We start from the raw sequence: 57,671 nt of genomic DNA on the forward strand, positions 1-57,671 counted from the left end.
AGGCGTAGAACGCGTTGCCCGTGTCGGCGATCGTCCAGACCGCCAGGATCACGTGGTGACCGCTCAGCCCCGTCGGCAGGGTGCCGCTGTGACTGAGGGTGGCCGGCGGCCGCTGGCCGTTGTAGGGGACGGTGAAGAACGGGGTGGTGTTGAGGTCCGAACGGGCGAGGGCGTGGTTCTGGTTCCAGCCCTGCTTGGTGACGTAGTACTTGAAGTCGGTCGTGGCGTGCATCGCGGTGAACTGCCAGCGGAAGGTGTACGACTGGCCACCCGTCACCTTCGTCGTCGGCCAGGCGGCGCCCGCCGGGGTCTTGGGCGAGCTGAGCTGGGCGAACCTGCTCAGCCCGCCGTTGCAGAGCTGGCCGTCGGCCGGGCCGGCCGCCGGGAAGCCCTTCGGGCCCTCGACGCTCTGCGGCTCCCACTGGATGTCGCCGCAGTTGGTCACGGTGCCGTTGGCGCAGAGCTTCTGCCGACTGATGGGGAGGTCGGTGTAGCCGTGCCCGCTGGCACCGCCGGTGGAGAGCGCGAAGGCTCCGGCGGTCGCCACACCGAGCACGACGGCCGAGATCTTGGTCCGTTTACGCATGCTGCCGCTCCTGGAGAACGTGGGGGAGGTTCTGTGAGCCGTGCAGGTCTAGACCAAGTCCCAGATTATTGCCATCAGTTGACCGTGTCCATATCAACGACCCATCCCCTCGCGTCAGGGTGCGGAGTCGGAGCGTCCCGAGCAGAACGCCACCGTCAGGTCCCGCACCAGCACCTTGCGCTCGTAGTCGTCGAGTTCGACCAGGCCGCGCATGGTCAGCCGGGTCACCGTGTCCTCGACGGAGTCCACGACGGAGGCGAGCATCCCGGACCGCTGCTGGGCGTCGAGCGCGGCGATCCGGCGCCGGTGCATGGCCGCGGCGACCTCCGGGGCGTACTCCACCCGGACCGGCTGGACGGAGAACACCTCCAGGCCGATCCCGCCCGCGTCCTTCGCCACCAGACGGGTCAGCGCGTCGGCGGCCATCTCCACCGAGCCCCGCGTCCGGCCGGGCACCTCCACCGGTACCCGGGCCAGCGCCGCCTCCACGCATTCCCGCAGGTACGTCTCGTGGTCGTCGAGGCCGAGCACCGCCCGCGCGGTGTCCCGCACCCGCCACACCACCAGGACGACGACCCGCAGCGCGACCCCGTTGCCGTCCGCCGCCGGCATCTCCTCGCTGCGCCAGTGCCGCAGCCGGACGTCGACGCGCCGGCGCAGCAGCAGCGGGTTGACCCAGAGCAGGCCGGTGCGCCGCACCGTCCCCCGGTAGCGGCCGAACAGTCCGAGCACCCAGGCCCGTCCGGTCACCCCGCGGGCGAGACCGGCGAAGCCGAACAGGCCGAGCGCGCCGGCTCCGGCGTACGCGCCCCACTGTGCCGGTCCGAGTCCCGCGCCCGCGTACGCCGGCAGGCGCAGCGCGTGCGCCGCGAGCGGGGGCAGCACTCCGGCCCACCAGGAAGTGGCGAGGCTCCCGGCCGTCCCGGCCAGCCCGGCGGCCACCCCGGCCGCGCCGGGCAGCACCCGGGCGGGGCGCTCCACCAGTTCGGGGTCGACGGCGGCGACCGGCCGCGGCTTGGCCGGGGCCGGTCGGCGCAGCCGGGGCTGTTCGCCGGTGCCCTGCCGGCGGCCGACCACGGCGGGCTTCAGCGGGACCGAGACCGGGTCGGGGTCGTCGCGGAACAGCAGGTGGACCGGGATCTCGGTGGTGGCCTCGTTCTGGATCAGCCGGGGGACGGGCCGGGTGGGCGGCCCGCCTTCCAGGGGGTCGTCCGATTCAGGGGTGTGTGCGGTCGTCGTACTCATGCCTGCCTCCAGCCTCCGCGCCAGATGCGTCACGTGATCGTCGGGTCGTTACAGGAACAGACGGCGCCAGGTCTCCGGCCCCGGGTAGCCGTCGGCCGCGCCGCCGCGCCAGCCCTGGCTGCGCTGGAACGCCTCGACGGCCCTGCGGTCGGCCTCGCCCCAGGCCGGGCCCGGACCCTCGGTGTAGAAACGGCCGAAGCCCTTCTTGATCAGCTGTCTGCCGAGCCGGGTGACGTAGTCGTTGGCGGCGCCCGGACGGAAGTAGTTCTTGCCGGGGTAGCCCGGGACCCCGTGCGAGGCGGGGACGGGCGTGGCCGTGGCGGCGGGCTTGATGTTCTTGCCCCTGCCGGTGGCGAGGAGTTCCCAGGTGCCCGGGCCGGGCAGGCCGTCGGCGGCGGCGCCGGTCCAGCCCTGGGCGAGCTGGAAGGCCCGGGTGGCCTGCTGGTCCGCGGCGCCCCAGACCGGCCCCGGGCCCTTGGCGTAGTGGCCGCCGCCGCCCCGGGCGATGAGCAGCCGGCCGAGCAGGGTGACGTACTTGTTGTCGGCGCCCGGACCGAAGTAGGCCGCGCCGGGGAACGGCACCGCCGTCTTCCCGGCCTCGGCGCCGGCCGTGCCCGGGTCCGCGATCAGGCCCTTGTAACGGTAGGGAACGTACTTGGCGGAGTTGCTCCAGTAGGCGTAGGGAGTGGACTGGCGGCGGGCGTTCGGGGGTGTCTGCTCGTACGCCGTGTAAGCGGTGTGCGTGTAGTCCGTCCAGCCGCCGAAGAGCACGACGTGGGAGCCCTTCTCGGGGTTGTCCGGGTTGTGGAAGAGCAGGATGTCGCCGGGCTGGAGCTCCGCCTTGGTGATCTTCGTGCCGAACTGGTCGAGGCTGCCCGTCCACTCGTTCCCGGTCAGCTTCCAGGCCATGGAGACATAGCCGGAGCAGTCCTGCCGGTATCCGTCCGTCCAGTAGAGGGACATGCTGTACGGCACCTTGGCGGTGACCCAGGTCTTGGCCCGGTTGATGATCTCGGTGCGGGTGATGGGGGGCGTGGTGACGGGGCCGTGGGCGGGCTTGCCGCCGGGTCCGTGCAGGGGGGACTTGGCGCCCTGCGGGGTGTCGGGCTCGCCGTCCGCGGGGGCGGTGGGCCGGTGGGGGGCCGGCGGGGTGCTGTGGGCGGCGGCCGTCGGGGTGCTCGCGGCGAGGGCGGCGGACGCGGCGGCGGCCACGACCAGGACGCCCCGGGCGGCCGGGTGGCCGCCGAAACGCCCGGTCAGCGGGTACGGGCCGACCCGCCGCCAGTGGACGCATCCGGGGCATTCGCAGTCGTTCGCGGGGTCGAATTCCTCGAATACCGGGGCCGGCATGCGATTCCCCTCACACTTCATGTTGATATGTCCGGGACTGTGCACATTGATCAGTTTCCCAACTGTCGCCCCGGTGCGCATGCTGACGGTCCGAATGATGTACGGCCGGGGGCGGGCGGGGGTCCCCCGGGTGGCCGCCGGTCGGGAGCACCTCCCTGCGTCGGGTAGAGTTCTCGCTGTCAGCAGGCGCCGCTAGCTCAGTTGGTTAGAGCAGCTGACTCTTAATCAGCGGGTCCGGGGTTCGAGTCCCTGGCGGCGCACAGACACCCAGAAGGCCCTCCGCAGCAGCGGGGGGCCTTCTGGCGTACACCCCATCGGCCGCACGAGGCCGCTTCGGAACCATGTGCACCGTTATGTCAATTACCGACACGGTCGATCCTCACAATCACCACAGGTTCCGCAATGAACACCTATGATCGGTAAACACCGTGTTTCGCTCTTGCGATCATGCTCGGCACCGTAGAACCCTGGATGTCCAAAGTGCCGATGATTCGCGGCACTTGGGGGGTAGGTAACCGGTTGCCAGATCTGCGGGGTTGAGGGGCCCCGGTCATGAATCGATGCCGAGGGGGGCATCACGCAACCGGACGGTCACGGTCCGTGTCCATATCTGTGGAACGACCGTGCCCCGCCATTGACGCGTCCGGCCTGATCGAGGGGGATCCGACCGGGCGCTGGGACCGACAGACACGCGCTGATCTGCGCGTGTGGGGGGATGACTCATGACGTCGACGCCGACGGGCGCCCGGCAGCAGGAACACGATCCGTCACAGCCATACGATCCGTCACAGCCATACGACCCGTCACAGACCACACAGCTCCGCGTACCCGCACACCGAGGCACCACCGGCGCCCTGCGCCGGATCAAGAAGACACTGCCCAGATACGACTACGAGCACTACAGCAGGCTCGCGGGCCCCCTCACCCAGCCCGATCCGAGCACACCGTACAAAGTGCAGTACCGCTCCCTGCTCTCCCAGGAACCACACCGCCTGCGCGCCGCCCTGATGCTGGGCGCCGCCCCGCTGCTCTCGCTGGTCCTGCTGACCTGGCTGCTGCAGCCCGAGCACTGGACCCAGCGCGACTACCCGGCCTACGACTTCCTGCCGGCCCTCGACATCGTGATGCTGGTGTCGATCGGCCTGATCGAGTTCTTCCGCTGCATGAACGTGCTGTCCAACGCACACGCCACCCTGGTGGCCCGCGACCCGGTCCCGGTGGTCCCGGAGACCGGCACCCGGGTCGCGTTCATCACCACGTTCGTGCCCGGCAAGGAACCCCTCGACATGGTCACCCGGACCCTGGAGGCGGCGGTCCGGCTGCGCCACCGGGGGCTGCTGCACATCTGGCTGCTCGACGAGGGCGACGATCCGGAGGTGAAACGGGTCTGCGCGCGCCTGGGCGTGCACCACTTCACCCGCAAGGGCGTCGAGAAGTGGAACCGGCCCAAGGGCCCGCACCGGGCGAAGACCAAGCACGGCAACTACAACGCCTGGCTGGAGGCGCACGGCGACGAGTACGACTTCTTCGCCTCCGTCGACACCGACCACGTCCCGCTGCCCAACTACCTGGAACGGATGCTGGGCTACTTCCGCGACCCGGACGTCGGCTTCGTCATCGGCCCGCAGGTGTACGGCAACTACGACACGTTCGTCACCAAGGCCGCCGAGTCCCAGCAGTTCCTCTTCCACGCCCTGATCCAGCGCGCCGGCAACCGCTACGGCGCGCCCATGTTCGTCGGCACCTCCAACGCCGTACGGATCAGGACGCTCCAGCAGATCGGCGGCCTGTACGACTCGATCACCGAGGACATGGCCACCGGCTTCGAGATCCACCGCACCAGGAACCCGGCGACGGGGAAGAAGTGGCGCTCGGTGTACACCCCGGACGTGCTCGCGGTCGGCGAGGGCCCCAACGCCTGGACCGACTTCTTCACCCAGCAGCTGCGCTGGTCCCGGGGGACCTACGAGACGATCCTCAAGCAGTACTGGAAGGGCCTGTTCACGCTGTCCCCGGGCAAGCTCTTCAACTACACGATGATGATCATCTTCTACCCGATGTCGGCCCTCAACTGGATCCTCGCGGCCCTGAGCTGCGCGCTGTTCCTGGGCCTGGGCGCCTCGGGTGTCAACATCGACCCCACCGTGTGGCTGATGCTCTACGGCAACGCCTCCGCGCTCCAGATCGGCCTGTACATCTGGAACCGGCGGCACAACGTCTCCCCGCACGAGCCGGAGGGCTCCGGCGGGGTGGCCGGCATGGTGATGTCGGCGTTGTCCGCGCCGATCTACGCCCGCTCGCTGATGGACGCCGTGCTGCGCCGCAAGAGCAAGTTCGTGGTCACGCCCAAGGGCGAGTCGGCCAGCCCGGACACGCTGTTCGGCACCTTCCGGATCCACTGGTTCTTCATCCTGGTCTTCGGCGGCTCGCTCGCCGCCGGTTTCGTCGGCGGCCACGCGCACCCGGCGATGCTCACCTGGGCGACGCTGGCGCTGCTCATCACGGCGGCCCCGATCTTCGCCTGGCAGTACGCGCTGCGCAAGGAGAGCAGGACATCCGCGGTCGCCGCCGAGCCGGAGGACGCGGTGCCGCCCGGGTACCCGCGCGCGGCGCACGCCCCGCAGCAGCGGCCCAGCTGGGCACCCGCGGGCGGCGGCGGGAACCCGGAGGAGACCATGCGGATCGCGCTCGGTGGACTGGGGGGAAATAAGGAATGACCGACAGTGCCGGCGGCCGCCGGGCTCGTCGTCTCGCGATCGGCACGGTGGTGGTGCTCGCCCTGGCCGGGATGAACGGGCCGTGGGTGTACCGCTTCGGGACCGAGGAATACCACCAGTACAAGATCAACAGACCGGAGTACAAGGCCGAGAACGGCCACTGGGACGTGATCGAGTTCCCGAAGGAGTACCGCCAGGACACCATCCACGCGGTACTCCTGCACACCGGCAAAGTGCTGCTGGTCGCGGGCTCGGGCAACAACCAGGACAACTTCGACGCGAAGATCTTCGACAGCCGGATCTGGGACCCGGTCAAGGGCACGGTCAAGAAGGTGCCCACTCCGGCCGACCTGTTCTGCACCGGCCACACCCAGCTCGCCAACGGCGACATCCTGATCGCCGGCGGCACCAAGCAGTACGAGAAACTCAAGGGCGACGTCAAGAAGGCCGGCGGCGTCATGATCCTCTACAACGAGAACCCCGACAAACCGATGACCCTGCCCCAGGGCACCCGGTTCACCGGCAAGGGGAACGGCAGGACGTTCCTCTCCGACGACTCGGTGCTGATCCCGCGCGCGACCAAGGTCTTCGACAAGAAGACCGGCAGGTTCCTGCGGAACAACCCCGGTTACGCGCGGGTCGTCGTCGAGGCGCCGAAGGAGGGCACCCGGTACGAGACCGGCACCCAGGACAACTACCGCATCGAGGGTCTGACCGGCGCCGACGCCCGCAACACCTACGGCATCGCCAACAAACTCGGCATGGACAAGCGGGACTTCGAAGGCATCAAGAACGCCTACGAATTCGATCCGGTCGCCGAGAAGTACATCAAGGTCGACCCGATGAACGAGGCCCGCTGGTATCCGACGCTCACCACACTGTCGGACGGCAAGGTCCTCAGCGTCTCCGGCCTCGACGACATCGGGCAGCTGGTGCCGGGCAAGAACGAGGTCTTCGACCCGGCGACGAAGAAATGGACGTACACCAGGTACAAGCGCCAGTTCCCGACCTATCCCGCGCTGTTCCTGCTGCAGGACGGCAAGCTCTTCTACTCCGGCTCCAACGCCGGGTACGGACCGGACGACGTCGGGCGCGACCCCGGGATCTGGGACGTGGACACCAACCGGTTCACGAAACTGGCCGGGCTCAGCGATCCGAACATGCTGGAGACCTCCGGGACCGTGCTGCTGCCTCCGGCGCAGGACGAGAAGTACATGGTCGTCGGCGGCGGCGGGGTCGGCGAGTCCGCGCTGTCCACGAACAGGACGCGGCTGATCGATCTGAAGGACGCCGAGCCGAAGTTCGTGGACGGGCCCACGCTGGAGAAGGGGACGCGGTATCCGCAGATCTCGGTGCTGCCGGACGACTCCGTGCTGGTGTCGGGCGGCTCCGAGGACTACCGGGGGCGCGGCGACTCCGACATCCGGCAGGCGCGGATCTACGACACCGCCACGAACTCCTTCAGACGGGTGGCCGATCCGCTGGTGGGGCGGGACTACCACTCCGGGTCGATCCTGCTGCCCGACGGCCGGGTCATGTTCTTCGGATCCAACCCGCTGTTCGCGGACAGGGCCAACACCAAGCCGGGAGTCTTCGAGCAGCGGATCGAGATCTACACACCGCCGTATCTCTACCGGGACTCGCGGCCGTCGCTGAGCGGAGGGCCTCAGACCATCGCCCGGGGCGGATCGGGGACGTTCACCTCCCAGCACGCCTCGACCATCAAGAAGGTCCGGCTGATCCGGCCGAGCGCGACCACGCACGTGACCGATGTGGACCAGCGGTCCGTCGCGCTGGCCTTCACGACGTCCGGGAACCGGATCACGGTGACGGTACCGGGGAATCGGAACCTGGTGCCGTCGGGGTGGTACATGGTGTTCGTGGACGACGACCAGGGGACGCCGAGTGAGGCGCGGTGGGTGAAGGTGCCTTAGCTTTTTGTGCCGTGGCGCTCCCGCACGTATTTCCTTTGCGTGCGGGAGCGCTCTGGCTGGTCGCGCCCACGCGGCGGAGCCGCATATGGACAGCGCCCCGCGCCCCTAGGTCTGTGACCCCTGCGCCAGTTTCAAGGCGTAGGTCGGCCACCAATTGCCTGCCTGGGGGCCGCCCTTGCAGGTGCCGTCCGATTCGCCCGGGCGCTTGACCCACAGGTAGGCGTCCGCCAAGGGGTCCGCGGTCTTCGTGGTCGGCGTCTCCCCCAGGGTCCGGCCCGGCGGGTTGCACCACCGCTCTTCCGGATCGCCGCCCGTGTAGGGGCCGTTGCCGTTTCTGCTGGTGTCGATGACGAAGTGTTTGCCGCCAACCTTCTCCGAGAGTTGCCTGCCGTAGGTGATGGAGTCCCGGGTGGAATAGAAGTTGGAGACGTTGACCGCGAAGCCGTCCGCCGCCGTGATGCCCGCCTGTCGGAGGGGCTGGTAGATCTGGTCGGGGTGGCCCCAGCCGGCGTTCCCGGCGTCCAGGTAGACCTTCGTGTTCTTGAGGGACTTGAGCTTGGTGATCGCGTCGCGCAGCAGGTCGTAGCGTTCCTCGGCGAACCGGGCCTGGGTGCAGCCGTCGACGAGGTGGAGTACGGCGTCCGGTTCGAGGACGACGGTCGCGGGCCGGTCCTGGATGCCCCGGGCGACCCCGTCGATCCACGCCCGGTACGCGTCGCCGTCGGCCGCGCCGCCCTGGCTGTACTGGCCGCAGTCGCGGTGCGGGATGTTGTAGAGGACCAGGAGGGCCGTGCGGTCGGACTTCTGCGCGGCCTCGGTGAAACCGCGTGCCTCCTGCTCCGGGTTCTCCGGGCCGATCCACTCACCGGTCGGCTGCTGCGCTATCTTGCGGATCTGCCCGGCGTCGGTGTCCTTGCCGGCCTTCGCGTAGGCCTTCACCTGACGGGCCGCGTTGGAGTCGGGGTTCACCCAGAACGGGTCCGCCCCCTTGGGCTGTTGGGTGATCGCCGCGCCCGGATCCGCGGGGTCCGGCCGGTCGTCGCCGCCGGTGCCCGAGGAGCAGCCGGCGAGCAGCAGCACCGCTCCCAGCGCCCATGTCCAGGCCGGCGGCCGGGCCCCCCTGCTGTCGTACATCCAATTCCCCCCTGGGTGCACTTCGCCAGGCCCCAATCGTGACATACCCACCGCACTCGCCACGAGATCGGCCGGCCTTGTCGGTGAGCTGTTACAGCCCGGGCCGTCGGGTGGCGAGGAGGCTCGGCGAGCGCGAACCTAGGCCCGGGCGCGGGTTCCCCCTGGAGTCGCTTGCGGGCGGCCCGGCCCCGCCGGCCTTCCCAGCCTCCCGCGCCCGCGCCCGGGTTACTCCCGCAGCCCGGGCGCGCGCGGTCGAGGACCGGCCCGGCCGGCGGTCTCAGGGGAGCGGACCGTCGACCGGGCCAGGTGCGTCCGGTGCGACTTCTATACGGCGGTTCCGGTGAGGTACGCCGAGACGACCACGTTCGCGGTGTAGCTGTGGGTGGTCCGGTCGAAGGTGCCGCCGCAGGTGATCAGCCGGAGTTCGGCACGGCCCGACTCGCGGGCGCCGTAGGCCTGTTGGGCGTCGAAATGGTCGCGGGGCAGCACCCGTACGTCGTCGATGGTGAACTCGGCGACCGTGCCGTCGGCGCGGACCACGCGGATCGTCTCGCCGGGGCGCAGGGCGCTGATCTTGTAGAAGACCGCGGGCCGGGTCTCGGTGTCGACGTGCCCGACCAGGAGCGCGGTGCCGGCGGCGCCCGGTTCCGTGCCGGAGCCGTACCAGCCGACCACGCCGGGCTGGTCGAAGGGGGGTGGGTCGATCCCGCCCTTGCCGTCGAGGCCGCGGGCGACCACGGGGGCCTGCACGCCCAGGTCGGGGATGTCGATGCGCTCGGGCGGGGCCGAGTCCAACGGCTTCGCGGCGGGCGGGAGTTCGGCGCCGACGGGGCGGCCGACAGCGGCCACGTCACCCGTGGTGGGGCCGGATATGCCGTCGGGCACCTCGGTCACCCCGCGGCCCCACAGCCACAGCCCGAGCAGCAGGATCGCCCAGGCCACGCCGGTCAGCAGCCGCCCGGTGCCGGCGGGTCGTTCGGTTTCGTCGTCGGACATCGTCGTGGTGTCTCCTCAGCGTGAGCCGCGGCTCCGCCGGGCGCCCAGCATCCCGACGGCGGCCGCGGCGAACCCGGCGAGAACGAGACCGGTAACCGCCTGCGCGGTGTCGGGACCGGTCGAGCGGGGGTCGACCGAGGCGAGCGGCGCGGTGCCGCCGCCGCCCGCGTGCACGGGCGCGACCGGTGTGGCGGCCAGCACGCCGGACCCGTCCGGCTGCCCGGCCTGGGACTGCGCGAGGGACGACTGCCCTACGACGGTGACGGTGCCGCTGACGACGGCGCCGGCGCAGGTGACCTTCACGTCGTAGGTGCCGGCGCCGATGGTGGAGCGGACCTGGCTCTGGCCGGCCAGGGTGCCGTCGTAGCCGCCGAGGCCGGCGTCCGAGACGAAGGCCGCCGAGGAGGCGGTGCCGGTCGTACCGGAGCAGCCGCTCACCCGCAGCGCCACGACGGAGCCCGGGGCCGGGGAGGCCGGGGTCACGGTGACTCCCTGGCCGTCCGCCGCGTGGGCGGCCGCCGGGAAGAGACCGGCTGCGCAGGCCAGGAGTCCGGTACAGAGAGTGAGGCGAAGTGAGCCCATCGTGAACCTCCAGATATCTGGAGGCTCCCCCGCACCAGGCGCCCCCGCATCCTCGGGGGGCGCCTTGTTGCTCCGTACGGGTGAGATCAGGTTTGCTGCCCGACCGGTCGGACCCGGCTCGGACCGGGGTTCAGATCCGGTCGACGAGGTCCGCGATCGAGTCCACGACCTCGGAGGGCCGGAACGGGTAGCGGTCGACGTCGTCCGGCTGGGTGACGCCGGACAGCACCAGGAAGGTGCGCATCCCGGCCTCCAGGCCCGCGAGGACGTCGGTGTCCATCCGGTCGCCGATCATCGCGGAGGCCTCCGAGTGGGCGCCGATCGCGTTGAGCCCGGCCCGCATCATCAGCGGGTTGGGCTTGCCGACGAAGTACGGCTCCTTGCCGGTCGCGGCGGTGATCAGCGCGGCGACCGAGCCGGTGGCGGGCAGGTCGCCCTCGGCGGACGGGCCGACGTTGTCGGGGTTGGTGGCGATGAACCGGGCGCCGTCGTTGATCAGGCGCACGGCCTTGGTGAGCGCCTCGAAGGAGTAGGTGCGGGTCTCGCCGAGGATCACGAAGTCGGGTTCGTGGTCGGTGAGGATGTATCCGATGTCGTGCAGCGCGGTGGTCAGGCCGGCCTCGCCGATGACGTAGGCGCTGCCGCCGGGCCGCTGGTCGTCCAGGAACTGGGCGGTGGCCAGGGCCGAGGTCCAGATGTTGTCCACCGGCACGTCCAGGCCCATCCGGCGCAGCCGTGCGTGCAGGTCACGGGCGGTGTAGATGGAGTTGTTGGTGAGGACCAGGAAGGGCTTCTCGGAGTCCCGCAGCTTCTTCAGGAAGGCGTCCGCTCCGGGGATCGGGACGCCCTCGTGGATGAGGACGCCGTCCATGTCGGTGAGCCATGACTCGATGGGCTTGCGGTCTGCCATGTGGTGCGTCTCCTGCGTGCGGATGGCGTACATGCGGTCATGCGGGAACTGGGGGCGCCGGAACCACGGCGTGCCGACGCCCCCAGCCTAGTCAGGACCGCGTGTACGCGACCCCGTCGGTCGCCTCGGGCCGGAAGGCTCAGCTGCCGGTGGCGGACTTCCAGGCCTCGACGTACGACGTGAGGTTCTTGTCGACGTCGTTCCAGTCCGGCGTGAAGACGTCGACGCCGTCCATCAGCTTGGTCAGCGCGATGGCGTTGGCGTCCACGGCCTTGACGTCGCTGCGGGCGCTGAAGCCGCCGCCGATCGAGCTGACCTCCTGCTGCTGCTTGCGCGCGAGCATGAAGTCGAGGAGTTTCCTGCCGTTCTCGGTGTGCGGGGCGCCCGTGAGCAGCCCGGCCGCGTAGGGCAGCGCGAACGTGGTGGGCTTGCCGCCCTGGGCGGCCGGGAACCAGATGCCGAGGCCGGGCATGGTCTTGGACTGGGCGTAGTTCATCTGGACGTCGCCGTTGGCGACGAGCAGTTCGCCCTTGTCCACCTTGGGGGCGAGCTTGCCGGTGGAGGCGGACGGGCCGACGTTGTTGGCCTGGAGCTTCTTCAGGTAGTCCAGCGCCGGCTGCTCGCCGCCGAAGTCGTGGATCGCCTTGATCAGTACGGCGGTTCCGTCACCCGCGACACCGGGCGTGGAGTACTGGAGCTTGTTCTTGTACGTGCCGTCGAGCAGTTCCTCCCAGGTGGTCGGGGCCTGCTTCAGCTCCTTCTTGTTGTAGACGAACCCGAAGTAGTTGTTGACGACGGAGGTCCAGGTGCCGTCGGCTGCCTTGTCGGCGCCGCTGACCAGCTCGGAGTCCTTCGGCTCGTACTTCTGCAGCAGGCCCTTGCCGTCGGCCTGCTGGACGAAGGGCGGGAGGGTGACCAGGACGTCGGCCTGCGTGTTGCTCTTCTCCCGCAGGGCGCGCTGCACCACCTCGCCGGAGCCGCCCTCGACGTACTTGACCTTGATGCCGGTCTGCTTCTGGAAGTCGGCGAAGACCTTGTCGTACCAGCCGTCGTTGTTCTCGCCCTTGAGGCCGTCGGCGCTGTAGACGGTGACGACCTTCTCGTCGGCGGCGGCCGAGGAGCCGCCGCAGGCGGCGAGCAGCGGGGTGGCCAGGAGGGAGACTGCTACGGCGATCTTGAGGGTGTTTCTGGGCATGGCGAGGCTGACTCCTTGCGTCGGTAAGGGTTCTGGATCAGCGAACAGTGATCAGTGATCAGTCATCAGCGGTACGAAGCGCGGTTGCGGACGCGGGAGACGGCGAACAGGGCGATCAGGGTCGCCGCCATGAGGATTACCGCGAGGGCGGAGCCGGCGAACAGGGCGCCGCGGTCGGTGGCCGAGTAGATCAGGACGGGAAGCGGAGTCCAGTCGGGCGGATAGAGCATCATCGTGGCGCTCAGCTCACCCATGGAGAGGGCGAGGCAGAGGCCGGCGGCGGCGGTGAGGGAGGGCAGGAGGAGCGGCAGCCGGACCCGCCAGAGCACCTGGGCGGGCCGGGCGCCCAGGGAGGCGGCGGCCTGTTCGTACGCCGGGTCGAGACGGGTGATGGCGGCCGACACCGACTGGTAGGCGAAGGCGGTCACCAGCACGGTGTGGGCGAGGATCACGATCCACCGGGTGCCGTTGAGCAGCATCGGCGGCTTGGAGAAGGCCACCAGGAGCGACAGCCCGACCACCACCGACGGCACGGCGACCGGCAGCACGAACAGGGCGTCGGCCAGGGCCTTGCGGCGCCTGCCGAGGGTGTGGGCACCGAGCGCGGCCCAGGTGCCGACGGCGAGCGCGAGCAGGCTCGCGGTGACGGCGGTGACGAGGCTGGTGGTGAGCGCCTGGAGGGCGTCACCGCGGGTGGCGGAACGGAAGTTGCCGACGGTCGCCCCCGAGGGCAGGACGCCGGACCAGTGGGTGGCGAAGGAGGCACCGAGGACGACGAGCAGAGGGAGGGCGAAGAGCGGCAGGAACAGGACGAGGAACACCGCCCACACCGCCCACCTGGCCTTGCGGCTATGCACCAGCACGACGGCTCACCACCCGGTAGAGGCCGTAGAGGCCTACGGAGATCAGGACGTTGACGACGGCGACGACACAGGCGCCCGGGTAGTCGGACTCCAGGATCGCCTTGCTGTAGACGAGCATCGGGAGGGTGGTGACTCCCTTGGCGCCGGTGAAGAGCACGATCCCGAACTCGTTGAGGCACAGCACCAGCACCAGGCTCCCGCCGGCGGCGAGCGCGGGCAGTGCCTCGGGGAGGATCACCTGCCGCACGATCCGGGGCGCCCGCGCCCCCAGGCTCGACGCCGCCTCCAGCTGCGCGGTGTCGAGTTGCGAGAACGCGGCGAGCAGCGGCCGCATCACGAACGGCGTGAAGTAGGTGACCTCGGCCAGCACCACCCCCCAGGGGGTGGTCAGGAACTGGAAGGACCCGATGATCCCGGTCGTGCCGTAGATGAAGAGCAGGGCGAGGGTGATGAGGAAGGAGGGGAAGGAGAGGTAGACGTCGATGAAGCGGGCGACGGCTTTGGCCCCGGGGAAGGGGATGAAGGCGATGACGAGGGCGAGCACGAAGCCGAGGACCAGGCAGCCGGCGGTGGAGGAGACGGCGATCCAGACGGTGGTCCACAGCGCGTTGCGGAACGACTCGGAGGCGAAGACGTCGGCGTAGGGCTGGAGGGACGTCCCCCCGGTGTCGGGCCGCACGGTCTGCTGGACGACGAGGGCGAGCGGGTAAAGAAAGAAGAGGGCGAGCAGGGCAACTGGCGGCAGGACCAACGCGCCCCGATAAGGGCGCGGGGAACGGCGCGACCAGCCACGAACCACCCGCGGCCGAGGCACGACATCAGTCACGGCCAACCCCCGCAGGCAGCAACACCGCATCCTCCGACGCGAAATGCAACGCCACTTCATCCCCGAACCCCGGCGGATCCCGCAACTCCCGCAGATCCGCCATCACCACCTGCCCGCCCACCTCGACATACAGCCGATGCGTGGCCCCCCGCCACTGGATCTCCCGCACGACACCGGCGAGTTGATTGGGCCCCTGGCCCAGCCCCACCAGATGCGGCCGCACACACAACGTGGCGCGAGCCCCGGAGACGGCCCCCGCCGTATCCACCTTCACCCCGACCCCCGCGAAGTCGACACCCCCCGCCCCCACGGTCACCGGCAGCAGATTCGCCCCGCCGACGAAGGACGCCGTGAACGCGTCGGCAGGCGCCCGGTACAGCTCGGCCGGCGTCCCGCAGGCCCGCAGCCGCGCCTGGTCCATCACGGCGATCCGGTCGGCCAGCGTCAGCGCCTCGACCTGGTCGTGAGTGACGTACAGGATGGACACGTCCGGCAACTCGCGGTGCAGGCGGCTCAGTTCCGCGAGCATCCCGGACCGCAGCTGAGCGTCGAGCGCGGACAGCGGCTCGTCGAGGAGCAGCACCTCCGGCCGGATGGCCAGCGCCCGCGCGATGGCGACCCGCTGCTGCTGCCCGCCGGACAGCTCCCGCGGATAGCGGCGCGCGTACGCCGCCATCCCGGTCATCTCCAGTGCCTCGGCGACGCGTTCGCGGGTCTCGCCCCTGGGCGTCCTGCGGGCCTTGAGCCCGAAGGCCACGTTGTCGGCGACCCGCAGGTGCGGGAAGAGCGCGTACTGCTGGACGACCATCCCGATCCCCCGCCGGTACGGCGGCAGGTCGGTGACGTCACGGTCGCCGAGGAACACCCGCCCGGAGACGGGCCGTACGAACCCGGCGACCGCCCGCAGCGCGGTGGTCTTGCCGGAGCCGGACGGCCCGAGCAGGGCCATCACCTCGCCGGGCGCGACGGTGAGGTCGAGGGAGTCGAGGACGACGTTCCCGTCGTAGGCGACCGTGACGGAGTCGAAGCGGATACCGCTGGTCATGCGAGCACTCCCGGCAAGCCCGCGACCGAGTCCAGCACATGGGTGGCCCCGGCCGCCCGCAGCGCGTCCGCGTCGTGCGCGCCGGTCAGCACCCCGGCGACCAGGCCCGCGCCGGCCCGGACACCGGTGAGCATGTCGTAGGAGGTGTCGCCGACGACGGCGACCTGCCGGACGTCGTCGGCGGCGGCCGTGCGCAGCAGCGCGGTGAGGACCATGTCGGGGTACGGCCGCCCGCGGCCTCCGGCGTCGGCGGGGCACAGGGTGAGCGGCACCAGGTCCCGCCAGCCGAGGGCGGCGAGGATCGCGTCCTGGGTGGCGCGGGCGAACCCGGTGGTGAGGACGACGGTACGGCCGTCCGCCCGGAGCTTCTCGATGGTCTCGCGGGCGCCGGGCAGGGCGTGCACCCTGCCGCCGTCCACGAGTTCGGCGTAGGCGGCCTCGAAGGCCCGGTTGGCCTCCTGGGCCTTGGTCTCCTCCCCGAACAGGTGCCGGAAGACGGAGATCTTGGACTCGCCCATGGTGGCGCGGACGTAGTCGATCATGAGGTCGGGGTCCGCGCCCAGCTGGCGGGCGGCCGCCGTGAACGCCTGCTCGACGAGCCCGCCGTCCGCGACGGTCGTACCGGCCATGTCGAGCACGACGAGCCGGATGTCCTCGGCCGTCTCGGCCATGTCGTTCGTCTCAGCCATGTCTGCCATCTCTCTCACCAGCCCAGTTCGTTCGCGGTTGTCTCGGCTATCGCGGGCGAGCAGGTCATGCCGCGCCCGCCGGGCCCGGTGACCAGCCACACCCCGTCGGCCAGCTCCTGCCGGTGCACCACCCGGGTGGTGTCGGTGCACTGCGCGTACACCCCGGCCCAGCGGTGCCGGATGCGCGGCAGCGGCCGGCCGAGGAGGGACTCGACGACGCCGGTGAGGTGCTCGTAGGGCTCCTCGACGGTGTCGAAGGCGAAGGGGTGCTCGTACTCGTGGGTGTCGCCGATGGTCAGCCCGCCGTCGGCGCGCTGCACCATGAGCAGTTGCATACGGTGCACGGCCGCCGTCTCCGGCTGCGGCCGGCCGGCGTTGAGGGCGTCCAGCGCCGGCGAGGCGTACGCCGGGTAGTAACGGAAGCTGTCGGCGTCGGCGACCGAGGTGGGGAGGGGTTCGCCGAGCGGGTCGGTCTGCATCATCTGGAGGCGGACCCGGCGCACCGGCAGACCGGGTCCGGCCAGCTCGCGGACCAGGCCGCCGAGCCACGCGCCGGTGCACAGGACGACGGCGTCGGCGTGGTGGACGTCGCCGTGGTCGTCGCGGACCGTCCCGGGGCCGGTCACCTCGCGGACCTCACGGCCCGGCAGGAAGGTGTAGTTCGGGGACTTCAGCAGCTCGGCACGGAGGGCGAGCTGGGCGGTGCGCGGCTCGACGGCCGCGTCCCGCTCGCAGTGGAGGGCGGCGTCGAAGTCACCGCGCAGGGCGGGGTTCAGCGCGCGGGCCTCGGCGGCCGTGAGCAGCTTGTGGCCCCGGGCGGCCGCGTCCGCGCGGGCCACGGCGGCCTCGGCGACGGCGAGTTCGTACGCGCCGCGCACCGGGGTCAGCGACCCGTTGGCGCGGAAGCCGAGCGCGGGCACCCGGCCGCCGATCTCCTCCCACAGCTCCCGGGCCCGCAGCGCGGTTTCGAGCTCCTCACCGCCCGCGCGCCCGCTCACCCAGATCTGCCCGAAGTTGCGCAGCGAGGCGCCGCGGGCCTCGGCCTCGCGCTCGATCTGCACGACCTCGTGGCCGCGTTCCACTGCCTGCCAGGCGTGCATGGTGCCCACCACGCCTGCTCCGACGACTGTCACTCTCACGACCGCCACGCTCCTCGCGACTGGGGAACCGGAATGGACCGGCTGACAACGAGAGCGTGAACTGGTCATCACGTTTGGGCTAGACCCGTTATCTTTTCGTGACATTCGGAGCGGGTGGGAAGCGGCCCAAACCGATACTTTTCAGCCGCGCAGATGGGCCGTGAACGAGAACCGGTCCCCCCGGTACAGCGACCGCACCCGCTCCAGCGGCCGCCCCTCGGTGTCCCGCGAGACCCGGTGGATCAGCAGCATCGGCAGGGCCGGCGGGGTGCCGATGAGCAGGGCCTCGCGCGGGGTGGCCAGCACGGTCTCGATGCGCTCGTCGGCGTCCCCGAAGACGATGCCCTTCCCGTGCAGGTAGCCGTAGAAGGAGGAGTCGGGCTCGAAGTCGGTGTCGAGCTGCGGCACCCGGGCCACGGCGACATAGGTGCTCTCCAGGCCGACCCGCTCCTCGTCGGCGAGCAGCACGCGCTCCAGGTGCCAGACGGGCTCGCCGCGTTCGAGGCCGGTCTCGGCGGCGAGGGCGGCCGGGCAGGGGAAGCGGTCGAGCGTGACCAGGCCACGGCCGGGGGTGCGCCCCTGCCGCCGTACCCCTTCGGTGTAGCTGGCGAGGGAGAGCGGCTGCTCCAGCTTGGGTCCGGCGACGACCGTGCCACGCCCCTGCCGGCGCAGCTTGCCCTCCAGCACCAGCTCGCGCAGCGCCTGCCGTACGGTCTCGCGGGCGACGCCGTACGCCTCCGACAGATCGCGCTCGGTGGGGATGACATGGCCCTCCCCGAGATCGCCGACGAGACGATCGATCTGCGCCTTCACCGCGTAGTACTTCGGGATACGGCCGTGCTCCGGGATGCCGGAGCGGACGGGGGCGCCGGGGGCCTGGTCGTTCGGGTAGTCCACGGAGGGATGGTCGCAGACGGCGCTTTCATCGTCGGACAGGGGCCACCGCTCACCGCCGTCTGCGGGCCAGCAGGAACGCGCTGCCCCCTACCGCGAGCAGGGCGACGGCGGCCGCGAGCAGCCCGTGGGCCGCGCCGAGGCCGGTGCCGGCCAGTTCGCGGGCGCGTTCCCCGGCCTCCGCGGCGAAGGGCAGGGCGCTGCCCGGGGAGGCGGTGGAGGTGCCCTCAGGGGTGACCCCCGGGGTCGGCCCCGGGGTGACGTCGGGGCTGCTGCCGGGACTGGCGTCCGGACTGGTCCCCGCGGTGGTCCCTGGGGAGATCCCCGGGCCGACCTCCGCGCCGATGGAGGGCACGGCGGGGGCGACGCTCGCGGGCGGCGGTTCGCCGCCGATGCCGAAACGGTAGTCGTTCGACTCCCCCACCCAGTCGCCGTCCGACCCCCGCCGCTGCACGACGGCGGCGTTGGCCGTGACCGCGTTCGGCCCGGTGTCGGAGGTGACGGCGAGTCTGACCTTGACCGAGACGGTCGCTCCGGGCGCCACCGTGAGCCCCGGGAAGCCGTCCCCGTCGAACACGCCGACCAGCTCGGACTCGTCGGTCTCCGTCAGTGGGACCGGACGGGTGCGCGGGCCGTCGTAGAACTCCAGCTCGGCCTGGGACGGCTTGAGGGCCCGTTTGTCGTCGACGAGGACGACGACCGGGTGGACGTCGGTGCAGGTGCGGCCGGTGGTGTTGGTGAGGTCCAGGTACCAGGTGCCGTAGCCGCCGCCGGCCTCGTAGGACGAGGGGCCGTCGTGGATGCGGGTGGCGAGGGGGAAGCCCTGCTCGTCGGCGCCCGCGCAGGAGGTGTCGGCGGGGGCGGCGGTCTCCGACGACGACAGGGGCGCGGCGGTCGCCGACGGCACGGGGGCGAGAACGGCGGCTGCGGCCACGCAGAGGGACAGGGACGTGCTCAGTCGCATGATCATGTGATCATGCCGGGCACCACCGGAACCGGGCCGGAGCCACTCCGCGAGTGCACACCAACTCCGCTCGATCAGCCCCCTGCCGACGGCAACCTGGCGTCCGCGCTCAGCCGTCCGCAGTCAGCCGTCCAGTACCCGCGGTCAGCCGCCCGCCCCAGCCGTAAGCCGTCCGCCGGAGCGCCCGCCGCCCGCAGCCGTAAGCCGTCCGCCGTACGCGTCCACTGCCCGCAGCCGCACACCGCCCGCCGCAAGCGCCCGCCGCCCGCAGCCGTAAGCCGTCCGCCGCAAGCATCCGCCGCCCGCAGCCGTAAGCCGTCCGCCGCAAGCATCCGCCGCCCGCCCCAGCCGTAAACCGTCCGCCGCAAGCTTCCGCTACCCGCCGGGGGCCGTCTGCCGTAAGCCGCCGGGGGTCACCCGTCCGCGCGGCCGAAGAGTGGGGCGAGCAGCAGCTGGGCCGCGCCCTCCGCGACCCGCCGGTCGCTGCCGGGGGCGAGCCGGACGGGGACGGTCGTCCCCAGGCTGCCCTCCCGGCGGGCGCGGGCGTCGAGGACGGCGGCGACCCCGCGGACGAAGGTCTCCGGGGCGGCCGCGACCGTGCGGCCGCCGAGCAGCACGAGGTCGATGTCGAGCAGCGCGGCCAGGTTCGCGGCTCCGGCGCCCAGCACCCGCGCCGCCTCGTCCGGGTCCGCGCGGCCCACCGCGGCCAGGCACAGCGCCTCGATGCAGCCCCGGTTGCCGCAGTGGCACGGAGGGCCGTCCAGCTGGATGACCTGGTGCCCGAACTCCCCCGCCCCGGTCCGCGCCCCCCGGTGCACGCTGTCGCCGATCACCAGTCCGGCGCCGAGGCCCGTACCGAGGTGCAGATAGGCGAAGGAGCCGCTTTCGCCGCCGACGGCGAGTCCGAGGGCGGCCGCGTTGCTGTCCTTGTCGACGACGACCGGCACCCCGAGCCGCTCCGCGAGCGCGTCCCGCAGCGGGAAGCCGTCCCACTCCGGAAACCCGGTGACCCGGTGCAGCACACCGTGGATGTGGTCGAGCGGCCCGGGCGCCGCGACGCCGACCCCGAGGACCTCTTCGGGCACCTCCTCGCGCAGCTCGCCGACCAGCTCGGCGGCGGCCCCCAGCACGGCCGCCGCCCCCGCGCCCAGGTCCAGCGCCCCCTGCCGTTCGCCGACGACCGTGCCGTCGAGGTCGACCAGGACGGCACGCAGCTCGTCCCGGTCGAGCTGCAGCCCCACCGCGTGGGCGGCCTCAGGCACCAGGCGCAGCACGGTGGCCGGCTTGCCCCCGGTGGACGCGCGCCGCCCGGCCTGCGCCGCGAGGCCCTCCTCGCGCAGCCGTGCGGTGATCTTGCTGACCGCCTGCGGGGTGAGCCCGGTGCGCTCGGCCAGTTCGAGCCGGCTGATGCCGTCCTCCCCCGCCGTGCGCAGCAGGTCCAGCACCAGCGCGGTGTTGTGACTGCGCACGGCGAGCAGATTCGCGCCGGCCGCGCCCGGTCGTCCGCTTGCGCTTCTCGTCCTGTTCACGCCACTCATTCTCCCTGCCGCTTGCACTTTGGCAACAGCGTTGCCAAAGTGGGAGGCATGACAGCTGCCACTCCCCTCCGCGTCGGCCTCATCGGCTACGGCCTCGCCGGATCCGTCTTCCACGCCCCCCTGATCGCCGCCACCGAGGGCCTCGCCCTGGACACGGTGGTCACCTCGAACCCCGAGCGGCAGGCGCAGGCGAAGGCCGAGTTCCCCGAGGTCCGGACCGTCGCCGCCCCCGACGAGCTGTTCGACCGCGCCGACGACCTCGACCTGGTCGTCATCGCCTCCCCGAACAAGACGCACGTCCCGCTGGCGACGACCGCGCTCAAGGCGGGCCTGCCGGTCGTGGTCGACAAGCCGGTGGCCGGCACCGCGGCCGAGGCGCGCGAACTGGCCGCCCTCGCCGAGGAGCAGGGCCTGCTGCTCTCGGTCTTCCAGAACCGCCGCTGGGACAACGACTTCCTGACCCTGCGCGACCTCCTCGAGCAGGGCGAACTCGGCGACCCCTGGCGCTTCGAGTCCCGCTTCGAGCGCTGGCGCCCGCAGCCCAAGGGCGGCTGGCGCGAGTCCGGCGACCCGGCAGAGATCGGAGGTCTTCTCTACGACCTCGGCAGCCATCTCGTCGACCAGGCCCTGGTCCTGTTCGGACCGGTCACCGAGGTGTACGCCGAGTCGGTCATCCGCCGGTCCGGCGCCGAGACCGACGACGACACCTTCATCGCCCTCACCCACGCGAGCGGTGTCCGCTCCCACCTCTACGCCTCGGCGACGGCGGCCCAGCTCGGCCCGCGCTTCCGGGTGCTGGGCTCGAAGGCGGGTTACGTCAAGTACGGCCTGGACCCGCAGGAGGCGGCACTGCGCGAGGGCGAACGCCCGGGCGCCGGCTGGGGTGTCGAGCCGGAGTCCCTGTACGGCAGGATCGGCGCCGGCGAGTCCCCGGTCACCGGCGGCGGCCGTGCCGTGCCGACCCTGCCCGGCGACTATCCCGCGTACTACGCGGCCGTGGCCGGGGCCCTGCGGGGCAAGGGCCCCAACCCGGTGACCGCGCTGGAGGCGGCCGCCGCCCTGGACGTACTGGAAGCAGCCCGCCGCTCGGCGCGAGACAAGGTGACGGTGACCCTCTGATGCACCACCCACAGATCACCCCCAGGTCCACCCCCGAACTCACCCCGTCGGTGGACGAACTGGAGAAGCAGGAACGCCTCCTGGTCTTCCGGCAGTTCACCTACGACGACGCGTGGGCCCTCGGCTCCCTGCTGGTGGAGATGGCACGGGAGCGCCAGGCCCCGGTGGCCATCGACATCCACCGCGCCGGCCAGCAGCTCTTCCACGCGGCGCTGCCCGGCTCCACCCCGGACAACGACGCCTGGATCACCCGCAAGCGCCGGGTGGTGGAACGCTACGGCTCCGCGTCCTACCTGGTGGGAGCCCGCTTCCGGGCCAAGGGCACGACGTTCGAGGAGTCCTCCCGCCTGGACCCCGACGCGTACGCGGCCCACGGCGGCTCCTTCCCGATCACCGTGGAGAACGTGGGCGTGATCGGCTCGGTGACGGTCTCCGGCCTCCCCCAACTCCAGGACCACCGCTTCGTGGTGGAGGCCCTGGAAAAGTTCCTGGAGCTGTAAACCCCGTCAGCCGTGGCGCCCCGTCAGGGGCGCGGGGAACTGCGCGAGCAACATCCGGCCCGCAGCCGAGCGACCTGCGCAGTTCCCCGGCCTTCCCAGCGAAGCGCCTACGCGTCTTTGAACTCCTGGCGCTGACGACCGAGCCCACCGATCTCCAGCTCCACCACGTCCCCGCCCCGCAGGTACGGCTTCGGCTCGGGCGCCCCCAGCGCAACCCCCGCCGGGGTCCCCGTGTTGATGACGTCCCCGGGGTACAGCACCATGAACTGGCTGACGTACCGCACGACTTCCGCGACCGAGAAGATCTGCTCGCCGGTGGTCCCGTCCTGCTTCAGTTCCCCGTTGACCCAGAGCTTCAGCGACAGTTCCTGCGGATCCCCGACCTCGTCCGCCGTGACCAGCCACGGCCCGAGCGGGTTGAACGTCTCGCAGTTCTTCCCCTTGTCCCAGGTCCCGCCCCGCTCGATCTGGAACTCCCGCTCGGACACGTCGTGCGCGACGGCGTACCCGGCGACGTACGCCAGCGGGTCCTCGTCGTCGGCCAGATAACGGGCCGTACGCCCGATGACGACCGCCAGCTCCACCTCCCAGTCGGTCTTCACGGACCCGCGGGGGACCAGCACCGTGTCGTTCGGCCCCACGACCGTGTCCGCGGCCTTGAAGAAGATCACCGGCTCGGCCGGCGGCTCGGCCCCGGTCTCGCGGGCGTGGTCGTGGTAGTTGAGCCCGATGCACACGATCTTGCCGATCCGCCCCAGCGGCGGCCCGATCCGCAGCCCGTTCGCGTCGAGCGCGGGCAGTTCGCCGGCGTCGGCCGCGGCCCGGACCCGTCCGAGGGCGGCCCCGTCGGCGAGCAGGGCTCCGTCGATGTCGTCGACGATCCCCGACAGGTCCCGCAGGACCCCCTCGGTGTCGAGCAGAGCGGGCCGCTCCGCTCCCGCCGTACCGACTCGCAGCAGCTTCATGGTCGTCACCATCTCCCTTGATAGCGGGCGCCCGGCCGATGGGTGCAGCCATCGGAGGACTGGTCGATCCTCTGAGATGCGGGTGCAGCGGGCAATACCCTGTTCACGTACTGGACCGTACGCCCGCCCTCATCGATACAGCACGGCGCGCTCGACGGCACTCCACGTCGTACTGGTCACCACGTACAGCGCGGCGGCCAGCGGCACCACGGCCACGGTGCACAGCGTGAGGTACGACAGGTACGGCGTGACCTTGCTGACCGCGCCCAGACCCGGCAGCTGCTCGCCTTCCGCTCCGCTCACGACCGCCCCCGCCCCCGCCGCCGCCCGCCTGGTGCGCAGGAAGGTGAAGGTGGCGACGGCGGCGACGAGGACGAACAGCCCCAGGTAGACCGGCCCGGCAGTCCCGAACCCGGTGCCGAGGACGTCGACTCCCCGGCCGCCGAGCGGGGCACCCAGCAACGAGTGGTTCAGCAGACCGTTGTCATGGCCGCCGATCGTGGAGTTGGAGAAGAGGTGGTACAGGAGGAAGAACGCGGGCAGTTGCAGCAGTCCGGGCAGGCAGCCGGACAGCGGGGACACCTTCTCCTCCGCGTGCAGCTCCAGCACGGCCTTCTGCAGCACCTGCTGGTCCTTCCCGTGCTTCTTCCTCAGCTCCGCGATCCTCGGCTGGAGCGCGGCCCGGGCACGCCGGCCACGGGCGGCGGCACGGGACAGGGGATGCACGAGCAGTCGTACGAGCGCGGTGAACAGGACGATCGCGGCGGCGGCCGCGGAGGCGTGGAAGAACGGCTGGAGCAGGTCGGCGAGTTGCTCGACCAGGGCAGCGAAAACGGACATGAGTGGGGAGCCCTCCGGGGGTCTCGTCGTGCCGTGGGTGAAGAGGTGGGACGGCATGACGACCCGCGCGAGGACACCCGGACGGGTGCGAGGGATGTCCTACGCGGTGGTCGCCTGGAGGGCGTGCCCGGGGGCTCGGGGGCGGCTGCGGCCCTTGGCGTCCGGGTCGCGTTGCGGCAGGAAGGCGGTACGCCGGGCCCGGTCGCGTATCGCCGTACGGACCCGGGTGGGCGGCACGGCGGGTGCGGAGCGCGCGGCGCGGAAGGCGGCGACGGCGAGGGCCGAGCCGACCGCGGCGGTCGCGGCGAGGGCGACGGTGGTGAAGAGGCTGCCGGAGTCGAGCAGCAGGAGGTCGAGCAGGAGAAGCAGCAGGACGGCGGCAGGACGGGGCGGCAGCATCCAACGGCTGTTCACGCGCATGCCCGCTCCCCCCTCCCTGTGGTCACTGCCGTCTATACATGATCGGTTTCCAGCGGCTCCAGGAGCCTCTTGGGCTTCAGCAGCGCCCGGCTGACCGGATCCGCCGGGTCGGGGTCGAGCCCCGGTCCCGGCGTAATGAGAACGTCGGCGACGGGCACGACGGTTCCGCAGGCGGGACATTCGCCGTACGAACCGAGTTCGGTGCCGCAGTCCACGTGCCGGAAGTAGCGCAGCCGGCGGTCCATGAGGTGCTCGCGCCCCCAGACGGCGAGGGCGCGCAGGGCGGGCCACAGCTCGGTCCCGCGCTCGGTGATGACGTACTCGTCCCGGGGCGGCGACTCCTGGTAGCGGCGCTTCTCCAGGATGCCCTCCTCGGTGAGCGTCCTGAGGCGGGCCGACAGGACGGCGCGCGGGATGCCGAGGTGGACGAGGAAGTCGTTGTAACGCCGGACGCCGTAGAGCGCGTCGCGGATGACGAGCAGGGTCCAGCGCTCGCCGACGACCTCGAGCGCGCGGGCGATCGAGCACTCCTGCGTCACATAGTCCTTGCCCAGTGCCATGGAGACCACCTTAGTCAGCTCTCCGACCGTAGGTTCAATCATCGAACCTACCGTGTTACGGTACCACCATGGCTGAGTTCAATGAACGAACCCTCACTGGCGTCGAAGCGCCGAGTGCGCGGCGCGAGCCCGCGGCACCCCACCCCGACACGACGCCCCGGGCCCGCGCCACCCTGGCCCTGACCAGCGCGGCCACCGCCGTGAGCCTGATGACGTACACCGCGCCCGTGGTCACCCTCCGCGACACCGCGGCCGACCTGCACACCCCGCTCTCCGCCCAGGCCTGGCTGATCAACGGCACCCCGCTCGGCCTGGCCGCCCTCCTCCTGGTGGCCGGCAGCCTCGCCGACGACTTCGGCCGCCGCCGGATCTTCCTGCTCGGCACGCTGACGCTGGGCATCACCACCGCCCTCGGCGCGCTGACCGACTCCACCTGGCTGTTCACGCTGGCCCGTGTCGCCCAGGGCGCGGCCAGCGCGGCGATCCTGGCGAGCAGCCTCGGCCTGCTGGTGCACGCCTTCCCGAGCCCACGCGGCCGGCTGCACGCGACGGGCGTGTGGGGCGCCTTCGTCAGCGGCGGTATCGCGACGGGCCCGTTGCTGGCAGCCGTACTGCCCAACTGGCGGGCGGCCTACGCCGTCCTGGCCGCGGTGACGCTGCTGGTGGCCGCCCTGTCACCACGGGCGCTCACCGAATCCCGTTCCCCGAGGGGCGGCCGCCCCGACATCCTGGGCGCCCTCACCTTCGGCCTGGCGCTGGTCTCCCTGGTGGCCGCGCTCACCCTGGGCCGTGACGGCTGGCTGCGGTCCGAGGTGGGCCTGCTGTTCCTGGCCGCGGTGGTCCTCATGGCCGTCTTCGTCCTGGTGGAGCGCCGCACCACGACCCCCATGATCGACCTGAGCCTGCTGCGCCGCCCGAGCTTCCTGGCCTCCTCCGCCGGCGGCCTGTTCACGGGCTTCGCGGTGATCGGCCTCTTCAGCTTCCTGCCGGTCCTGTTCCAGCAGGTGCTCGGCCTGACCCCGCTGGACACGGCGTGGCTGTTCCTGCTCTGGTCGGGCCTGTCCTTCATGGTGGCGCTCCAGGCCAAGCGCCTGGCCGGCCGCGTCCCGCCCCGCCGGCAGCTGGCGCTTGGCTTCACCCTCCACGCGGCCGGCGTCCTGACCATGCTGGGCGCCATCGACTCGGGCTCCTGGCAACGCCTGCTGCCCGGCCTGGTCCTGGGCGGCATCGGCAGCGGCCTCCTGAACGCCGCCCTGCCCCTGCTCTCGGTCGAGTCGGTCCCGGTCGCCCGTGCCGCCATGGGCTCCGGCGCCCAGCAGACCTTCCGCTACATCGGCTCCTGCGCGGGCGTCGCCCTGACGATCGCCATCGTGACCTCGTCGACCGGCGGCCCGGGCCACGGCGCGAACATCGCCCTCACGGTGTCGGCGGGACTGGCACTGCTGGCGGCGGGGGCGGTGCTGGGGCTGCGGGAGCGCGAAAACTAGAGGGGTCGGTACGACGAGGCTCGGGGCGTCCTCGTCGACGCCCGCCTAGTCGGACCCCACCGGACCGGAACGGCGGGCACCGAGCCGGGCCCCGGCGGCCCGGAACCGGATCCCGGACTCCTCCCGCCCGAGCAGCACGTCGTACCCGCCCTCCGCCATCGCGGAGACCCGCACCTCCTGGGCCTCCGTGGCCCCCCACCCGGTGACCCGTGGGCCCTCGACTCCCGTGAACACCACGTGGAACGCGAACCCCTCGCCGCCCGCCCTCCGCTCGAACCCGAGGGTCACCGAGTCCTCGCGCTCGTCGAGATGGACGTAGGACAGGGACCAGTCGTAGGCATCGAGGACCTCCCTCCAGTCAGTGCTCATAGAAGGTCCTCTCATCGGTGGCGGGAAGGAAAGTGTGCAGCCGCGAGTCGACCTTGCCGACGAACCGATGAGGCCCGCCGTCGTCCCCGCCGCTCCCGCATCGGAACGCACTCACATGCCGCACCGTCGCCCTCTCGTAGCACTCGAACCGCAGATCCACGCCTTGCCCCAGCACCTCGACCCGCATCCGCCGCAGACCGTCGTCCCCGACCCGCACCATCCGCACGTCCCCGAGAACCGGCGGCGCCCACTCCGCCATCGCCGTCCGCTCCACGGCGAGGAACTCCAACTGGCACTGCACGGTGTCCACATCGCCCCACTCCGCTGGCAGCGTCCGCGGGAACCCCGGCAGATCGACCCTCAACCGCACGGTCGGCCCACGCCAGTTGAGGTTGACGGAACGGATCCGTACACCGGCCAGCGCATCGGGGATCCCCTCCCCGTAGAGGGACCGCAGTGCCTGCGGGTTCACGAGGTGGTCGTCGAGGGCCACGAGGCCACTCCCTTCTCGGAGATCTCGGACAGCGATCTGTGCTGTGCATACGAGGATCCGGCACCGGTCCGCCCACCTGGACGCTCCTGCCGGCACACCTCACTGAAGGCTGACGCGGTGTCCGTGTGCGGGATCCGCCGAGCACCCGAAGAAGAGGAGCGAGCCGCCTCGCCCGACCACCACCCGCTTGGGGGTCCTGGCAGCGGCCCCTTCGAGCGGCCTCCAGCTGCCCCACACCCCTTCCCACTCCGCCGAGCCGATGGCGAGGAGGAGGGGTAAGCACCTCACGCCCCTGGCACGTGTGCCGCGGTCAGACGTCCGTCATGCTGGTACTCGACCAGGAATCCCTCATCCACCACGAACAGCCATACATCGTCGCTCGTATAGAGGATTTCTTCCGCATATTTGGCCGCACACCCCACCGGCATTGCCACGGCGGGCACCCTGATATTGCCCCAGAAAATGACAGCCAGGCCGTCGGCGGGCAGCAAGGAAAGCCAACTGCTCATCAATCGCGCCGCTTCCGGCTCACCGGAGGTGAAAACCTGTTCGGAAAAAGCGGACCGATCCCAGTCGATGCCGGTCCATTCGGAGTGCGGAAACCTGTTCAGGCTCACCGCCTCGAATTTCTCGTTCTCCGCCGCGTCAAGGATCATCAACTGGCTGCGCTCATCCGGTTCCAGACCCCCCATGAGGTCATCCAGGCGGCCCCTGGCACTTCCATATGCCTTGGACGTGACCACTAGGTGTTTCCCTTCAGAATGCGCAGCATGTCGGCCTCGGTTCCGTTCCAGCGGACCGCGTACCGCTGCCCGCCTCTCCCGACGGCCACATTGATGTGCGGCCCCTTTACCGGATCGTAGTCTATTCTGAACTGCTTCCACTCCCCGTTCACGCGGGTTTCGAAACCAACCACACGCCCGAAGGCGGCCGACTTCCCCATTCGCCCCTCATAGGGCTCTCGGGTATGCGGATCGATGTCACCCAGAATTTCCAGCGCCTTGTTTCTGGCCTGTTCATAGGAATCGAAAGGCACTTTCCCCTGAGGGTCCTTGCCCACCGTGATCTCAGGGATTCGTTTCGCCGCATCGTACTCCGGGGCAAGGCCCAGCGGGTCGACCCAGATATGGGGGTTGCCGACATAGCTGACCGGATTGAGCGCCGGCTCGAGTCCGAGCGGGTCAACGCTGAGATACCGGGCGGTCTCGGGATCGTAGTGCCTGAAGTAGTTGTAGTGCAGCCCGGTCTCGGGGTCGTAGTACTGGCCCGGAAACCGCAGGGGCGTGTAGGCGGTGCTGTCCGAGGCCCAGGCCGTGGCGCCCCACAGCGTGCTCCGCGTCCGCCAGGCGATCTCCCCCCGCTCGTCGATGAGTTCACTCGGTGTCCCGACGAGGTCGGTGACGACGGAGAAGAACCGTGAGTCGATCTCGGATTGGGGCGCGTCGGACGAGAAGATGCGCTCGGTCTGGGTTACCGGCTGCAAGCCCTGGTGGTCCCAGGTGAGCGTGACGGCGTTGGGATGGTTCGACGCCGTGCTGGTCTGTTCGCACAGCGTCGTGCCGTCCCAGGTGAAGTCGACGCGTTCGAGGACCGTTTCACCGTCGTCGGCCAGTCGGAGTTTCGCCGTACGACGGCCCAGCGGGTCGTAGGTGTAGCGCCACCGCGTACCGTCCGGGGTGACCACCGAGGTCAGACGGTCCTCCGGGTCCCACTCGTAACGCCAGGTGTCCGGCTTGCGGGAGAGACGGGTTCTCTGCCGCAGGACGACACGGCCGAGGACATCGTGTTCGTAGCGGACGTTCCCCGCGCGGGCGATGCGGGTGCCAACGTACTCACGCCGACCGACCGCCTCGCCTCCCGGGTGGGTTGCCGGCCACGATGCCGAAACCTGGTTGCCCGCCGCGTCGTAAGCGTATGTCTCCGTCCAGTTCGCCGCGCGGACCGCGGTGACCCGTCCCGCCGTTTCGAGGTCGAACCGACGCGGGCCGGCGAGCAGGTCGTCGATGGCGGCCAGAGCACCGTCGGCACGGTACGTGTAGGTCCGTCGCTGGGTCAGGCGACCGTTCCCGGCGGTCACCGACTGGGTGGTCAGGCGTCCCGAGGAATCGTAGGCACGGGCGAGTGAGACCGATTCACCGGCCTGGCAGGCGATTTCACGGCCTGCCAGGTCGTAGCCGAAGTCCAGGATCCTGCCGGACGTCAGGAGCCGAGTCCGGTTGCCGGCCGCGTCGTACGTCCAGGTGCTCCGGGCGCCACCGGGCGTGGTGCGGCCGAGGCGACGGCCGCGCTCGTCGTAGGTGTAAGCCACCGTTCGGCCGTTCACGGTCTCCGAGCGGACCCGCCCCAGGTCGTCTCGGTCCAGGGAAAGCGTCGTGTCCGGATCTGCGGCTCGGAGGAGTTGGCCCGCCGGGTCGTAGGCATAGGTCGTGATCCGCCCCTCGACGTCCTTGCGGGTCACCTGGCCCAGCGCGTCACGCTCGAGCCTGATCGTGTGGCCCAGAGCGTCGGTGCGGCCTCTCAGACGGCCGCCCCGGTCGTACTCATAATTCAGCGTACGGCCGTCGAAGTCGGTCTCGTGGCGCAGGTTGCCGGCCGCGTCGTAGTGATACGTCCAGGTCAGATCCTGCGGGTTGGTGACCTTCACCAATCGCAACTCGGTGTCGTGGGTGAATTCGTGACGGACGCCGTCCGGCCCGGTCCGCGCGGCCAACAGGTCGAAGTACGTGTACTCGAAGTGCGACACGGCACCCACGGCATCAGCGTGACGCGTGCAGTTGCCCTCACCGTCATAGGTCCACGACTCGATGCCCCCGTCGGGTGTGACACGGCGCGTCGGTCTTCCCTCTACGGTCCACTCCAGCCTCGTCACATGTCCTGTCGGATCGACGAAGGCGACGGGCTGGCCCAGTGCGTTCCGTTCGTAGCGGACCGTCGCGCCGAGCGGGTCGGTGATGCGCTCGGGAAGCCCGGCGGCGTTGCAGTGCACCTTCGTGGTGTGACCGAGTGCGTCGACGAACGCGGTGACATGTCCCAGCGCGTTGTATCTGGCCCTGGTCACCGCTCCCGACGGATCACAGACCCGAATGAGATTGCCGCGTTCGTCGTATTCCCTGTGCCATTCCGTCCCGTCCGTCTCGATGATCGACGTCGGCAGTCCGAACTCGTTGTACCCGGCTCGGGTGGCCCGGCCGTCCGGGCGTACGACCGCCGTGACGCGGCCCTGCTCGTCGTAGCCGTAGCGTGTGATGTTGCCCAGGGGATCGGTGGCCGTGACGAGCCGCGAACTGTCGTCCCAGGCCTGTGCCGTGACATTGCCGAGCGGATCCGTCTCGCGCACCAGCCGCAGAGACTCGTTGTGTTCGTAGACGCGGCTGTGACCGAGGGAGTCTGTCACCGTCGTCGTCCGGGTGACGTCGTCGTAGGTCAGGACGGAGGCCAGGGCATCGCCCGCTCCGCCCGTGGCGATCACGCGCCCCTGACCGTCGTACTCGTACCAGTAGGTGTTGCCGTTGCGGTCGGTCCAGGAGGTGATGCGGCCCTCGGCGTCGTAGGTGTACCGCATCGGCAGCCCCGAAGAGTTGGTCTCCTCGACGAGATGACCCCGCTCGTCATAGCGGAAGGTGAGCAGAGGGGTGCCCGGTCGGTCCGGGTGAGCGGGGTCGAGCAGACGCAGTCCGGTGATGCGGGAGCGGGCCGGGTCGTGGTCGAGGGCTATGCGGTAGCCGCCGGAGTGGACGACCGTCACCGGCAGGTCTCCCTGGGAATAGGAGATGGTGATGCGGTTGCCGTTGCGGTCCTGGATGCGCTGAAGGGGCAGGTCGACCGCCGTGTCCTCGGCCGCGGCGACCGGGGAGTGAAAGACGCGGACCAGGCCGCTGTCCGGGTCGGTGACACGGACAGCACCGTCGACTTCGGTGTCCCAGGACAGGGTCAGACGGGAGCCGGGGGTGTCCGGGAGGACCGGCTCGCCGCTCTCCGGATCGGGCGACGGGAAGCACAGACGGGCGCCGTCCGCCGCCGCGAACACGAACCCTTCCTCGTCCGCTTGCACCCGCTCGTCGAGAGTGGAGGCCCAGGACGGTCCGAACCAGCCGCCCCACCGGTAGGACGAGGTATGGGTGCGCTCCAGAACCAGAGGCAGCACACCGGGGATCTGTAGGTCGACCAGGGGAAGCACCATGTCCCCGGTGGCCACGTCCACCGGGTCCCGCACGAACGTCTTGACCATGTTGCGGATCGAAGCGGGCAGCTTGTTGAAGCCCGGGTTCAGCTTCAGCCGCTCGAAGGCCGCGCAGTCCAGCCCCATCGACTTGCTGAGCCTGGCCAGCGCCGCCGGCCCCAGCGCCTTCAGCCCCTTGCCCAGCGCCTTGCCCAGCACCCCGAACCCGACGCCCATCACAGCGCCCTCGGCCAGCAGACCAGCCAGCTTCTCCGGGTCCTTGAACGCCCCCGGATCCTCCAACAGCGTCTGGAACGCCGTGAACTCCATGCCTCCCTTGGCCATCCGGGCCACCTCGGCGACCCCGCGGATCTCCTTGAGCGCCTTCAGCGCCCGCTCCACCCCCCGGATGACCTCCATGACCCCGCGCACGGCGGTACCGAGGGCGGTGCCCTCTTCCTCGATCCGCCCGACGAGCGCCACCACCTTCAGCGCCCGTTCGCCCGCCATCAGGGTGGCGGCCACGTCCGAGGCGCCCGCGGTCAGCACCGACAACGCCAGGCCCGCTATCTCGAACTCGACGATCTCCGCGAGCATCACGCCGATCTCGGACAGCAACTCGTGCGCCTTGTCCGCGAAGTCGTCCAGCGCCTTGGCACCCTCACGCAGCGCGTGCGCCATCTCGGTGGCCTGCTTACGGGCCGCCTTGGAACGCTTGCCGAACGCCTTGGCGGCCTTGCCCTCCCACTCCACACCCCGCAACGCCCGCTCGGCCGCGGTCGCCGCGTCGTCCAGACCCGAGGCCAGGCTCCGCCACTTCTTCGCGATCTCCCGCACCCCGTCCGGGTCCACCGCCGGATCCGAGATGCCCAGGAACTCAAGACCACTGGCGACCGAGTCGCCGAACATGTGGTTGAACTTGTTGATGTAGTGCAAAGGGTTGAGGTCGACCACGCCCGGCTCAGCCCTTCTTTTCCTGGGCCGCGGCCGCGATCAGCACGTCCAGCAGATCGAAGGCGTCGGACACCTCGCCGATCAGCTTCGCCTCCGCGTCCCACTCCTCGCCCAGCTGTTTGGTGAGCTTGGCCAGGGTGGTCATGCCCTGCTCTATCTCGCCCTTCGCCCCCAGCAGCGAGCCCAGCGCCCCCAGTGCGCCTAGGTCATGGGACTGCGCCTCGAACTGCTGCAACGGCTTCGCCGTGTGATGCCCCACGCCCCGCAGCCCCGAGGCCGCCCTGTGCATGGACGCGGCTTCCTTCTTCAGGTCCGACATGCCGCCCACCCCCGTATTCACGCTGTGCACATGCCAACCCAAGAGACTATGGAGAGCGGTTACGCAGAAGGTATGGACAAGCCCAACGGACGGTAAAAATCGACAGGCGCGCGTTACGACCGCGGCCGCACCGACACCAGTTTCCCCCACACCGCCATCCGGTACCGCGAGGTGAACTCGGGCGTGCAGGTGGTGAGGGTGATGTAGTAGCCGGACTCCCGGTACCCGTACGACGGCTTCACGATCGACCGCGGTACAGCCCGGATCACCCCCGAGTCACGGGACGAGGTCTGCGGCAGGATCTGGTCCACGGTGTACGTGTAGGTCGCCGCCTTGGTCTCGACCTCGATGGTGTCCTCGCGCCGGAGCCGTGGGAGGTACCGGAACGGCTCCCCGTGCGTGTTCCGGTGCCCGGCGAGCGCGAAGTTGCCCGCCTGGCCGGGCTGTTGGGTGCCGGGGTAGTGACCGACGTACCCGTGGTTGAGCACGTTCGGCTTGCTGACGCCCTCCGCGACCGGGACACGGAGGCCGAGCCGCGGGATGACGAGGATCGCGTAGGCCTGGGAGGCGACGACCCGGGTGGTGTACGACGTCTGCCGCCGGCCGGCGCCGGAACGGGCGGACGACGACGAGGAGCCGGTCGTACCGGAGTCGCCCATCGCTTCGCCGCCCAGGTCCCCGGACCCGCCGGAGTCCCCCCACTCCCGCTCCAGCGCCTCCACCTTCCGCTCGGCCCCCTGCTTCGCCTCCCGGTTGGTCCACCACAACTGGTGCACGACGAGGAGCATGAGCACCACGCCCACGGTGACGAGGAGTTCGCCCCCGCTCCACAGCACGCGCCGGCGCCGGGCCCGCCACCGCCGGTCGCCGTGCCCCACGACTCGCACCGCGCACGCACCTCCCACCGACCCCAGTCGGTACCGACGCGCGGCCGGTACCGACGCCCAGCCGGTGCCGCACGATAAGGCGAACGCCGCCAAGTCACCAGAGCGGTAGGGGTTCCCGCTTGCAGGGTCTCGCCTCCGATGACATGTCGATCTTCTGTGACCTGCTGGTTCTCTGTTGTCTCCCCGCGACGTCACCCAAGACCAGTCTCAGATCGATGCCATGGCGCACAGATGAGATTCCCGCGCCGCGCCGGTCTGTACGCGTGAGACCGACTCACGGAAGGCTGGCGTCATGCGGAAACTGATCTACGGGATGAACCTGGCCCTGGACGGCTACATCGCCGCGCCCGGCGACGACATCGGCTGGAGCGGACCGCCGAGCGACGAGCTGTTCCAGTTCTGGTCCGACCAGTTGGAGGCGACCGACCTGTCGCTGTACGGGCGCAAGCTGTGGCAGACGATGAGCTCCTACTGGCCGACCGGCGACCAGCAGCCGGGCGCCACCGCGGCGGAGATCGAGTTCGCGCGCCGCTGGCGGGACATGTCGAAGGTGGTGTTCTCCTCGACGATCGACAAGGTCGACTGGAACACCCGCCTGGTCACCGGCGACGCGGTCGCCGAGATCACCCGGCTCAAGGCCGAGGAGGGCGGCCCGATGGACATCGGCGGCGCGACGCTCGCCGGGGCGGCCATGCGGGCCGGGCTGATCGACGAGTACGTGCTGGCCACCGCGCCGGTCCTGGTGGGCGGCGGCACGCCGTTCTTCACCGCGCTGGACAGCTGGGTGAACCTGAACCTGGTGGAGACGCGGACGTTTCCCGGCGGCGTGGTCCTGACCAGGTACGAGACGAGGCGCTGAGCAGCAGCACCCACGCGCTGGTCTCACGGTGGTGTCGTATACGACATCGGTACGACACGGCCCGTGAGATCACGACATCAGCCGTGAGACCCTGCACCGCTCCTCCCCCCTCCCCACGATCACTTCCTCCACGGGTTTTAGAAACCGCTGTCGCAACCCTCGACAACCTCACAAGCCACACCCGATGCTTCGTCATGGCATGCGGGGGGACGAGTCAACGCCGGTCCGGGAACCGGTGCTTGAGCCGCAACGGAGAGGTTGAGAAACAGCCATGATCCGACGCAGAACACTCCTGGCCGCCGCGGGAGGCGGCCTCCTGGGCAGCGCCCTGGCCACCGGCACGGCCCGCGCCGACGCGACCATCGCCGTCAGCCCGTCGACGTCGTACGGCACCTGGGAGGGCTGGGGCACCTCACTGGCCTGGTGGGCGAACGTCTTCGGCGCCCGCGACGACTTCGCCGACATCTTCTTCACCACCAAGTCGACGACGTACAACAGCGCTTCACTCCCCGGCCTCGGCCTGAACATCGCCCGCTACAACCTGGGCGGATGCAGCTGGAACAGCGTGAACGGCGAATCGATGGTCGCCTCCGCGAACATCCCCGCGTTCAAGCAGATCGAGGGCTACTGGCAGGACTGGAACAACGAGGACCCCACCTCCTCGGCCTGGGACTGGACCGCGGACGCCACCCAGCGCGCGATGCTCGTGAAGGCGGTGAACCGCGGCGCGAAGGCCGAACTCTTCGCCAACTCCCCCATGTGGTGGATGTGCTACAACCACAACCCGTCCGGCGCCGCCGACGGCGGCAACAACCTCCAGTCCTGGAACTACCGCCAGCACGCCTCCCACCTGGCCTCGGTGGCGTTGTACGCCAAGAACAACTGGGGCGTGAACTTCGCGACGGTCGAGGCCTTCAACGAGCCCTCGTCCTCCTGGTGGACGGCGACCGGCACCCAGGAGGGCTGCCACATGGACGCCACGGTCCAGTCAGCCGTACTCCCCTACCTGCGAAGCGAGTTGAACACCCGAGGCCTCACCGGCACGAAGATCTCGGCGTCGGACGAGACGAGCTACGACCTGGCCCGCACCACCTGGAGCTCCTTCTCCGCCACCACCAAGGGCTACGTGGACCGCGTGAACGTCCACGGCTACCAGGGCTCGGGCGGCCGCCGCGACCTCCTCTACACGGACGTCGTCACCACGGCCGGCAAGGCCCTCTGGAACTCCGAGACCGGCGACAACGACGGCACCGGCTACACCCTCGCCTTCAACCTCCTCTACGACTTCCGCTGGCTGCACCCCACCGCGTGGGTCTACTGGCAGGTCATGGACCCGTCCTCGAACTGGGCGATGATCGCGTACGACGCGAACACCCTGGCGGCAGGGGCGGTCACCACCAAGTACTACGTCATGGCGCAGTTCAGCCGTCACATCCGCCCCGGGATGAAGATCCTGGACACGGGCGTGAGCAACGCGGTGGCGGCCTACGACAGCTCGGCGAAGCGCCTGGTGATAGTCGCCCTCAACACCGCCACCTCCGCCCAGACCTTCACCTTCAACCTCTCCGGCTTCACCACGGTGACCGGCGGCTCCGGCGGCCTGGTCCCGCGCTGGAACACGGTGACGACAGGCGGCGACCTGTACAAGGCGTACTCGGACACGTACGTCTCAGGAAAGACGGTGGCGGTGTCGGTCCCGGCGAAGGCGGTACAGACCCTGCAGATCGACGGCGTGACGATCTAGAAGCGCCCGGTGCCGGGGGCACGCGGCCCGCCCGCTGTGCCCCCGGCACCGCTACGGCAACCGAACGCGCATCTCCACACTCACCTCGTCCCCCGCCGCCAACCCCTCCGGCTTGCGCACCGCACTCTTGAGCGGCAGCAGATACCCGCCGTCCCGGGGAAACAGTGAGGTCTCGAAGGCCACCCCGCCGACCGTCGCCTCGACGGGAATGACTCCCCACCCGTACGAGGCCATGGCGGCGACGGCCCTGATCTCCTCGGACTCCTCCTCGGGCACGGGCACGAAGTAGTAGGGCGCAGGCCCCCGCCACTCGACAACACGCCCACCGAACGCGAACTCCACGGAACGACTCCCCTCGCAACCGACTGCCCCCCATCTGTATCTCTTCTTTGTCACCGCCGGGCAGTACCGTGTCGTTCATGCGCCCCGACACGCCTGCCGAGAACGTCGACCACTCCGCCGAAGCGGCACGCCTGGAGCGGACCGCCGGCCTGTACCCCGAGGACGCCGAGGCCCTGTTGCTCCAGGCCGCGGCCCACCTGGAACTGTCCGACGCCCGCCCCGCCGCGACCGCGCTCTACGACCGCCTGCTCTCCACCCCGGACACCCTGGAGAACGCACCGCTGGTCCGAGCCCTCAAAGCCTCGAACCTGTGGGAGTACGACCACGAGGCAGAGGCCCGCGCGATCATCGACGGGATCCGCGCAACGGCCCCCCGGGACCCGGCTCCCTGGGTGATCGTGGCGGAGTCCCTCGAATCCCACGACGAACTCGAGGCGGCGCACGACACGTTCACGGAGGCGGCGACCCTTCTCCTCACGGACGTGGCGGAACCCCCCTATGCCACGCACCCGGTGCTGATCGGCCGCCACCGGGTCCGCCGCATGCTGGGCCTCCCCCACGACGACTGGGACGCCCGCGCGGACACCCTCCACTCGTCCTCGATCTCCCTGGACGAACTCCACGACCCGAAGCGTGTCTGGTCCCTCGGCTCCGACAACCCCGCGGAACTGGAAGCGGAGATCTCCCGCCTGCGAGCGGAGCTCGGCACCTACCGCGAGGCCCTCTCCCGCCCCTTCCCGGTAGCGGTCCTGCACTGGCCGGCGCAGGAGCTGACAGAACTCCTCTCCGCCTACCCGGACCTGTCCACGGAGTACCCGTCCCACCCCGAGCACCTGGCGACCATAGAGTCCTCGCTCCGCGAGCTGTCCGCCTCCGGCACGGCGAACCTGGGGATCGTGACGGGGACGGTGCCGTCTTACGAGGCGTTCGCTGCGTCGGAGGGGTCGTCGCCGTCCGACACGACCCTGCTCCCGCAGTACGCGACAACGCTGGCGGCGCGGGGGCGGGCGGTGGCTTGGCCTCCGCAGCGGACGTCGGAGTGCTGGTGCGGGCTGGAGCAGGCGTACGTGGAGTGCCATGGGGGTCCCACCTCCTGAGGCGGCCCCCTCGCCGACGACGTCGGGGACAACTGTCACCGTCACCACCGAGCACTGCGGCGAGGACGAACAGGCCTCTGCATTTCGACGGCGGTGAGGGTCCGCGCGGCCGCTCGTTCCACATTTGTGCGGCTTTGCGCAGGTTCCACCTTTTGGTTACATAGCTCCCTTTATGTCGCCAGAGAGCGTCTCCCGTTCGAAGGGATATTCGTCGGGCGACGCCACCTTGCCGCCGCAGGGGAGCGCGGGGTGCTGGTGCGACCAGGACCAGTCGTACGACGTCCGCCACGGAATCCCGGGGACTGAATCGGCACCGCTTGCCTCGATCCCCCTATTCCTTCACAACTCGCTCACGATAACGTCATATGCAACCAGCTGAACCGGCATGCCCACAGGCGTCCCTGGCATGTCCTAGCCCGCAAGGAACAGCCGCATGCCGCCCTACCAGCCATCTTCGGACTGGCAGTTCGACGTACCCACCAGCGGAAGCAAGCGGCTGCCCCCGGCGGCACGGTCGTTCGAATCACTCTCGCACCAGGGCTACGGCTTCGAGGCGGCCATCGCCGACCTGATCGACAACTCGATCGACGCGGGAGCCCACAACGTCGTCGTGAGCTTCCTGCGGGACACCGGTGAGCGCGGCGGCCGCGACCGCCTCGTCGGCCTGCTGGTCGTCGACGACGGCCGAGGCATGGACGATGCGGGCCTGGACACGGCGATGACCGTCGGCGGGCGCCAGGACTACGCCACCGGCGCCTTGGGGCACTTCGGCGCCGGGCTGAAGGCAGCATCCCTCTCGCACGCCGACGCGCTCACCGTGATCAGCCGGACCAAGCTCAGCCCGTCGGCCGGCCGCCGCTGGCTCACCGCCCGCGCGCAGGCCGACTTCACCTGCGACATCGTCGATGCGACGTACTGCCAGAGCCTGGTCGACCGCTACGACGGGATCATCGGCTGGCACGGCACGATCGTGCGCTGGGATCAGGTCAGGGCGTTCGAGACGATCACCGTCGGCCAGACCGACCGCTACCTCAACGACGCGATCGAGCGGCTGGAGACCCACCTCGGTCTCCACCTCCACCGGTTCCTCGCCCGCGACGGCTTCAACGTCGACATCGTCGTCGAGGACGTCCACACCCGGGAGGAGTTGGACCACCGGGGCGTCGAGCCCATCGACCCCTTCGGCTACCGCGTTCCGGGTCGCGCCGGTTATCCACGCACGTACATCGCGCCCGTCGAGGGCGTCGGGGACGTCACGCTCACAGCGCACATATGGCCGCCCAAATCGCCGCTCGTCGCCTACCGGGGCATCGGCCCGCTCGCCGAGCGTCAGGGCTTCTACGTCTACCGCAACGACCGGCTCGTCCAGGCCGGAGGCTGGAACGACACCCGCAGCCCCGAAGGCCACCTCGCGCTCGCCCGTATCGCCGTGGATCTGCCACCCGAGCCCAACGATGTGTTCGCCCTGACCGTCAAGAAGGACGGCGTCCAGGTCACCCCGGCGTTCGCCCGGGGACTGGAGAAGGCAGTGGCCCCCACCACCCGTCACACCTTCACCGAATACGTCCATGAGGCCGAGGCGACCTACCGCGAAGCCGCCAAGCGGCGTACCGAGGTCAAGCGCATGGCCGTCATCCCGCCAGGCAAGGGCATCGACCCGAAGCTGAAGCGGACGCTGCGGGACGAACTGCCGCAGCTGGAGGGAGATGACCCCATCACCTTCACCTGGGCCAGGCTCGACGTGCCGCCCGGCACAGACTCCGCCGAACTGCTCTTCACGATCGACCACAAGGAGCGCCTGGTCATCCTCAACAAGGACTACCGGCAGGCTTTCAACGGCGGTCGACGTGGCGGTTCCAACGACGCTCCGGTCCTCAAGAGTCTTCTCTATCTGATGCTCAACGAGATCTTCCAGAAAGAGCGGGTCTGGGCCAATCAGACCGACAAGGTCGCCCTGTGGAACAGCGTGCTCGTCACCGCGGCAAGGGCGGAACTCGCTCGCGCCGAGGGGTAGTCCCGCCCCCTCTCCCCTGCATCTTCCCGAACACCAGAGAGGCCACCCAGCCGCCGTGCCGACCGAGAACACACCCGTGCCTGACCACCTCACCGACCTCCACGGCGAGGTCCTCGACGCGATGAGCCGGCGCGGTCCCAAGCACTTCGCCAAGCTCGCCTTCGTGCTCGCCGACACGGACGAGCCGTCGGACGCGGACATGTCCCATTTCCGCGATCACGTCCTGGCCGCGGGCCCCGGCGACGAACTGCTCGCCCTCTGGCGCCGCAAGCTCACCGCATGGGACTTCGAACAGTCCCCCACGTGGTCGGTCACCGCGCCTCGTACCCCGGAGCGCCGCGCCGAGGTCTACGACAAGCTCGCGTTCGGCGCGGATCTACGCAAGGCGCTCGACGCGGCCGTCCCGGTCCACGAAGAACCCGGGCCCGTCACCATCAGCCGTGAGTTCCAGCCCTGGTACACCCGGGAGCAGGCGGCGAACCGCTCCTTCTACTGGACCTCGTACGAGCGGCTGCTGCGCCGCAAGGGCTGGAACGATGCGGCGGTCTCCAGCCTGGACGAAGCCGCCCACGCGGTCGTGGAGCGGCTTGCCGACCCCACCCGTGACGATCCTTACGGCGCGCGCGGGCTTGTCGTCGGCTACGTGCAGTCCGGCAAGACCGCCAACTTCACCGGCGTCACGGCCAAGGCCATCGACGCCGGCTACCGCCTGGTGATCGTCCTGGGCGGCACTCTGAATCTGCTGCGCGGCCAGACCCAGCGCCGCCTCGACATGGAGCTGATCGGCCAGGAGAACATCCTGGGTGCCGCCGATCCGAACGACCCGGACGCCCTGGTCGACATCGACTACCAGGACGACGAGGACTGGCCCGCGAAGTTCGTCTCGTTCGGTGCCCGCCCCTCCGTGCTCGGCGCCTTCGACATCGAACGTCTGACCTCCCGTGACCGTGACTACATGACGCTGGAACGAGGCATCAGCGCCCTGGAGTTCGAGAAGTCGGACCGCACCCGTCCCCTGCACGATCCGGCGAACCTGCACACGGCCCGCGCCCGCGTCATGGTCGTGAAGAAGAACAAGTCGGTACTGGAGAAGCTGGTCAAGGACCTCAAGAAGATAGGCCCGATCCTCGGCGAGATACCGACCCTGATCATCGACGACGAGTCCGACCAGGCCTCGGTGAACACGACCGACCCGAAGAAGTGGGAGGACGGCAAGGTCACCCGCACCGCGATCAACGGCCAGATCAGCAAGCTCCTCACCCTCCTGCCCCGCGCCCAGTACGTGGGCTACACCGCGACTCCCTTCGCCAACGTGTTCATCGACCCGGGCGACGAGGAGGACCTGTTCCCGCGCGACTTCCTGATCTCCCTTCCCCGCCCCGCCGGCTACATGGGCGTTCAGGACTTCCATGACCTGGACTCCGTCGACGGCGAGGAGGGCGAGGCCGAGAGGAAGCATGTCCGGGGCATCTGCGACTACACGGGCGACCCCGTCATGGAGGCGGAGTCCACGGGCGACCGCCTTCAGGAGGCCTTGGACGCCTTCGTCCTCACGGGCGCTCTGAAGCTCTACCGCGAGGGACACGGCGTCCCCTCCGACCCGTTCCGGCACCACACGATGCTCGTGCACGAATCGGTCCGCATGGCCGAACACGCCGCGCTCGCCCTGCGCATCAACACCATGTGGCACAACGCCGCGTACACGGGTCCGGAGGGTCACACCCGCCTGGAGTCCCTCTTCGACAAGGACTTCCACGCTTACGCGGACGGCTCCCTTCCCACTCCCACGACCTACGCGGAGCTCAAGCCGTACGTCTCTCAGGCCCGCCGTCTCATCAACCAGGGCGGCAGCCCCGTCATGGTCATCAACGGCGAGAGCGAGCGCGACTACACCCAGCCCGACCTGGACTTCGACCGCACGCCGAACGTCTGGAAGATCCTCGTCGGCGGCACCAAGTTGTCCCGCGGCTTCACGGTCGAGGGCCTGACGATCACGTACTACCGCCGCACGACGCAGCAGGCTGACACCCTGATGCAGATGGGCCGCTGGTTCGGCTTCCGGCCTGGGTACCGGGACCTGGTGCGGCTGTACATCGGCCGTGAGGAGCAGCTCGGCCGCGGCCGCAACGCCAAGACCGTCGACCTCTACGAGGCCTTCGAGGCGATCTGCCGCGACGAGGAGCTCTTCCGCGCGCAGCTTGCCCGCTACGCCGCCCTGGTGGACGGCCGCCCCCAGGTCACCCCCGCACAGATCCCGCCCCTGGTGGCTCAGCACCTGCCCTGGGTGAAGCCGTCGGCTCGGAACAAGATGTTCAACGCGGAATTGGTGGAGGTGCGGTCGCCGGGCGTCTGGGAGGAGCCCACCGCCTACCCGGAGGACCCCGACGCCCTGAAGCACAACACCGAGTGCTGGGCACCGGTCCTCGGAGCTCTCTTGCATGCTCCCGTCTCGCTCTGCGTGGACGGCGGTACGCCGTACGACGCGCGAGTGGGCACGGTGTCGCACAAGGATCTGCTCACGGTGCTGTGCGACCTGCGCTGGTCCGCCCCGGAGCAGTTCTCGCCCCATCTGGAGTTCCTGCTGGACGCCGGACGGGAACCGGGCACGATCGACGACTGGTGCGTGATCGCTCCGATGCAGACGTCCGCCCGTCGGAACGAGGCGCGCATACTGGGACAAGGCCCCTTCTCCCTCGCGCGCCGCACGCGCCGTCGCGGACCACTGTTCGGCGCGATCCGTGACCCCAAGCACGTCGCGGCGGCGACTCGCCTGGCGGGGGTCCCGAACCTGACCGGAAACGCGGCCGTCGAGCAGAACGTCCGCCCGCGTCGGGGTGCGCTGGTGCTCTACCCCGTGGTGGAATCCGAACCCCGGATCGTGTCCGACGGTTCGGTCGATCCGCGTGACCTGGTCATGGCCTTCGCCTTCGTCGCCCCGCCATCGACGGCGGAGGGCGACCGCCCCTTGGTACGGTTCCGCGCGATCGACTCGACCAGGGCGGAGGCGGCGATCATCGACCGTGACGGCATGCGTTCGTGAGGCAGAACGACAGTGAACAGCATGATCCCCTCCTCGCCCGGCGTCTCGGCCCGCATGAGCAGGCAGCTGAGCAAGGACACCAGTGCCGAACTGGCCGTACGACGACTGCTCCACGCGGCCGGGCTGCGCTACCGCGTGGAGTACCCCGTCCCCGGGATGCCCCGGCGGCGGATCGACGTGGCCTTCACCGGGGTCAAGGTGGCGGTGCTCATCGACGGCTGCTTCTGGCACGGCTGTCCGCTGCACGCCACACAGCCCAAGTCCAACGCGGCCTGGTGGCGGAACAAGCTCGACCGCAACATGGCCCGCGACCGGGAGACCACCGACCACCTCGCGGCCCAGGGTTGGACGGTCCTGCGGTTCTGGGAGCACGTACCGCCCGGCGAGGTGGCCGCCGCGGTACAGGCGGCGGTGGAGCTGGAGAGGCGGGACCAGGTCCGCAGCAGGGGAAGGACGCGGTCGTCGGACCGCTGAAGGACAGCAGTAGGGGGATGGAATGACTGACCGGCTGGGTTTCGTGGACGTCTGCGCTGGTGCGGGCGGCCTCGCGTCGGGGCTGGAGAGCGCGGGCTTCTCGCCGGTGCTCCTGCTCGACAACAAACCCCAGGCGTGCGAGACGCTCCTCGCCAACCGACCGGGCTGGAAGGTCGTCTGCGAGGATCTGATCGACTTCCTCCCCGACGAGCACCCGGAGACCCTGGACGTCGATCTGCTCTCGGCGGGCCTGCCCCGGGTGAAGTCCTCGGCCGCGGTGGGACGGCCGGACAGCGAGCCGGAACTGCGACTGCTCACGGCCACGATCTATCTGGTCCACGCGATCCAGCCGCGCGCCCTGCTGCTGGAGAATCTCCCGGCGCTCGTCGACTCACCCGCCTACGCGGAGGTGCGCCGGTTCGTCGCGGAGGAACTGACCCATCTCGGCTACCGGTTCCGCTGGTTCGTGCTGAACGCCGCGGACTTCGGCGTGCCCCAGGACCGCGAACAAGGTGTCCTGGTGGCGCTCAAGAAGCCCTGGTTCGACGCATTCACCCCGCCGAAACCGACGGTGGGCGAGCACGTCTCGGTCGGCCAGGCGCTGCGCGACTCGATGGCGGCACGGGGTTGGCCGGGGGCCGACGCCTGGGCGGACCAGGCAAGCGCCGTGGCTCCGACCCTCGTCGGCGGCTCGGACAACCGGGGCGGTCCCGACGTCGGCCCGACCGGCACGAAGCGTGCCTGGGCGCGGATGGGGATCAATGGGAACGCCTTCGCCGACGAGGTACCGGGACCGGACTACGTGTGGCCCCGCTCGGACGACGTGGCGCAGATGCCGAAGATCACAGTGGGCCAGGCCGCCGTCGTCCAGGCATTCCCCCCGGAGTGGCTGATCACAGGCCAGAAGACCGCCCGATACCGGCAGATCGGCCATGCCACCCCTCCGCCGGTCGGCAGGGCGCTCGGTGAGGCGATCGCGACCGCGCTGCAGTCCTCGGGCCGGGAGTAGCCGGTGGGCGATGGCACACCTGACGGCCGGCTAAACTTCTCGCCCATGAGCCACGTCACGGACACACCCTCCTCACCTGCGGTTTTTCGCATCGTGGACCTGTTCGCGGGGCCTGGAGGGCTGGATGTGGCGGCGGATGTCCTCGGTCACCGGGTCACCGGCATCGAATGGGACGACAACGCCTGTGAGACCCGTGCGGCGGCGGGGATGGACACGTTCGCCGGTGACGTGAGGGAGTACCGCGCCGCCCACTTCCCACACGCGCAGGTGCTGACGGGCGGGCCACCCTGTCAGACCTTCACCGTCGCCGGACACGGCGCCGGCCGCAGGGCCCTCGACGACGTGCTGGAGTACATCGCGCGGCTGCACGACGCCGTGCGCTCGGAGTCGACGCCTTGGCGTGAGATCTTCCGGACCTGGCGCAGGATCTCCGAGGAACTGCGGCACAAGGCCACCGAGGCGGAGGCGGTCAAGGCCGTGAAGCGTGAGGTCGAGGCGGTCCGGTCGGTCACCCTCAAGGCGGCCAGGAAGAATCTCGCCGAGCACGGCTGCTCGACCGAGGAGATCAAGATCGCCTTGAAGACGCTGGAGGCGCCTCCGCAGCTCGCCCACCGGGACGCCGACCTCAAGAGCCTCTTCGACGGTCTCGTCTCCCTGGAGAACTCCCTCGACGCGCACCGGATCAGGTTGGAGGAGCTGGGCGACGAACGTACGGGGCTCGTTCTCCAACCGCTGTGGTGGGTGATCGAACGCAGCCGACGCCCGGGGCTGGTGCCCTATGAGGCTGTCGTGCTGGAACAGGTGCCCGCCGTGATGCGGGTGTGGGAGGAGTACGAGAAGGTACTGACCACCCTCGGCTACCGGACCAGGACACAGCTGATGCACACCGAAGCCTTCGGCGTCCCGCAGACCCGCAGGCGTGCCGTGCTCATGGCCAGGTTCGGAAAGATCGACGTCCCGGAGGTGGAGGAAACCCACGAGCGCTATCGGCCGGGCGGTGTTCCCGCCGCCCCCCGAAGCGCCGACCGCGCGGACGCGCTGCTCTGGGACGTCGACGAGGCAGGCATCGGCAAGAGCAAGAATGAGCCGAAGGACTCCTGGGTGTCGATGGAGGCTGCCCTGAAGAAGGTCCGGGACCTCGCGCCGGACCTGGACCTGCCGGACCGCCCCGCCTTCACCGTCGTCTCGAACTACGGGACCGGCGGCGACCCGGGCGCGCGGGGACGTCGTGACCACGACGCACCGGCCTCGACGGTCACCGGGAAGGTGTCCCGCAACCGGCTCGTGCACAAGGGAACGGACACGGACCTCCCCCGGTTCGGCCGTTTCGAACTCGCCGAGGCCGGCGTGCTCCAGACGTTCCCCGTCGCCTACCCCTGGCGGGGCGGCGACCGGCCCCAGCAGATCGGCAACGCGGTGCCGCCCCTGCTCGCACTGCACGTGCTGCGGCATGTGCTCGAACCGGAGCTGAGCGAGGAGGAGGCCGACGCCAGGCTGGAGCAGGCCGTGGCGAAGCTCGAGAACTGGCGTCCCCCGAGCGAGCCGTCGAGGATCCGCCGGCGGGAGGACCTTGAGGGTCACCCCCTCACCGGCAGGTGACCCCTCCGGCTCACCCCTGCGGCGCCCGCCCTCGGACCGGCGCTGTCTCGAAGAGGTCGGCGAAATACTCGGTCAGCGTCTCCACGGACTTCTCGGGGACGGGCTCCTCCTCCGGCCCGGTCGGCAACACGTGGCGGGGCACGGGAGGGGCGGTCTCGGCCTCGTCGATCCAGCGGCGCAGATCTTCGGGGTCCCGCCACTCATCGGCGGCCATCGCGTCGTAGATCAAGGTGGCGCCGGCCGTGTTGATCGCGGCCATGAGGCCGTTGACCTCGCGGCCGGTGGTGGCGATGCCGCTCTGGAGGACACGGACCAACGCCTGGGCCGTGGGGCGGTGGTCGACCAGGTCCGACCGCATCACGGTGTGGATCAGATCCTGATTGGAGCAGGCGACCACCACCGGGGCGTAGTCCCCGCCGTTGCGGAACAGTTCGGCCGCCCACCACAGACGTGAGAAGCACTGTCGGTCGGGGGCGCCCTTGAAACGAGCCGGGTCGACACGAGGCTCAGGAGTCTTCGCCGAAGGCGCGGAGAGATGCCGCCACACCACGTAGTCCGGGGCGACACCGAGCGCGAGGTGGTTCCAGAGCCGCCGGTCGGCGGCTTCCCTCCGGGTCAGGCGGAGAGCCGCGTGCAGACGGGGGGCCAACCAGGCGTCGGCCTCCGTCCGGTTCTCCTTGAACTGATGCAAAGCGTCGTCGATCAGTTCCCGGAGGGGTTCCGCCCGCCAGCGGGGGTCCTCCTCCGGGAGGGGCTCGACGACCTTCGCCAGGTCCACACCCCCGTGCCCCTGGATCCCCCGGAGCAGATCCTCGGTGAGGAAGGGGTCGGCGGCCGTAGCGGAGAGCAGACCGAGTCGCTCGGGATGGTGGTGCGGCTGCTCGATCACGGCCGGTCCTCTCGGTTGATCTGCTGAAGCGCGCGCAGGACGTTGGCGAGCGACTGACGCGCACCGGCACGACGCACGGCGGCGTAGTGGACGCGGGTCTGGAGTTCCACCCATCCCGCGTCGCCGGTCCGCCGCCGGTGAACCCGGCGCAGCGCGTCCTCGGCACGGAGGCCGGGCACCACGTCGGGGAGCATCTCCCGCAGCACCTCCCCCCTCCAGTCGGTGGGGAACACGGGCGAGCCGTCGGGCTCGACCTCCAGATCACCGACCGCGCTGTGGAAGACGGCGGTCCACACGTCGGTGGCCATCTGCGAGAGCAGTAGCTCGTGGACCTTGTTCTCCATCCCGCCGGTCTCGCCGCCGAGAAGGTCGGAGAACCCCTCGACGTCGGTGTTGACCATCACCAGCGGGAGCCGACCCGAAGCGTCTACGACCCAGGGGGCGTCGGCGTAGGGGCGCAGCCATTCCCGCGCGCTCTTGGTGAAGCTCGTCTGCTTCACGTCGAGGCGCAGTCCGCCGAGCGGTTCCTCGGCGGTCGTGTCGATCGTCCAGTCGGTGTCGGTCTCGGTGATCGCTCGGCCCTGCACTCCGTCCACGGTGGCGACCGCGTGGACCGCCAGATCGGCACGGCCGACGTGGTCGTCGCGGCGCACCTCGATCGCGCCGGACCACTCTTTGCTGTCCGGGGCGTCCTGGCGGAGTTCGACCGTGGTGCGGACGTTGGTGTCACCGTCGGTGAGCACTGCGAGGACCCGTAGATCGCTCCACGGGGCGTCGGGGTCGGTGGCGCCGGGCGGCAGTGTTGCGGACAGGCCGATCCTGGCGGACAGCCAGTCCTCGTGCTGTGCCACGCCCAGGGCGACGGTTCTCTGGGGCGTCGAGAACGCCGAGGTGTCCAAGTGGTCACGGGTGCGGTCGGGCAGCCTGAGCGAGACCGACGTCACCCTCAGACCGACCGGGCGGTTGAGTCGCTTGTAGGGATAGAACTTCATGCCTCACTCCCCTGAGCCGGCACGGAGTTCGAGCGCGAGTCGCGTGAGTTCGGTGCGGACCGGATGACTGGTGGGATCGGTGGCCCCACGGAACACCGCCTTACGGGCGCCTTGCTCGAAGTGCAGAACCCCGCCTTCCACCTCGCAGCCCTCCACGGCCACGAGTTCGGCCCAGTCGAGTCTGGGCCTGCCGCCCGAACGGACGTCGAGGAGGACCACAGGGGTCATCGCGGGCAGTTCGTCGGCGCGTGGAAGTTTCACCTCCGCCGTGATCCGCCACTCATTGCTCTCGCCGATCGCGGCATCCAGCTCGACCAGTTCCGGCACGGTCGGCCCGGAACCACGCTTGGGTGCGGCGGCCTTGCGCGGGACGGTGAGCTTCTTGCGCAGCTTGGCACTCTCCTCGGTACCGGGGCGCTTCGGCCGGACCACCAGCTCCCTGACGGCCGAGTTGACCTCGGTGGTGAGTCGGGAGATGCGGTTGTGGGCGCTGTGGGACCAGCGGAGGGTCAACTCCTCGGTCTGGCCCCATCGGTCGTGCTCGGGGGGTTCGGCGGCCCGCAGGAACTCCTCGGCCTCCCCTGCGAAGGGAGCCGATTCCCCCGCCGCGTGGCCCACCAGGAGAACGGCCTGGAACTGGGTGACACCCAGGGGCAGACCGTGGACGGTCGACTTCTTGATGGTCATCCGGTTGCCGCGCAGCGAGTGGACCTGGTTCGGCACCCCGTCCTTGTCCTCGGCCTCCGTGACCAGGAGCACTCCCTGGTGCGTGCCGAGGGTGCCCGAGCGTCCGCCGGACAGGGGAAGCCGGAGCGGAACGGTGCGGAGGGCCACCTGGCCGGCCTCGGTGAGCCGGTCCACGGTCGTCCCCTCGTAGAACGCGCGCAGCGCCCGGCTGCGCGAGGGCTGGGTGTCGGTGGGGTCGACCGTCTCCTCCTCCACGACGACCTCGCCGTTGCGATACGTGCGCACCGAGGTCTCCAACAGCGGAAGCCTGCTGCCGCCTCCGGTCATGGCCGCCCAGAAGTCCCGACCCAGGGCCTCGACAAGACGTCGATGCATGACGCGAATGTCGCGGATCCCGTCGCCGTCGCTCGCGTTCCCCTCCTCGTCGTCCGAGTCGGATCCGCCCTGTTCGAGGCTCGCCACGTCGTGGGCGCCGACGATGAGGAAGGATGTGCCCGGCTCGTCGTTGTCGCGGGTGAGATAGAGGCGATCGACCGTCTCCTCGTCGGCCCACCAGGAGCGGACCACCTCCGCGTTGTGCGTCTCGGGGTCGGGGCGGCCCAGCCAGGCCGGGCCCGCGTACGGGGTGCCGTCGACGGAGCGCCACGGCAGCTCCAGCCGACCGATGACGCGCCGCTCGGTGCGACCCTCGTGCGGGACGGAGAGCGTGGAGTTGATGAGCACCATGCCCAGCGCGCTGGTGGCCCAGAGCGTCGCCTTGCCGAGTCCGTAGGAACCACCCGCGCCCCGCCCCGACTTGAGGCTCTCCAGCTGCCTGCGGACGACGGCCGCGAACTTGCCGTCGCCGTAGTCGTCGCCGGTGAGGCCGGAGGCGTTGTAATCGTCGATCCGGAGGAGGATCAGGCGCCCCTTCTCGAACATGTCGCGTACGCCCGCGTCCACGACGCGGCCGACCTTCTGATCGGCGGCGGACTCGGAGACCGCCGAGTAGTGGGGGCGGAGTTCGTCCCAGAGGACGGCGGCGCGGAACGCCTCCAGCTTCTCGCCGGTGAGTTCGTGGAGGCTGTAGCGCACCCGAACGGGTCGTCCGTTCTCCACGAGGCGCTCGTCGAGGCTGTTCTGGCAGGTCTCGCGCGCGAGGACTTGGACGTCCGCATCGAAGGCGAAGGCCGCGGCGTTTCCGCCGTCGCGTCCTCCGTCCTGGTACCCGGGCCGGTGGTACCAGGTGACCGGCAGGCCGGCCTGCGTGTCGGTGGTACGGGTATGCACGGTGCCCAGGTCGGTTCCGAGCGCTTTGGCGATCTCACCCATGACGGTGGGGCGCGGGACGGAGCGCTTGGTGATCCACGCCGAGACGGCGGCGCGGGTCAGCCCCAGTTCCTCCGCCAGCTCCGCCTGTGTCTTGTTCGCCAGCCTGAGCTGACGGGACAACCAGGGCCCGAAATCCTCACCGACCTCCATGGGGCCTCCCACTCTCTGCCGTATGTCGTTGTGCCACAGTCATGGACAGGCTAATTTGACGCGAGGACGCACGTCAACTGACGCTTGACGTCGCCTGATCGGGCCGGATCCATGCCCATCCAGCCTGCCCGATAAGCCCGATTCAGGAGTTACCTTCAGGTTCATCACTTCAACGACAGGCCGCGAGGGGGCGGGAAGTTCTCGGGCGTAAACCACACCGCAAATCGGAGAGGTCAACTCCGGTAACCTGCAACAGCATTGGGGTAGACCGAACGGGTTACGCGCCCTAGGATCACGGCAGCGGAAAGCGTCCGCCTCACTCGGGAACTCCCGTGTGACAACGGGTGAGTTGTACCTTCTTTCATTTTCACGACCCCGACGTGCTTGCGGTGCAGGGATCCTCGGCAAGGACCGGGGGACGCGAAATTCATGGAGCCCCTCCCCGGGGAGACGGAATTCTCCGCAGCACTGCACCCCTGATTCGATGCGTGAGATCAACTCCATGGCTTACAGCTCGATTTAGCCAGCTCAGAAACGGAGACAAAGCAGATTCTCGGTCCGTCCGGTACTGCGGTCGAGGGATTCGAAGAGCTCTTCGACCCCTGTTCCGCACCCGTCGATCCCCACGACGGGTGATCAGCGACGGCTGATGACCCTCGACGCACGATCGGCGAGGTCACGAGGTCACGAGGTCGCCGCACCACATCTCCCCAGGTCGAACGGGCTCGGACCGCTCCACGGCCGACCCTCTCGTACGTGTTTCGTCATGCCATCTATCGCAGGAGCCGTGAAGAAGCAATGTCCGATTCCTCATCGTCGGTCATCCGCACCGTCCTCGAACAGTCCTCTCGCGTCCTGCAGACGTACGAGGTCGACCCCGGCCTCATTCCCGAGCACGCCAACGGCGAGCGCCGCATCACTCAGGGCGGATACGGCGATCGGCAGCTCTTCGAACTCGTGCAGAACGCCGCCGACGAGATCGCGAACGAGCCGGGAGGGAGCGTCCACGTCGTTCTCACCGAGACGCACCTCTACTGCGCCAACGAGGGATCCCCGGTCACTCCCTTGGGCGCGGAAACCATTCTCCGAATGAGCATGTCGCGCAAGCGAGGCGGTCAGATCGGCCGATTCGGCGTGGGTGTGAAATCCGTTCTGGTCGTCACCGACACTCCGCAGTTCTTCAGCAGAACCGGTGACTTCGGATTCGACCGCGAATGGGCGCTGGAGAAGATCCGCTCGGTCCCCGGCGTCCTGGACCACCTGGGTGAAGGGTTCGAAGCACCGGTGCTGCGGATGGCCCGTCCCCTCGACGCGGCTGCCGAACGCGCCCAGGACTCCGTCCTCGACGAGCTGCTCGACTGGGCCACCACCGTGGTCCGCCTGCCGCTGCTCCCTGGCGCCGCCGGCAAGTTGGCGCTGGACATGCACGGCGGGCGGACGGCGGCCGGGGCGGCCCGCGAGGAGTTCCCGCTCGGGTTCCAGCTTCTTTCCCCGCACGTGGCGAAGGTTGTCCTCGAGGACCGTCGGCCCCGTCCGGCCGTCCGTCGCGTGCTGGCCGCCGAGCGCTCGGGGAATCTGCACACCGTAGTGGAGGAGCGGACGGGGAGGCCCACCGTCAGTGCCCGCTGGCGGGTCTTCTCCACCACGCACGAGCCGGGCCCCGCGGCCCGGGCCGACGCCGGCGAACTGCACGACCGGCTCACCTTGGACCTCGCCTGGGCGGTGCCCGCGCTGGAGAAGGACGAGAAGACCGGGCTTCATGTCAGTCCGCATTCGCGGGGGCGGGGGCGCTTCTGGTCCTTCTTCCCCACCAAGTACGAGATGTCCCTGAGCGGCATCCTCAACGGTGCCTGGAAGACCAACGAGGACCGTCAGAACCTGCTCGACTCCTCCGCCTTCAACGAGGAGATGGTCAAGGTCTCGGCATCGCTGGTGGTCGACTCCCTGCCCGGCCTGGCCCCCGCCGAGGACCCCGCCGCGTACCTCCCGCTGCTGCCGGGCCGTGTGAAGGAGGCGATCAGCTGGGCGGACGAGTTCCTGACCCGGGAGATCTGGGAACGGACGGCTGTCCGCCCGTCTCTCCCCGACCAGGAGGGCGTACTGCGCGTTCCGACCGAGCTGCGCGTCCCGCCGCGTCTCGACAAGGACCGGCACGCCGGCTGGTTGCGCTTGTGGCACGAGACCCCCGGCCGCCCCTCTGACTGGCTGCACCCGAACGCCGAGGTCGACCCGCTCCGTTCGGGAAAGGTCGAGCACATCCTCGGTGCGGCCGGCCACAAGCGGTCCGACGTGCGCGCATGGCTGGAGGCCCTCGTCGGGTGCGGCACCGCCGAGGCGTCCGCGACCGCGATCCGCATCGTCGCCGACATGATCGAGACCCGGTCGCCGTACGCCGGCGAGGCCCGGAAGGCGAAGATCGTGCTCACGGAGGAGCACGGCCTCGTCCCCCCCGTTCCCGGGCAGGTGTTCCGCCGCGCCGACGAGGACGGGCTGCGCGAGTCCCTGGTGTACGTGGTCGGCGAAATCGCCCGGGACCCGGGACTCGCCTCGGCTCTCAACCTGCTCGGCATCCGGGAGGCAGACGTCGAGGGCCGGTTCATCAGCGTCCTCGACCAGGGGTTCGACGGCTACGGGAACGCCGAGTGGGCGCGTTTCTGGGACCTGTTCCGCCAGGCCGGCGGGCGCCGGTTGACCCACACCGTGCTCCAGCAAGTGCCGAACGTCGGCGAGACCCTGTGTGTGCGGACCGCGGACGGGAAGTTCCGCCCGGTACGCGACTGCATGCTGCCGGGCGCGGTGGTCGACGCACGACGCGACCCGGGCATCGCCGTCGACATGGGTTTCCACTCCGACGACCTCGCCTTCTTCCGGGAGATCGGCCTGCGGGAACGACCGTCGACCTCGATGCGTCCGGAGGGCGAGAGCTGGTTCGAGGAGTACCGGGAAGCGGTCCACGCGGCCTATCTGCGGAGCCTGGACCAGCGGGCTCCCCGCCCGGCTCTCAACCGCATGAAGGTGGAGGGTTCCGCGATCGGTGGCCCACTGCACCTCTTCGAGTCGCTCTCCGAGGAATCCCGAGCGGCCTTCCTGCGGGCGCTGCCGGACGACGCCGTGGTGGACAACTGGACACGCCAGATCGGTGCACAGTCGAGCACCCGGCAGGCCGTGATGTCGCCGATCCGCTGGATGCTCAGGAAGTACGGAAGGGTCTCCACCTCCCAGGGCGTCAAGCCGCTGGACGAGGCGGTCGGCCCCCAGCTCGCCGCCTACCGCGACGTGCTGCCGGTCGCCGACATCTCGCCCGAGAAGGCGCGCAAGCTGCGCCTGCCCGTCACAGTCGACGAGGTCCCGGCCGCACACTGGGAGACGCTCCTCTCGGAGGTGACCCGAAGCGAGGACGACGCCTTCGTCGGCAACACCTACGTGATGCTCACCCGGTTCGGGGCGGACTTCCCCGAGGACGCGCTGACCCGCTGCCGGATCGGCGACACCTGGGGCACCCGGCCAGACGACGAGATCACCGTCGCCGTCGGCACGACCGAGTACCGGGCACTGCGGGCGGAGCAACTTCCCACTCTGCTCGTGGCGACCGTCGAGGACGCCGAGTTGATGGTCGAGAAGTGGACCATGAAGCGCTACGCCGAGGCCATCACCCGGGAGACCCGCGAGGTCCCGGACGGCGACCCGGTCCCGCTCATGGAGCTGTACCCCGCTCTGCGCCAGCGGCTCAGCAGTGGCAATCGGAACGCCACTGTGCAGCCGTGCACGGAGCTGGAAGAGGTGACCCGGACCCCGAACGCGGCGAAGACCCGTCCTCTGGACGCGGTGCGCCAGGGCACCACCGTCAAGGTCCGGGTCCCCCTGGAGCCCGAGCCGATGCTCCGCCTGATCGACCGTGAGCTGGAACTCGGACTGGGCGCGGGCGGCTGCCGGGCCGTCCTGGAACGACAGGAGCAGATGACTCGGGACAGTGCGACGAAGGCCGCTCTGAAGGCCGTGCGCGACGCCGAGGACGTGGTCACCAAGATCGAGCTGCTGATCGGTGCCGAGGCCCTACGGTCCGGGCTCCCCGAGGGACTGATGGAGGCCGAACTGGAGGCGACCGACGGCGCGGAGCCGTCCGGGCACCGGATCGCGCAGATGGCCTTCAACGCACGCGGCGACAGGGTGCTCCACCACCACGCCCGGGACATCCAGGCCAGGTTCCCTCACGCTCCGGTCGGATACGGAGGTGCGTCGGCCGCCATCGCCTTCGTGTCGAGCCTCGGACTGCCGGTGACCTTCGCCGGTTCCCGGATGCCGTCGCCGCCCGTGTTCGAGACGATCGACGGTCCGCGGGACTTCCCCGGGCTCCACGAGTACCAGGAGGACCTGGTCCGCAACATCACCACGTTGCTCGACCGCCTAGCCCCACAGCGCGCCATGCTGTCCCTGCCCACCGGCGCCGGTAAGACGCGCGTCACCGCCGAGGCCGTGATCCGCTGGGTGAAGCGGGTCGGCGAGCTGCAGGGACCGCTGCTGTGGATCGCGCAGACCGAGGAGCTGTGCGAGCAGGCCGTGCAGAGCTGGAAGTTCGTATGGAACAAGGTGGGGGCGGAGCGGCCCCTCACCATCAGCCGCCTGTGGAGCGGCAACGAGGTCGGCGAGGTCGAGGGACACCCGCACCTGGTCGTGGCCACGGACGCCAAGCTGGAGCGGTGCCTGGACACCGAACAGTACGAGTGGCTGCTGGAGGCCTCCCTGGTCGTCGTGGACGAGGCCCACACGGCGATCTCCCCTCGATACACCGACATCCTGGGGAAGTTGGGGCTCACCCAGTACGAGACCCGGCGTCATCTGCTCGGTCTGACCGCCACCCCGTACCGCAACACCAACGAGGAGGAGACCAAACGGCTCGCCGGCCGCTTCGGCCGGCGGCGCCTCGACGAGGGTGTCTTCCCGTCCGGCGATCCGTACCGGGACCTCCAGGAATGGGGGATGCTCGCACAGGTGGAGCACCGCACCCTCGAAGGCGGCAGCATCGAGCTGACCCGCGACGAGAAAGCGCAGGCCGAGCGCATGGCCATGCTCTCCCGCTCCGCCGAGCAGCGCCTGGCGGAGGACCACGCACGCAGCCGTCGGATCGTCGACGAGGTGGCCGGCCTCCCTGCGGACTGGCCGACCCTGCTCTTCGCCACGTCCGTGGACCACGCCAACTACCTGGCCGCCCTGCTGAACGATCGGGAAGTGTCCGCAGCCGCCGTGGACTCGACGACCAGCACGCAGGACCGACGCCGACGCATCGAGGACTTCCGCGCGGGACGCATCCGTGTCCTCACCAACTACGGGGTCCTGACCCAGGGGTTCGACGCTCCCGCCACCCGTGTCGTGGTGGTCGCCCGCCCGGTCTACAGCACCAACGTCTACCAGCAGATGATCGGCCGGGGCCTGCGCGGCAGGAAGAACGGCGGCAAGGACTCCTGCCTGATCCTCAACGTCAGCGACAACATCGCAAACTTCGACACCCAGCTCGCGTTCACCCAGTTCGAACATCTCTGGAGCCGCAAGTGACCGACGTCTACCTCGACAGCCCACCGCTCACCGAGGAGCAGCGGGCCGTGGTCGATCAGCCCTGGGACGCGCGTGTCCTGGTCACGGCGGGAGCCGGGGCGGGGAAGACGCACACCCTGGTCCGCCGGCTCGACGCGCTATGTGGTTCCGAGGACCCGGACGAGGCGTTGGAGGCCGCCGAGATCCTGGTGCTCACCTTCTCCCGGGCCGCCGCCCGCGAGCTGCGTGAGCGGATCGCCCGGCACGGCGAAGGCGCCCGGCGGGTGCGCGCCCAGACTTTCGACGCCTGGGCGTACGCCGTGCTCCGCCGAGCCCGTCCGGACGGCGACTGGACGGCGGCCGGCTTCGACGAGCGGATCGCCGCCGCGACCAACGCCGTCGAGAAGGGCGCGCTGGAGATCGGTGACGCCGTCCCGCCGGCCCACGTCGTGATCGACGAGGTGCAGGACCTGCTGGGCGCGCGCCGCGACCTGGTGGAGACGCTGCTCGACCGGTACCAGGACAGTTGCGGCTTCACCGTCGTCGGCGACGCGGCACAGTCCGTCTACGGCTTCCAGATCGCGGACCCGGGCGAACGCGCCGACGAGACCGGCAGGTTCTTCGACTGGCTGCGCTTCTCGTACCCCGACGACCTGGTGGAGCTGCGCCTCACCCAGAACTTCCGGGCCACCACCACCGAGGCCCGGATCGCGCTCGCGCACGGCCCCCGCCTCCAACAGCTCACCGACCCGGACGAGGCGGGAGTGCTCTACGACGAGCTGCGCGACCTCCTCCTGAACCCGGCGAACGGCATGGGCGACCTCACCGACGAGTTCACACTGGACGGTCTGCGGGACCTCTCCGACACCTGCGCCGTTCTCACCCGCGACAACAGGGAGGCTCTCGTGGTCTCCGAAATGCTGCACGCGCACGGCGTCGAGCACCGGCTGAGACGTCCGCTCGAAGACCGTCCCGTGCCGTACTGGGTCGCCGAGCTGCTGCGTCGCACGGAGGCGACCGGTCTCGCCGAGGACCGGTTCCACGCCCTGCTCGCGGAGATACCCCTGCCGTACGAGCCCGACCCGGCGGCCTTGTGGACCATCCTGCGGCGTGTGGCCCGTGGGGCGGGACGGGGCGTGCTCGATCTGGACCACCTGCGCCGCGCGGCCGCCGAGGGCAGGTTCCCCGACGAGGCGGCCGACCCGGAGACCGCCCGGATCGTCGTCTCGACCGTCCACCGGGCCAAGGGCCTTGAGTTCGATCGGGTGATCGTTCTGACCCCGCCGACCGTCGCGGAACTCCTCAAGCGCCACAAGGACCAGCTGGACCTCCCCGCCGAGGCCCGCGCCCTGTACGTGGCGATGACGCGCGCCCGCCACGACCTGTACCACATGGCGCCGCCCGAACTGCCGCAGTTCAGGCGGGCGGGAAAGCGCGGCGACGGCCGTCGCTACATCGGAGGCTGGCGATCCTACGACCGGTACGGCATCGTCATCGAGGCGGCTGACGTGTGCCAGGACGATCCTCCGGGCCACGACGGCGACGCCGCAGCCACTCAGGCGTACCTCCTGGAACGGGTGAGCCCCGGAGAGTCCGTGGTGCTGCGCAAGCGCCACGACCTGCCCATGGGTGAGACGCAGAGCCCGCCGTACGACCTGCTGCACGACGGGCGGGAGATCGGGGAGGCGTCGCGACGGTTCCGCGAGGAGCTGTTCCAGGTGCAGAAGGTGAACAGGACGTGGGACCCCTGGTGGCCGGACGAGATCCATGGGCCGCGGGTCGACATCCTGCAGACGGTGACGGGCAGCACCGCGGCCGGGGCCAACGCCGGCCTCGGGGATCGGGGCGTGTGGATCACCCCGAGGATCACCGGCGTCGGATGGTTCCGACGGGCCGACAACGACGAGGAGCAGGGCGCATGACGCAGGTGGCAGGCCGACACTCCGAGCACTACCGGGTAAGGGACGAGGAACTCCTGGTGGGACTCCGCCGCGAGCTGCTCGGCCCCGCGGAGGACGCGGAGCCGGACGACCGGGACGAGATCCTCACCCAGGACACGCCCATCGACCGCTACCCGACCGGGGTGCTGTACCCGGGTTCGGCGGACAAAGGCGCGGCGGAAGCACGCAAGGAGGAGGCCGCCGAGCAGGACGGCCTGGACGCCGCGCCGGTGCTGACCCGCGACAGCGTGGAGGAGTCCGGCGCGGAGCGCGACCCGGGGCGGCCGGGGGACCGTCGACCCTCGTCCATGGGCCT

46 protein-coding genes and 1 tRNA gene (2 of these 47 only partly in view) are annotated in these 57,671 nt (G+C 70.1%); 17 read left to right on the forward strand and 30 right to left on the reverse strand.

Going from position 1 to position 57,671, the window contains the following annotated elements; translation table 11 throughout:
- The 3 genes from ACZ4N4_RS06200 to ACZ4N4_RS06210 form a co-directional block, all read right to left on the reverse strand.
- On the reverse strand, positions 1 to 586 hold the 5' portion of the coding sequence (locus tag ACZ4N4_RS06200; RefSeq protein WP_467584945.1) for a lytic polysaccharide monooxygenase auxiliary activity family 9 protein. It extends 20 nt beyond the left edge of the window; 586 of the gene's 606 nt are visible here — the first part of the coding sequence; it begins with the start codon at positions 584 to 586; its stop codon lies off the left edge, out of view.
- A 114-nt stretch (positions 587 to 700) separates the two neighbouring features.
- Positions 701 to 1,831, reverse strand: a complete 1,131-nt coding sequence (locus tag ACZ4N4_RS06205; RefSeq protein WP_453571972.1) for an SPFH domain-containing protein — start codon at positions 1,829 to 1,831, stop codon at positions 701 to 703.
- Positions 1,832 to 1,879: 48 nt separating this feature from the next.
- Positions 1,880 to 3,181, reverse strand: a complete 1,302-nt coding sequence (locus ACZ4N4_RS06210; RefSeq protein WP_467584948.1) for a peptidoglycan-binding protein — start codon at positions 3,179 to 3,181, stop codon at positions 1,880 to 1,882.
- A gap of 186 nt (positions 3,182 to 3,367) precedes the next feature.
- Between ACZ4N4_RS06210 and ACZ4N4_RS06215 the strand changes: the two genes are divergently transcribed.
- From ACZ4N4_RS06215 to glxA, 3 genes are all read left to right on the forward strand, one after another.
- Positions 3,368 to 3,441 (forward strand) — tRNA-Lys (locus ACZ4N4_RS06215).
- Between the two features lie 462 nt (positions 3,442 to 3,903).
- Positions 3,904 to 5,898 (forward strand): glycosyltransferase family 2 protein, encoded by a 1,995-nt coding sequence (locus ACZ4N4_RS06220; RefSeq protein ID WP_467584951.1) that lies wholly within the window; start codon positions 3,904 to 3,906, stop codon positions 5,896 to 5,898.
- On the forward strand, positions 5,895 to 7,832 hold the full coding sequence (gene glxA / locus ACZ4N4_RS06225) for a radical copper oxidase GlxA (protein ID WP_467584954.1): 1,938 nt from the start codon (positions 5,895 to 5,897) through the stop codon (positions 7,830 to 7,832). The genes ACZ4N4_RS06220 and glxA overlap by 4 nt, the downstream gene beginning before the upstream one ends.
- A 105-nt stretch (positions 7,833 to 7,937) precedes the next feature.
- Here glxA and ACZ4N4_RS06230 read toward each other — a convergent pair whose 3' ends face one another.
- From ACZ4N4_RS06230 to ACZ4N4_RS06290, 13 genes are all read right to left on the reverse strand, one after another.
- The gene (locus ACZ4N4_RS06230) at positions 7,938 to 8,966 is read right to left on the reverse strand and encodes a glycoside hydrolase family 6 protein (RefSeq protein WP_467584957.1); all 1,029 of its coding nucleotides are present in this window, start codon (positions 8,964 to 8,966) and stop codon (positions 7,938 to 7,940) included.
- Positions 8,967 to 9,290: 324 nt separating this feature from the next.
- Entirely contained in the window at positions 9,291 to 9,962 is a 672-nt protein-coding gene (locus ACZ4N4_RS06235) for a class F sortase (RefSeq protein ID WP_467584960.1), read from the reverse strand.
- A 15-nt stretch (positions 9,963 to 9,977) separates the two neighbouring features.
- Positions 9,978 to 10,544 carry a hypothetical protein gene (locus ACZ4N4_RS06240; protein ID WP_467584962.1) on the reverse strand — a complete coding sequence of 189 codons (567 nt, stop codon included), beginning with the start codon at positions 10,542 to 10,544 and terminating at the stop codon, positions 9,978 to 9,980.
- Positions 10,545 to 10,674: 130 nt separating this feature from the next.
- Positions 10,675 to 11,454: an HAD-IIA family hydrolase gene (locus tag ACZ4N4_RS06245; protein WP_453571955.1), complete on the reverse strand. Its 780-nt coding sequence runs from the start codon at positions 11,452 to 11,454 to the stop codon at positions 10,675 to 10,677.
- 139 nt (positions 11,455 to 11,593) lie between these two features.
- Positions 11,594 to 12,649: a 2-aminoethylphosphonate ABC transporter substrate-binding protein gene (locus ACZ4N4_RS06250; protein WP_467584965.1), complete on the reverse strand. Its 1,056-nt coding sequence runs from the start codon at positions 12,647 to 12,649 to the stop codon at positions 11,594 to 11,596.
- 65 nt (positions 12,650 to 12,714) lie between these two features.
- Positions 12,715 to 13,512 carry an ABC transporter permease gene (locus ACZ4N4_RS06255; protein WP_467584968.1) on the reverse strand — a complete coding sequence of 266 codons (798 nt, stop codon included), beginning with the start codon at positions 13,510 to 13,512 and terminating at the stop codon, positions 12,715 to 12,717.
- Positions 13,499 to 14,368 carry a 2-aminoethylphosphonate ABC transporter permease subunit gene (locus ACZ4N4_RS06260; RefSeq protein ID WP_467584971.1) on the reverse strand — a complete coding sequence of 290 codons (870 nt, stop codon included), beginning with the start codon at positions 14,366 to 14,368 and terminating at the stop codon, positions 13,499 to 13,501. The genes ACZ4N4_RS06255 and ACZ4N4_RS06260 overlap by 14 nt, the downstream gene beginning before the upstream one ends.
- Complete coding sequence (locus ACZ4N4_RS06265; RefSeq protein ID WP_467584974.1) at positions 14,331 to 15,383, reverse strand: ABC transporter ATP-binding protein; 1,053 nt, start codon at positions 15,381 to 15,383, stop codon at positions 14,331 to 14,333. The genes ACZ4N4_RS06260 and ACZ4N4_RS06265 overlap by 38 nt, the downstream gene beginning before the upstream one ends.
- Positions 15,380 to 16,072 carry a phosphonatase-like hydrolase gene (locus ACZ4N4_RS06270; RefSeq protein ID WP_453571950.1) on the reverse strand — a complete coding sequence of 231 codons (693 nt, stop codon included), beginning with the start codon at positions 16,070 to 16,072 and terminating at the stop codon, positions 15,380 to 15,382. Before ACZ4N4_RS06270 ends, ACZ4N4_RS06265 begins: the two co-directional genes overlap by 4 nt.
- Positions 16,073 to 16,086: 14 nt before the next feature.
- Complete coding sequence (locus tag ACZ4N4_RS06275) at positions 16,087 to 17,211, reverse strand: TIGR03364 family FAD-dependent oxidoreductase (RefSeq protein WP_467584977.1); 1,125 nt, start codon at positions 17,209 to 17,211, stop codon at positions 16,087 to 16,089.
- Positions 17,212 to 17,352: 141 nt separating this feature from the next.
- Positions 17,353 to 18,108: a GntR family transcriptional regulator gene (locus ACZ4N4_RS06280; RefSeq protein ID WP_453571944.1), complete on the reverse strand. Its 756-nt coding sequence runs from the start codon at positions 18,106 to 18,108 to the stop codon at positions 17,353 to 17,355.
- A 49-nt stretch (positions 18,109 to 18,157) separates the two neighbouring features.
- Positions 18,158 to 19,075: a hypothetical protein gene (locus ACZ4N4_RS06285; protein WP_467584980.1), complete on the reverse strand. Its 918-nt coding sequence runs from the start codon at positions 19,073 to 19,075 to the stop codon at positions 18,158 to 18,160.
- Positions 19,076 to 19,482: 407 nt separating this feature from the next.
- Positions 19,483 to 20,607, reverse strand: a complete 1,125-nt coding sequence (locus tag ACZ4N4_RS06290; protein ID WP_467584983.1) for an ROK family transcriptional regulator — start codon at positions 20,605 to 20,607, stop codon at positions 19,483 to 19,485.
- A gap of 48 nt (positions 20,608 to 20,655) precedes the next feature.
- Here ACZ4N4_RS06290 and ACZ4N4_RS06295 point away from each other — a divergent pair, with 48 nt between their 5' ends.
- Both ACZ4N4_RS06295 and ACZ4N4_RS06300 read left to right on the forward strand, forming a co-directional pair.
- Positions 20,656 to 21,726, forward strand: coding sequence for a Gfo/Idh/MocA family protein (locus tag ACZ4N4_RS06295; RefSeq protein WP_467584986.1), 1,071 nt, complete (start codon positions 20,656 to 20,658; stop codon positions 21,724 to 21,726).
- A complete protein-coding gene (locus ACZ4N4_RS06300) occupies positions 21,726 to 22,226 on the forward strand; it encodes a heme-degrading domain-containing protein (protein ID WP_453571932.1) in 501 nt (166 codons plus the stop codon). Before ACZ4N4_RS06295 ends, ACZ4N4_RS06300 begins: the two co-directional genes overlap by 1 nt.
- A gap of 107 nt (positions 22,227 to 22,333) precedes the next feature.
- Here the strand turns inward: ACZ4N4_RS06300 and ACZ4N4_RS06305 are convergent, their stop codons facing one another.
- The 4 genes from ACZ4N4_RS06305 to ACZ4N4_RS06320 all read right to left on the reverse strand — a co-directional run bounded on the left by ACZ4N4_RS06305 (position 22,334) and on the right by ACZ4N4_RS06320 (position 25,011).
- Entirely contained in the window at positions 22,334 to 23,191 is an 858-nt protein-coding gene (locus tag ACZ4N4_RS06305; protein WP_467584990.1) for a fumarylacetoacetate hydrolase family protein, read from the reverse strand.
- A gap of 129 nt (positions 23,192 to 23,320) precedes the next feature.
- A complete protein-coding gene (locus tag ACZ4N4_RS06310) occupies positions 23,321 to 24,031 on the reverse strand; it encodes a YidC/Oxa1 family membrane protein insertase (protein ID WP_467584993.1) in 711 nt (236 codons plus the stop codon).
- A 99-nt stretch (positions 24,032 to 24,130) separates the two neighbouring features.
- A complete protein-coding gene (locus tag ACZ4N4_RS06315; protein WP_467584996.1) occupies positions 24,131 to 24,451 on the reverse strand; it encodes a DUF6412 domain-containing protein in 321 nt (106 codons plus the stop codon).
- A gap of 32 nt (positions 24,452 to 24,483) precedes the next feature.
- Positions 24,484 to 25,011, reverse strand: coding sequence for a winged helix-turn-helix transcriptional regulator (locus tag ACZ4N4_RS06320; protein ID WP_467584999.1), 528 nt, complete (start codon positions 25,009 to 25,011; stop codon positions 24,484 to 24,486).
- 68 nt (positions 25,012 to 25,079) lie between these two features.
- On the opposite strand from ACZ4N4_RS06320, the gene ACZ4N4_RS06325 reads away from it, so the two are divergent.
- Positions 25,080 to 26,498, forward strand: coding sequence for an MFS transporter (locus ACZ4N4_RS06325; RefSeq protein WP_467585001.1), 1,419 nt, complete (start codon positions 25,080 to 25,082; stop codon positions 26,496 to 26,498).
- Between the two features lie 45 nt (positions 26,499 to 26,543).
- Here ACZ4N4_RS06325 and ACZ4N4_RS06330 read toward each other — a convergent pair whose 3' ends face one another.
- From ACZ4N4_RS06330 to ACZ4N4_RS06355, 6 genes are all read right to left on the reverse strand, one after another.
- Positions 26,544 to 26,867 (reverse strand): Imm50 family immunity protein, encoded by a 324-nt coding sequence (locus ACZ4N4_RS06330; RefSeq protein WP_467585004.1) that lies wholly within the window; start codon positions 26,865 to 26,867, stop codon positions 26,544 to 26,546.
- Entirely contained in the window at positions 26,857 to 27,360 is a 504-nt protein-coding gene (locus tag ACZ4N4_RS06335) for an Imm50 family immunity protein (RefSeq protein ID WP_467585006.1), read from the reverse strand. Before ACZ4N4_RS06335 ends, ACZ4N4_RS06330 begins: the two co-directional genes overlap by 11 nt.
- A gap of 284 nt (positions 27,361 to 27,644) precedes the next feature.
- The gene (locus tag ACZ4N4_RS06340; RefSeq protein ID WP_467585009.1) at positions 27,645 to 28,052 is read right to left on the reverse strand and encodes a CDI toxin immunity protein; all 408 of its coding nucleotides are present in this window, start codon (positions 28,050 to 28,052) and stop codon (positions 27,645 to 27,647) included.
- A 50-nt stretch (positions 28,053 to 28,102) separates the two neighbouring features.
- Positions 28,103 to 32,473 carry an RHS repeat-associated core domain-containing protein gene (locus ACZ4N4_RS06345; RefSeq protein WP_467585012.1) on the reverse strand — a complete coding sequence of 1,457 codons (4,371 nt, stop codon included), beginning with the start codon at positions 32,471 to 32,473 and terminating at the stop codon, positions 28,103 to 28,105.
- A gap of 7 nt (positions 32,474 to 32,480) precedes the next feature.
- The gene (locus ACZ4N4_RS06350; RefSeq protein WP_467585015.1) at positions 32,481 to 32,792 is read right to left on the reverse strand and encodes a hypothetical protein; all 312 of its coding nucleotides are present in this window, start codon (positions 32,790 to 32,792) and stop codon (positions 32,481 to 32,483) included.
- Positions 32,793 to 32,905: 113 nt separating this feature from the next.
- On the reverse strand, positions 32,906 to 33,670 hold the full coding sequence (locus ACZ4N4_RS06355; RefSeq protein ID WP_467585350.1) for a class E sortase: 765 nt from the start codon (positions 33,668 to 33,670) through the stop codon (positions 32,906 to 32,908).
- A gap of 301 nt (positions 33,671 to 33,971) precedes the next feature.
- Here ACZ4N4_RS06355 and ACZ4N4_RS06360 point away from each other — a divergent pair, with 301 nt between their 5' ends.
- Together ACZ4N4_RS06360 and ACZ4N4_RS06365 are read left to right on the forward strand one after the other, a co-directional pair.
- Complete coding sequence (locus ACZ4N4_RS06360; protein ID WP_467585018.1) at positions 33,972 to 34,538, forward strand: dihydrofolate reductase family protein; 567 nt, start codon at positions 33,972 to 33,974, stop codon at positions 34,536 to 34,538.
- Between the two features lie 271 nt (positions 34,539 to 34,809).
- On the forward strand, positions 34,810 to 36,282 hold the full coding sequence (locus tag ACZ4N4_RS06365) for a glycoside hydrolase (protein ID WP_467585020.1): 1,473 nt from the start codon (positions 34,810 to 34,812) through the stop codon (positions 36,280 to 36,282).
- 51 nt (positions 36,283 to 36,333) lie between these two features.
- Here ACZ4N4_RS06365 and ACZ4N4_RS06370 read toward each other — a convergent pair whose 3' ends face one another.
- Positions 36,334 to 36,624 (reverse strand): DUF1905 domain-containing protein, encoded by a 291-nt coding sequence (locus ACZ4N4_RS06370; RefSeq protein ID WP_467585023.1) that lies wholly within the window; start codon positions 36,622 to 36,624, stop codon positions 36,334 to 36,336.
- Positions 36,625 to 36,701: 77 nt separating this feature from the next.
- Between ACZ4N4_RS06370 and ACZ4N4_RS06375 the strand changes: the two genes are divergently transcribed.
- From ACZ4N4_RS06375 to ACZ4N4_RS06400, 6 genes are all read left to right on the forward strand, one after another.
- The gene (locus ACZ4N4_RS06375) at positions 36,702 to 37,721 is read left to right on the forward strand and encodes a hypothetical protein (RefSeq protein ID WP_467585025.1); all 1,020 of its coding nucleotides are present in this window, start codon (positions 36,702 to 36,704) and stop codon (positions 37,719 to 37,721) included.
- Positions 37,722 to 38,154: 433 nt separating this feature from the next.
- Positions 38,155 to 39,735 carry an ATP-binding protein gene (locus ACZ4N4_RS06380; RefSeq protein ID WP_453571891.1) on the forward strand — a complete coding sequence of 527 codons (1,581 nt, stop codon included), beginning with the start codon at positions 38,155 to 38,157 and terminating at the stop codon, positions 39,733 to 39,735.
- Positions 39,736 to 39,811: 76 nt separating this feature from the next.
- The gene (locus ACZ4N4_RS06385) at positions 39,812 to 42,775 is read left to right on the forward strand and encodes a Z1 domain-containing protein (protein ID WP_467585028.1); all 2,964 of its coding nucleotides are present in this window, start codon (positions 39,812 to 39,814) and stop codon (positions 42,773 to 42,775) included.
- A 54-nt stretch (positions 42,776 to 42,829) separates the two neighbouring features.
- A complete protein-coding gene (locus ACZ4N4_RS06390) occupies positions 42,830 to 43,249 on the forward strand; it encodes a very short patch repair endonuclease (protein WP_453572149.1) in 420 nt (139 codons plus the stop codon).
- 22 nt (positions 43,250 to 43,271) lie between these two features.
- The gene (locus ACZ4N4_RS06395) at positions 43,272 to 44,258 is read left to right on the forward strand and encodes a DNA cytosine methyltransferase (protein WP_467585031.1); all 987 of its coding nucleotides are present in this window, start codon (positions 43,272 to 43,274) and stop codon (positions 44,256 to 44,258) included.
- A gap of 45 nt (positions 44,259 to 44,303) precedes the next feature.
- Positions 44,304 to 45,857, forward strand: coding sequence for a DNA cytosine methyltransferase (locus ACZ4N4_RS06400; RefSeq protein ID WP_467585034.1), 1,554 nt, complete (start codon positions 44,304 to 44,306; stop codon positions 45,855 to 45,857).
- 10 nt (positions 45,858 to 45,867) lie between these two features.
- On the opposite strand, the gene ACZ4N4_RS06405 is transcribed toward ACZ4N4_RS06400, so the two are convergent.
- From ACZ4N4_RS06405 to ACZ4N4_RS06415, 3 genes are read right to left on the reverse strand one after another with little or no spacing between them, the layout of a single operon-like run.
- Complete coding sequence (locus ACZ4N4_RS06405) at positions 45,868 to 46,746, reverse strand: DUF6339 family protein (RefSeq protein ID WP_467585036.1); 879 nt, start codon at positions 46,744 to 46,746, stop codon at positions 45,868 to 45,870.
- Positions 46,743 to 47,738, reverse strand: coding sequence for a hypothetical protein (locus ACZ4N4_RS06410; RefSeq protein ID WP_467585039.1), 996 nt, complete (start codon positions 47,736 to 47,738; stop codon positions 46,743 to 46,745). The genes ACZ4N4_RS06405 and ACZ4N4_RS06410 overlap by 4 nt, the downstream gene beginning before the upstream one ends.
- A 3-nt stretch (positions 47,739 to 47,741) precedes the next feature.
- Positions 47,742 to 49,886, reverse strand: coding sequence for a helix-turn-helix transcriptional regulator (locus ACZ4N4_RS06415; protein WP_467585041.1), 2,145 nt, complete (start codon positions 49,884 to 49,886; stop codon positions 47,742 to 47,744).
- A 798-nt stretch (positions 49,887 to 50,684) separates the two neighbouring features.
- Between ACZ4N4_RS06415 and ACZ4N4_RS06420 the strand changes: the two genes are divergently transcribed.
- The 3 genes in view from ACZ4N4_RS06420 to ACZ4N4_RS06430 are tightly spaced (each overlapping or abutting the next) and all read left to right on the forward strand, a layout consistent with a single transcriptional unit that may run on beyond the window.
- Complete coding sequence (locus tag ACZ4N4_RS06420) at positions 50,685 to 55,436, forward strand: DEAD/DEAH box helicase (protein WP_467585044.1); 4,752 nt, start codon at positions 50,685 to 50,687, stop codon at positions 55,434 to 55,436.
- The gene (locus ACZ4N4_RS06425; protein WP_467585046.1) at positions 55,433 to 57,337 is read left to right on the forward strand and encodes a UvrD-helicase domain-containing protein; all 1,905 of its coding nucleotides are present in this window, start codon (positions 55,433 to 55,435) and stop codon (positions 57,335 to 57,337) included. The genes ACZ4N4_RS06420 and ACZ4N4_RS06425 overlap by 4 nt, the downstream gene beginning before the upstream one ends.
- Positions 57,334 to 57,671 carry the 5' end (the start) of a helicase-related protein gene (locus tag ACZ4N4_RS06430; RefSeq protein WP_467585048.1) on the forward strand. The gene runs 2,926 nt beyond the window's last position, so 338 of the gene's 3,264 nt are visible here — the first part of the coding sequence; the start codon lies at positions 57,334 to 57,336; its stop codon lies beyond the right edge, outside the window. The genes ACZ4N4_RS06425 and ACZ4N4_RS06430 overlap by 4 nt, the downstream gene beginning before the upstream one ends.

The organism is Streptomyces sp. NPDC026538, from assembly GCF_055567535.1.

Coding starts and splice junctions, on each gene's coding strand:
- ACZ4N4_RS06240 (WP_467584962.1), bottom strand. CDS start 10,544: ATGGGCTCACTTCGCCTCACTCTCTGTACCGGACTCCTGGCCTGCGCA.
- ACZ4N4_RS06375 (WP_467585025.1), top strand. CDS start 36,702: ATGCGCCCCGACACGCCTGCCGAGAACGTCGACCACTCCGCCGAAGCG.
- ACZ4N4_RS06315 (WP_467584996.1), bottom strand. CDS start 24,451: ATGCGCGTGAACAGCCGTTGGATGCTGCCGCCCCGTCCTGCCGCCGTC.
- ACZ4N4_RS06320 (WP_467584999.1), bottom strand. CDS start 25,011: ATGGCACTGGGCAAGGACTATGTGACGCAGGAGTGCTCGATCGCCCGC.
- ACZ4N4_RS06340 (WP_467585009.1), bottom strand. CDS start 28,052: ATGGGGGGTCTGGAACCGGATGAGCGCAGCCAGTTGATGATCCTTGAC.
- ACZ4N4_RS06310 (WP_467584993.1), bottom strand. CDS start 24,031: ATGTCCGTTTTCGCTGCCCTGGTCGAGCAACTCGCCGACCTGCTCCAG.
- ACZ4N4_RS06400 (WP_467585034.1), top strand. CDS start 44,304: ATGAGCCACGTCACGGACACACCCTCCTCACCTGCGGTTTTTCGCATC.
- ACZ4N4_RS06295 (WP_467584986.1), top strand. CDS start 20,656: ATGACAGCTGCCACTCCCCTCCGCGTCGGCCTCATCGGCTACGGCCTC.
- ACZ4N4_RS06305 (WP_467584990.1), bottom strand. CDS start 23,191: ATGAAGCTGCTGCGAGTCGGTACGGCGGGAGCGGAGCGGCCCGCTCTG.
- ACZ4N4_RS06360 (WP_467585018.1), top strand. CDS start 33,972: ATGCGGAAACTGATCTACGGGATGAACCTGGCCCTGGACGGCTACATC.
- ACZ4N4_RS06210 (WP_467584948.1), bottom strand. CDS start 3,181: ATGCCGGCCCCGGTATTCGAGGAATTCGACCCCGCGAACGACTGCGAA.
- ACZ4N4_RS06265 (WP_467584974.1), bottom strand. CDS start 15,383: ATGACCAGCGGTATCCGCTTCGACTCCGTCACGGTCGCCTACGACGGG.
- ACZ4N4_RS06220 (WP_467584951.1), top strand. CDS start 3,904: ATGACGTCGACGCCGACGGGCGCCCGGCAGCAGGAACACGATCCGTCA.
- ACZ4N4_RS06395 (WP_467585031.1), top strand. CDS start 43,272: ATGACTGACCGGCTGGGTTTCGTGGACGTCTGCGCTGGTGCGGGCGGC.
- ACZ4N4_RS06390 (WP_453572149.1), top strand. CDS start 42,830: ATGAGCAGGCAGCTGAGCAAGGACACCAGTGCCGAACTGGCCGTACGA.
- ACZ4N4_RS06300 (WP_453571932.1), top strand. CDS start 21,726: ATGCACCACCCACAGATCACCCCCAGGTCCACCCCCGAACTCACCCCG.
- ACZ4N4_RS06235 (WP_467584960.1), bottom strand. CDS start 9,962: ATGTCCGACGACGAAACCGAACGACCCGCCGGCACCGGGCGGCTGCTG.
- ACZ4N4_RS06285 (WP_467584980.1), bottom strand. CDS start 19,075: ATGATCATGCGACTGAGCACGTCCCTGTCCCTCTGCGTGGCCGCAGCC.
- ACZ4N4_RS06350 (WP_467585015.1), bottom strand. CDS start 32,792: ATGTCGGACCTGAAGAAGGAAGCCGCGTCCATGCACAGGGCGGCCTCG.
- ACZ4N4_RS06290 (WP_467584983.1), bottom strand. CDS start 20,607: ATGAGTGGCGTGAACAGGACGAGAAGCGCAAGCGGACGACCGGGCGCG.
- ACZ4N4_RS06380 (WP_453571891.1), top strand. CDS start 38,155: ATGCCGCCCTACCAGCCATCTTCGGACTGGCAGTTCGACGTACCCACC.
- glxA (WP_467584954.1), top strand. CDS start 5,895: ATGACCGACAGTGCCGGCGGCCGCCGGGCTCGTCGTCTCGCGATCGGC.
- ACZ4N4_RS06270 (WP_453571950.1), bottom strand. CDS start 16,072: ATGGCTGAGACGAACGACATGGCCGAGACGGCCGAGGACATCCGGCTC.
- ACZ4N4_RS06365 (WP_467585020.1), top strand. CDS start 34,810: ATGATCCGACGCAGAACACTCCTGGCCGCCGCGGGAGGCGGCCTCCTG.
- ACZ4N4_RS06260 (WP_467584971.1), bottom strand. CDS start 14,368: ATGCGGTGTTGCTGCCTGCGGGGGTTGGCCGTGACTGATGTCGTGCCT.
- ACZ4N4_RS06410 (WP_467585039.1), bottom strand. CDS start 47,738: ATGAAGTTCTATCCCTACAAGCGACTCAACCGCCCGGTCGGTCTGAGG.
- ACZ4N4_RS06325 (WP_467585001.1), top strand. CDS start 25,080: ATGGCTGAGTTCAATGAACGAACCCTCACTGGCGTCGAAGCGCCGAGT.
- ACZ4N4_RS06420 (WP_467585044.1), top strand. CDS start 50,685: ATGTCCGATTCCTCATCGTCGGTCATCCGCACCGTCCTCGAACAGTCC.
- ACZ4N4_RS06230 (WP_467584957.1), bottom strand. CDS start 8,966: ATGTACGACAGCAGGGGGGCCCGGCCGCCGGCCTGGACATGGGCGCTG.
- ACZ4N4_RS06245 (WP_453571955.1), bottom strand. CDS start 11,454: ATGGCAGACCGCAAGCCCATCGAGTCATGGCTCACCGACATGGACGGC.
- ACZ4N4_RS06415 (WP_467585041.1), bottom strand. CDS start 49,886: ATGGAGGTCGGTGAGGATTTCGGGCCCTGGTTGTCCCGTCAGCTCAGG.
- ACZ4N4_RS06250 (WP_467584965.1), bottom strand. CDS start 12,649: ATGCCCAGAAACACCCTCAAGATCGCCGTAGCAGTCTCCCTCCTGGCC.
- ACZ4N4_RS06330 (WP_467585004.1), bottom strand. CDS start 26,867: ATGAGCACTGACTGGAGGGAGGTCCTCGATGCCTACGACTGGTCCCTG.
- ACZ4N4_RS06205 (WP_453571972.1), bottom strand. CDS start 1,831: ATGAGTACGACGACCGCACACACCCCTGAATCGGACGACCCCCTGGAA.